General features: G+C 39.9%; 35 protein-coding genes (1 of these 35 running past the window's edge). 13 read left to right on the forward strand and 22 right to left on the reverse strand.

What is annotated here, in order from left to right; genetic code table 11:
* Positions 1-576: 576 nt before the first annotated feature.
* Entirely contained in the window at positions 577-2,703 is a 2,127-nt protein-coding gene (locus B3C94_RS10040; RefSeq protein WP_293902901.1) for an ATP-binding response regulator, read from the reverse strand.
* Positions 2,704-2,952: 249 nt separating this feature from the next.
* Here B3C94_RS10040 and B3C94_RS10045 point away from each other — a divergent pair, with 249 nt between their 5' ends.
* On the forward strand, positions 2,953-4,962 hold the full coding sequence (locus tag B3C94_RS10045; RefSeq protein ID WP_293902903.1) for a beta-N-acetylhexosaminidase: 2,010 nt from the start codon (positions 2,953-2,955) through the stop codon (positions 4,960-4,962).
* 82 nt (positions 4,963-5,044) lie between these two features.
* On the opposite strand, the gene B3C94_RS10050 is transcribed toward B3C94_RS10045, so the two are convergent.
* Both B3C94_RS10050 and B3C94_RS10055 read right to left on the reverse strand, forming a co-directional pair.
* Positions 5,045-5,323: a DUF4342 domain-containing protein gene (locus B3C94_RS10050; RefSeq protein ID WP_293902906.1), complete on the reverse strand. Its 279-nt coding sequence runs from the start codon at positions 5,321-5,323 to the stop codon at positions 5,045-5,047.
* 131 nt (positions 5,324-5,454) lie between these two features.
* Complete coding sequence (locus B3C94_RS10055; RefSeq protein WP_293902909.1) at positions 5,455-7,689, reverse strand: glycoside hydrolase family 2 protein; 2,235 nt, start codon at positions 7,687-7,689, stop codon at positions 5,455-5,457.
* A 427-nt stretch (positions 7,690-8,116) separates the two neighbouring features.
* Here B3C94_RS10055 and B3C94_RS10060 point away from each other — a divergent pair, with 427 nt between their 5' ends.
* Positions 8,117-9,751, forward strand: a complete 1,635-nt coding sequence (locus tag B3C94_RS10060; RefSeq protein ID WP_293902912.1) for a beta-N-acetylhexosaminidase — start codon at positions 8,117-8,119, stop codon at positions 9,749-9,751.
* 116 nt (positions 9,752-9,867) lie between these two features.
* The gene (locus B3C94_RS10065) at positions 9,868-11,376 is read left to right on the forward strand and encodes an alpha-L-fucosidase (RefSeq protein ID WP_293902915.1); all 1,509 of its coding nucleotides are present in this window, start codon (positions 9,868-9,870) and stop codon (positions 11,374-11,376) included.
* A 79-nt stretch (positions 11,377-11,455) separates the two neighbouring features.
* Here B3C94_RS10065 and B3C94_RS10070 read toward each other — a convergent pair whose 3' ends face one another.
* The 6 genes from B3C94_RS10070 to B3C94_RS10095 form a co-directional block, all read right to left on the reverse strand.
* Entirely contained in the window at positions 11,456-12,100 is a 645-nt protein-coding gene (locus tag B3C94_RS10070; RefSeq protein WP_293902918.1) for an HAD family hydrolase, read from the reverse strand.
* Between the two features lie 185 nt (positions 12,101-12,285).
* On the reverse strand, positions 12,286-13,311 hold the full coding sequence (locus B3C94_RS10075; protein WP_293902920.1) for an endonuclease/exonuclease/phosphatase family protein: 1,026 nt from the start codon (positions 13,309-13,311) through the stop codon (positions 12,286-12,288).
* A 7-nt stretch (positions 13,312-13,318) separates the two neighbouring features.
* Positions 13,319-14,698 carry a DUF5689 domain-containing protein gene (locus tag B3C94_RS10080; RefSeq protein WP_293902923.1) on the reverse strand — a complete coding sequence of 460 codons (1,380 nt, stop codon included), beginning with the start codon at positions 14,696-14,698 and terminating at the stop codon, positions 13,319-13,321.
* Positions 14,699-14,709: 11 nt separating this feature from the next.
* On the reverse strand, positions 14,710-17,427 hold the full coding sequence (locus B3C94_RS10085; protein WP_293902926.1) for a TonB-dependent receptor: 2,718 nt from the start codon (positions 17,425-17,427) through the stop codon (positions 14,710-14,712).
* Between the two features lie 85 nt (positions 17,428-17,512).
* Entirely contained in the window at positions 17,513-18,943 is a 1,431-nt protein-coding gene (locus tag B3C94_RS10090; protein ID WP_293902929.1) for a fimbrillin family protein, read from the reverse strand.
* A gap of 37 nt (positions 18,944-18,980) precedes the next feature.
* Positions 18,981-20,585 (reverse strand): fimbrillin family protein, encoded by a 1,605-nt coding sequence (locus B3C94_RS10095; protein ID WP_293902932.1) that lies wholly within the window; start codon positions 20,583-20,585, stop codon positions 18,981-18,983.
* A 164-nt stretch (positions 20,586-20,749) separates the two neighbouring features.
* Between B3C94_RS10095 and B3C94_RS10100 the strand changes: the two genes are divergently transcribed.
* The 10 genes from B3C94_RS10100 to B3C94_RS10145 all read left to right on the forward strand — a co-directional run bounded on the left by B3C94_RS10100 (position 20,750) and on the right by B3C94_RS10145 (position 36,989).
* A complete protein-coding gene (locus B3C94_RS10100) occupies positions 20,750-21,871 on the forward strand; it encodes a clostripain-related cysteine peptidase (protein ID WP_293902935.1) in 1,122 nt (373 codons plus the stop codon).
* Between the two features lie 210 nt (positions 21,872-22,081).
* A complete protein-coding gene (locus B3C94_RS10105) occupies positions 22,082-22,756 on the forward strand; it encodes a hypothetical protein (protein WP_293902938.1) in 675 nt (224 codons plus the stop codon).
* A gap of 91 nt (positions 22,757-22,847) precedes the next feature.
* The gene (locus tag B3C94_RS10110) at positions 22,848-24,836 is read left to right on the forward strand and encodes a DUF4836 family protein (RefSeq protein WP_293902941.1); all 1,989 of its coding nucleotides are present in this window, start codon (positions 22,848-22,850) and stop codon (positions 24,834-24,836) included.
* A gap of 174 nt (positions 24,837-25,010) precedes the next feature.
* The gene (locus tag B3C94_RS10115; protein ID WP_293902944.1) at positions 25,011-25,811 is read left to right on the forward strand and encodes a tyrosine-protein phosphatase; all 801 of its coding nucleotides are present in this window, start codon (positions 25,011-25,013) and stop codon (positions 25,809-25,811) included.
* 265 nt (positions 25,812-26,076) lie between these two features.
* A complete protein-coding gene (locus B3C94_RS10120; protein ID WP_293902947.1) occupies positions 26,077-27,660 on the forward strand; it encodes a DUF3843 family protein in 1,584 nt (527 codons plus the stop codon).
* 244 nt (positions 27,661-27,904) lie between these two features.
* Positions 27,905-28,459 carry an RNA polymerase sigma factor gene (locus B3C94_RS10125; RefSeq protein WP_293902949.1) on the forward strand — a complete coding sequence of 185 codons (555 nt, stop codon included), beginning with the start codon at positions 27,905-27,907 and terminating at the stop codon, positions 28,457-28,459.
* Between the two features lie 56 nt (positions 28,460-28,515).
* Positions 28,516-29,472, forward strand: coding sequence for a FecR family protein (locus B3C94_RS10130; RefSeq protein WP_293902951.1), 957 nt, complete (start codon positions 28,516-28,518; stop codon positions 29,470-29,472).
* A 3-nt stretch (positions 29,473-29,475) separates the two neighbouring features.
* Positions 29,476-32,823, forward strand: coding sequence for a SusC/RagA family TonB-linked outer membrane protein (locus tag B3C94_RS10135; RefSeq protein ID WP_293902953.1), 3,348 nt, complete (start codon positions 29,476-29,478; stop codon positions 32,821-32,823).
* Positions 32,824-32,845: 22 nt separating this feature from the next.
* Positions 32,846-34,369: a SusD/RagB family nutrient-binding outer membrane lipoprotein gene (locus B3C94_RS10140; protein WP_293902955.1), complete on the forward strand. Its 1,524-nt coding sequence runs from the start codon at positions 32,846-32,848 to the stop codon at positions 34,367-34,369.
* Between the two features lie 142 nt (positions 34,370-34,511).
* Positions 34,512-36,989 (forward strand): phosphocholine-specific phospholipase C, encoded by a 2,478-nt coding sequence (locus tag B3C94_RS10145; protein WP_293902957.1) that lies wholly within the window; start codon positions 34,512-34,514, stop codon positions 36,987-36,989.
* A 117-nt stretch (positions 36,990-37,106) separates the two neighbouring features.
* On the opposite strand, the gene B3C94_RS10150 is transcribed toward B3C94_RS10145, so the two are convergent.
* From B3C94_RS10150 to B3C94_RS10210, 13 genes are all read right to left on the reverse strand, one after another.
* Complete coding sequence (locus B3C94_RS10150) at positions 37,107-38,450, reverse strand: TlpA family protein disulfide reductase (RefSeq protein ID WP_293902959.1); 1,344 nt, start codon at positions 38,448-38,450, stop codon at positions 37,107-37,109.
* Between the two features lie 12 nt (positions 38,451-38,462).
* On the reverse strand, positions 38,463-39,689 hold the full coding sequence (locus tag B3C94_RS10155) for a thioredoxin family protein (RefSeq protein WP_293902961.1): 1,227 nt from the start codon (positions 39,687-39,689) through the stop codon (positions 38,463-38,465).
* Positions 39,690-39,733: 44 nt separating this feature from the next.
* A complete protein-coding gene (locus B3C94_RS10160; RefSeq protein WP_293902963.1) occupies positions 39,734-41,227 on the reverse strand; it encodes a retropepsin-like aspartic protease in 1,494 nt (497 codons plus the stop codon).
* A gap of 202 nt (positions 41,228-41,429) precedes the next feature.
* A complete protein-coding gene (locus B3C94_RS10165) occupies positions 41,430-42,992 on the reverse strand; it encodes a PKD-like family lipoprotein (protein WP_293902965.1) in 1,563 nt (520 codons plus the stop codon).
* A 5-nt stretch (positions 42,993-42,997) separates the two neighbouring features.
* Complete coding sequence (locus B3C94_RS10170) at positions 42,998-43,738, reverse strand: DUF4843 domain-containing protein (RefSeq protein WP_293902967.1); 741 nt, start codon at positions 43,736-43,738, stop codon at positions 42,998-43,000.
* Between the two features lie 50 nt (positions 43,739-43,788).
* Positions 43,789-45,243 (reverse strand): RagB/SusD family nutrient uptake outer membrane protein, encoded by a 1,455-nt coding sequence (locus B3C94_RS10175; RefSeq protein WP_293902969.1) that lies wholly within the window; start codon positions 45,241-45,243, stop codon positions 43,789-43,791.
* A gap of 2 nt (positions 45,244-45,245) precedes the next feature.
* On the reverse strand, positions 45,246-48,728 hold the full coding sequence (locus B3C94_RS10180; protein WP_293902971.1) for a SusC/RagA family TonB-linked outer membrane protein: 3,483 nt from the start codon (positions 48,726-48,728) through the stop codon (positions 45,246-45,248).
* A 34-nt stretch (positions 48,729-48,762) separates the two neighbouring features.
* Positions 48,763-49,884, reverse strand: coding sequence for a FecR family protein (locus B3C94_RS10185; protein ID WP_293902973.1), 1,122 nt, complete (start codon positions 49,882-49,884; stop codon positions 48,763-48,765).
* Between the two features lie 197 nt (positions 49,885-50,081).
* On the reverse strand, positions 50,082-50,639 hold the full coding sequence (locus tag B3C94_RS10190; RefSeq protein ID WP_293902975.1) for an RNA polymerase sigma factor: 558 nt from the start codon (positions 50,637-50,639) through the stop codon (positions 50,082-50,084).
* 198 nt (positions 50,640-50,837) lie between these two features.
* On the reverse strand, positions 50,838-51,563 hold the full coding sequence (locus B3C94_RS10195; protein WP_293902977.1) for a DUF4998 domain-containing protein: 726 nt from the start codon (positions 51,561-51,563) through the stop codon (positions 50,838-50,840).
* Between the two features lie 6 nt (positions 51,564-51,569).
* On the reverse strand, positions 51,570-52,877 hold the full coding sequence (locus tag B3C94_RS10200; RefSeq protein ID WP_293902979.1) for a DUF5000 domain-containing lipoprotein: 1,308 nt from the start codon (positions 52,875-52,877) through the stop codon (positions 51,570-51,572).
* Between the two features lie 22 nt (positions 52,878-52,899).
* Positions 52,900-54,816, reverse strand: coding sequence for a RagB/SusD family nutrient uptake outer membrane protein (locus B3C94_RS10205; RefSeq protein WP_293902981.1), 1,917 nt, complete (start codon positions 54,814-54,816; stop codon positions 52,900-52,902).
* Positions 54,817-54,828: 12 nt separating this feature from the next.
* On the reverse strand, positions 54,829-57,671 hold the 3' portion of the coding sequence (locus B3C94_RS10210; protein WP_293902983.1) for a TonB-dependent receptor. It continues 733 nt past the right edge of the window; only the last 2,843 of its 3,576 coding nucleotides appear in the window; its start codon lies beyond the right edge, outside the window — the gene reads right to left on this strand; its stop codon occupies positions 54,829-54,831.

A 57,671-nucleotide genomic window follows, 5' to 3' on the forward strand; every position in this document is an offset into this window, starting at 1 on the left:
TGAGCCCGGTCCATCGGCAGCCGTTCCGCAACCGTCGCTACCCTGCAACTGTCGCTGCCCCACAGTGGTATGGTGCATCACCAGTAGCCCTTAAACCAAATGCTCCCTTATTGATAGCCGCAAGCTGCAGGATGAATTCTGGATAATCGGATCGCGGCATGATCAGAACAGTTGAAAATGTTGCTGAACCTCCTTTACCTCCGCTGATCCCTTAACACTATCTCGCCTGGACTAAACGTACCCCTGATATATGTATACTCGCAACCACTGCATGATTCGTGGATAAAGGTATGCCGCTTCTATTTACCATCCTGAATATTGAATGCTATGGGGCGATTGCAAGAAGCCCCTATCCCTGTGTCTGCTGTCTATAACGAGTATCTGAATCAGGTTTGTGAATTTGCCTAATTAGAAGGCAATGGGCTATAAGTTATAAAACCAAAGTTACCCGGAGAAGGGAGTAGCCTATTTCAGAGAATGTTGATTGCACCAGTCGGTTTTTTACTAAGATATTCTGGAGTATTATGCTTACTTGAGTACCACGAGCAGACATGATGAAGAGTAACCCTGCTTAGCTTACGAAATTCTTGCGATAAGCTGAGCAAGGATAGCTTTGTCCAGAGGTTTGGTCAATACTCCATCGAATTGATGTAACTGTCCTTCCGGAGCTTGCATTGCGACTTGGGATTCATCTGATGTCAAAGCAATTACTTTGCTATCCCACCCGTGTGCAATATTGCTGTCTTTGACGGTATTTAAAATGTCCCAGCCAGTAGGTCCATACATTTTGAGATCGGTGATAATAATATCCGTTCTATTTCCTTTTAGATAGGCAATTGCCGCTGATGAATCCTGATAGATTCTTACATCCTCGAAGTGCTGCAATGCTTGCTTAACGAATAGATTATTGATTGGATTATCATCAATAACCACAAAGCGAAGCCCCTTTGAAAGTTGGTCCAAACTTGTGATTTGTTTTCTGTTTTTCTTTTCTTCTGTGAATGGAACGACTAATGTAAAGGTTGATCCTTTGCCTTGTTGACTGCTTACACTTAACGTTCCGTTGAGTTGTTCGGCCATGAGCTTGGAAATATGTAATCCCAATCCGAAACTATTCCTGGATTTCTGATCGGTCATATAATATTGTTCGAAAATATGCTCTTGATCTTTTGCCGAAATACCTTTTCCTGTATCGTTAACCAGTACATGTAATTTAGGACCGTGATCTCTGCTGATAAAGGCTCTTACCTCTATCTGTCCTTTATCGGTATATTTAATCGCATTGCTCAGCAGATTGGAAACAATCTGACGTACACGATATGTTCCGCTTTTGATGAGGATGTCTGTATCGATAGCAAGAGAACTGATGAGTTTTAACCCTTTTTTGTCTGCCTGAGCCTGTTGCATTTTAATGAGATTCACGAGCAATTGGGTTGGCGAAAAATATTCAGCCTTAATTTCTAGTGTACCGGATTCTAGTTTACCGAGATTCAGAATATCTTCAACGGTTTCATTGATCACATGGATATCTTGTGTTATAGCGTCTAATAGAGCGGGATTGACGCTATTATTTGCTGTATTGCTCTTCAGCAAGTCGATAACACTGACCAAAGAATTGACCGGTGTGCGTACGTCATGACTCACATTGGCTAATACACTGGCCTTCTCCTTCGCTGTTTGCAATGCATAATCTCTGACAGCCGTAAGTTTGCGCTCATAAACGAGCGTATTGTAATGATAGGACAACAGGAGGGTTACCATAATAATCATGAGGATAATGGAAGCGATGACCTGTTTTCCAAATATGGAAGAGTTTTCCCTATAGAGTTTAAAGTCTTGTATTTCAGCTGACCGCAGTGTCTCATCTTCATGGCTCTTAATACGAAGCAAGGCTGTACTGATTGTACTGAATAGAGCGTAGTTAGATTGTAGAAGCTGTCTTTCCTTTTGTTGGAGCTCAGCAAATGAACGACGAATTTTACTAAAATCTTGTCGGTGAAATACTTCGTTCTGTTCGATCAAACTTTCGATCTGACTATGTATCGCCTTAATTTGATTGACGTTGAAATTCTGTTCAAGCCTATCTGCGACCAAGGTATCGTTCTTGGCCTTGAAAATACGCGTGAAGAGTTTTTCTTTTTTTCGTATAATGGTATCCTTCTTACTTACATTAAGTGCCGTATCACGTAATATTTTATTGACAACAGAATCTGCCAATATCCGATTATTGCCTGGGCGGATGCTTCTATTCGTTTTGGTTAAGAGTGACAGCGAGTCTTTGGCTAGAAAAATCATGTTGTCAACAGATTGTTTAATGTGGGCAAACTCCTCTGAAAGGGAGATATTTTGTTCTAAGGAAGTATTCGTCGAGAATGTAAGTCCTTTTTTGGAAGATAACGTGGATAATGAGTCAATATAAAACCGTAGGGTATCTAAACTATTGCTATAATTTTTTAGATTTTCTGCACTGAAGTCAACTGTATAGGATCGGAAAGCATTTCCCGCCGAATTGTAGGACGAGAAGAGTTCATAAAAAAGATCAGTCAGTTGGTTCTTAGAACTGTAAGCTTTATTTAAACGAGCTTCGGTCTTTTGGTATTCAATATATTGATAGGTAAATATCGAACCGATATAAACCAAAGAAAGAATCAGGAAGGCAATTAAAATTGTCCTGATAATAAATAGTTTTCTACTGTTTTTCACGATATTCTTCTTTCACCCCAATAAGTTAACTATAGCCAATTTATTTTGTCTGGAAATCAAATTTAAGACTAAAAAATGATATCCGCTTGGTTGCCATGTAGACAAGGAGCTACTTTTTGAAAATCTTACACAATCGTTTGATTGAAAGTTGATGCCGTAAGAACCTGTTTTATTTTTTATTTTGCACAGATAAACCTTTAAATGGTCTTTTTGAGTTTCATTTATTTAGAAATAAAAACTTAAATTTTAATGAAAAAAATCTTTTTTTCGGCTGCTTTGTCTCTTCTCTTTGTACGGGGGCTACAGGCACAGGCTGGCATTGATATTATCCCGAAACCTCAGGAAGTTAGTTTGGGAACGGGTCAGTTTCAATTAAATGAACAAACGACATTAAGCTTTAAAAATTGCGATCTGAAAGATGTCTCTTTGTTTGTAGAGCAACTGAGAAAGGTAACTCATTATCCCCTGACAGTAAAGAAGCAGGCTAACAATAGTATTGAATTTAGATTGGACGCTAAGCTTGCTATCCCAAATGATGAAGGCTATCAGCTTGAAATTTCAAATAGAGGAGTGGTCATGACAGCGAAAACTCCACAAGGTCTTTTCAATGCGGCGCAGTCACTACGACAACTTTTGCCGACAGCTTTTGAGGCTAGTAACCCAACTAAAGAAATGACCTGGAATATTCCAGCGGTAAAAATCAGAGATTACCCCCGCTACCATTGGCGCGGTTATATGAAAGATGTAAGCCGGACATTCTTTGATGTCAATACGGTAAAAAAGTATTTGGATGTGATGGCTTTATACAAAATGAATACGTTCCATTGGCATTTGACGGATGACCAGGGCTGGCGTATCGAGATAAAGAAATATCCAAAGTTGACAATGGAAAATGCGACGGTTTTTCACCGGACAGAAAAGCAGCCTGCAGAACGCAGTGGATTTTATACACAGGAGCAAATCAAGGAGGTTGTTCAGTATGCGCGAGAACGTAATATTACCATCGTACCAGAGATCGATGTTCCGGGACACTCTTGGCCGACCATATTGGCCTATCCTGAACTTGGCGTCAACAAAAATTCATATCCTAATCATATTTTCCCTTTTGTGTCATCCTGGGGCTATTGGGGGAATCAATTTACGCCCAATACATTGGACCCAACAAAAGAGTTTACGTATGAATTCTTAGATAATGTCTTTTCCGAGATTGCCAGTCTCTTCCCGGGTAGTTATATCCATTTTGGCGGGGACGAGGTTCGGCATGATCTATGGGAAAAAGAGGCCCATGTGCAAGATTTTATGAAGCAGCAGCATATCAAGGATGTCAAAGCGCTGCAGAGTTATTTTGTAAAGCGTGTTTCCGCGATCATTGTTCAGAAAGGTAAGAAGCCGATAGGATGGAACGATATCTTAGCAGATGCTGAAAATTTACCAAAAAGTACGGCGATTATGAGTTGGCTTGGCGAGGAAGCGATCAAAGAGGCAACTAAAGATGGGTTTAAAGCGGTGGCCACCCCTGCCTCTCATCTCTATTTTGATATTACGCAGGCGGATCGTAACGATGGGACAATGACTGACTTGGCCTATCCTCAAATAAATTCTTTGAAAAGAGTGTATGAATTTGACCCTTCTGCGGGGCTTAGTCCGGCCGAGGATCAGCTTGTACTCGGTGTTCAGGGAAATATGTGGACCGCCTTGGCGCAGGATATTAAAGACCTAAACGTGCAGAATTTCCCAAGATTACTTGCTGTAGCTGAAATTGGATGGTCATCTAAATCAACGAAGGATTATACAGAATTCAGTCAACGATTGGATGCGAATCTTCCAAGATTGGATTCTATGCGTATCGATTATTATCGTCCTGGCGGATATATTTCGGGATCATGGGGACCTCATGATATCAAGGAAGAATATGGCTTTCTGAATTTTGATGTGACGAAGAAAATTTACGATAATGGAAGAGCACAGGCTGGATTCTTTTTTGTCGAAGGCAAGAATTTCCTGGAGATTGATGCTGTTGCGTTACTGCAGGATGGACATGTGATTGCTGAGGATGGGCACCATGCACTAGCGGATAAATTTAGGGGCACCAATAAGATTAAACCTTTTTATTATAATTTTACCGTAACAGATTATAATCCGATATCGAAATACGAAATCAAAGCCCGGGTCAGAGGGGCTGGCGGCGTGGATTCAAAAGGGAACTTTACCTTTAATCTGTCGCCTGTTAAACCATTTGATAAGATCGAAATGGAATAAGGTATTTCGTTCGGCCGATACATAAAAGGGGGATAGTCCAGATGGACCATCCCCCTTTTTTATAAGTGTATTTTATTTTTCCTTATTTGAGCTCAATCATCTTTGGATTTGTCTCCTCTTCTTTCACTTCTTGAAGGATTGCAATTTCAATAGGTGCAACCAGACTTAGTATAATCAATGCAATGAAAGCGACCGGAAAAATAATTCCGATGATTACAGCTAATAACAGGGAGATATTTAAGTATTCTTGTCCATTCTTGGATGAAACTTTTAAACGGGAGCTTTTGAACGAATCGAAAAGATCCTGAAAAACTTTAGTAATTGTTTTACTGTTGATGCTGAATGTTGTTTTAGTTGCCATGATGTTTATTTTTTAATTTTTTTTTATTTCTTATTTGATGACTCAAAGATAGGGCGGAAATAGCGCACTGACCACGCTCATTAGGCCAATCTCGAAACAATCTCGGTAAACACCTGGCTTTTGTCGGTCAACTACAGACCGACGTGTTCTGTTTTTGATTTTGTTGGTCCTGATGGTCCCTGTTTATATGCCGGGTCATAGTTCCATTCAATATTGTCGGTTAATGCCTTGCCATCTTTCGGACTTATTTTCGCTTCCACTGTATTTTTACCCAATTTTAGCTTCACATTTTCGAAGATGTAATGTACATTGGTCTGGCCAATTTTTGCGCCTTTGATAAGCTGTCCATTAACTGTCAATGTAGGCTCTCCTCTGTTGGAATAAACTGTAACAGCCGTGATTTCATTTCCTCTATTGACCATACGGCGTTGTGTAATATACAATACAGGTTCTTTGCTCCAGTTAGCTTTGTACCAATAAAAACCATCCTTCTTCAGTTTACGGTCAAAAGACACCAATCCTTTATAATTTCGGGGATTGACATTAAGTGCAGTGATTGGCGTGGCAAAATCAAAGGTATTCCAAACATAAGAGCCCAAGAAAATCGGACTTTTAGCGATTACTCCCCAATGGACCTCATGAAATTTGGTTGCATATTCTTCGGGGAAAAATGCTGGGTTGCTCCATTGATTGCCAAAATTACCAACTTCTTCTGCTTGGTCTTCGGGAATCGCCTCGGCACCATATTCCGAAAATATAATTCGGTAATCTTTAAATTCTTCACTAATACGTTTTGCCCAGGAGGAGACATCGTCCTCTTTGGCTGATTTATCTTCCAGTTCGCCATTGTACCATCCAAAATAATGGTTGATGCCCTGTACGTCTGCATTGTTGTTGACTGGGTGGTCGATGACATTATAACCGCTGACGGAAACGGTATATCGATCCGGGTCTTCGGACTTGGCGAGATCATTTAATTTTGTGGTGAGATCAACGGTGTAGACTGTAGGTGTATACACTTCGTTGTGCATTCCCCAGATATAAATCGAAGGGTGATTGAAGTTTTGCCGAATCAATTCTTTCAGTTGCTGCTGCGCATTATTCTCTTCAAATGTTGTTACGCGGTTAACAAATGGAATTTCAGCCCAGATCACTAATCCCATACTGTCGCATTTTGAATAGAAATATTCAGATTGCTGATAGTGTGCCAATCGGATCGATGTTGCCCCCATTTCTTTGATAATGGCAAGGTCCTCGTCGTGGTCTGCATTGCTCAGGGCGGATCCTTTTCCTAGGCGGTCCTGATGACGGCAGACACCATATAAGGGGTATTTAATGTCATTCAGAAAAAATCCTTCTCCTGTGCGTAGCTCAAATTTGCGTAGGCCAAGCGGCGCTGTCACCTCATCAACAATCTGGCCGTCCTTTTTGATCTGTGTGACTACCTTATAGAGATATGGATCATCTAAACCTTGCCATAAATGTGGGTTTTTGACCGGGATCTGTTGCGTAACCATCTGACGGCCCTGAGGCAGCAACGTGTACGGTGTGCTTTGCTTGGCTTTAATCGATCCGTCTTTTTCGAAAATCGTTGTCAATAATTCAATCGGTTGTTTCTTCCCGGACTTGTTGTCTATTTTTATTTTTACGGCGACGTCGGCTATTTTCCTAGATACATTTTTTTGTGTGATAAAGATTCCTTTGGATGCAAAATCATTCACCGCAATATTGATATCATCTGTTACGATAAGCTCAACCGGTCTATAGATGCCACCATACATGGGAAAAAGGGTATGGTTAACAGGAATGACTTGCGGAGTGGCTTCATTGTTTACCTTGACTAAAATCTCATTTTCTTTTCCAAATTGGAGCATACTGGTCAGTTCAAAAACAAAGGCCGAATAACCCCCCTGGTGCCGGCCAACGAAATTGTAACTGCCGTTGCGCTGCGTGTTATCGTAGGTAAGGTCGTTTTTTCCTTCTTTGGCTGTTAAAGGTTGATTGTTTACGTAAACTTCTGTATTGGTATTGACGCCTTCAAATCGAATAAAAATACGCTTGCCTTTCCAGGCTGTTTCGGGCACAAATGATTTACGGTAATAAGCATCGCCGGTATAAAAACGCTCATTTTTTCCTAAACTACCGGACTTGATCTCTTTGGTCTGCATGTCGTTTGCATTCCAGGTATGGGGTAAATTGACAAGCTGCCATTTCCCTTCAAACAGTTGGTTGTAATCTAATGACGATGTCGAAAAAGGCCCTTTTTTGAAAGTCCAGCTGGTGTTAAATGGAACTACGGTTCGCGCCTGTACGTTCAATAGTAGTATTCCAATCAAGATCAGGGGATAAAATATCTTTTTTATCATACGGTTTTAACTTAGGATATTGTATTTATGTCTTCAAATATAGCTAACAAAACGACAATGGCTAATTGGACGCTTTTCGATAAAAGGAATACTATATCCTTTTTTTAATTATAGGTGTTAAAAATATCATATTTAGGTGTTTTTGTTTCTTTATTGGATTTGTTGTGTACATGCACTACAACGTTTTCGAGATTTGCGCAAACGATTGACTATACTTGGACTACGGTAATAAATAATAAATTCTTTACCATTGTATGGTAAGATAAATGCAGACAAAACGGATATAAATAGTTTATATCAAGGGTTTTTGTTCTCAATTGACAGCTTACACTTGCTATTGTAGACCAATTATAGCATAAACCGAAACTGAAAAATGTGCGATAGCACATATTCAGAAAAAGTACTTTATAAGAATAGAATTAATCTAATGCATAGAAAGACAACTATAGAACAGATGAAAGGTAAAGTAACAGGTACATTCCTTTTGTTATTCTTGCTGATACAGTTTGTGGAGGCACAGGTAGCCATTATCCCTCGTCCGCAGTATTACGAGGTACAAACAGGTAAACTGAACCTAAGCCGTAATATAGGGATCGTAGCCGATCCACTTTTTGACCCCACAGTACAGTATTTAAAGAAGCTTCTGCTTGGACATTTTGGAATGTCGTCCTATGTAGCTACAAGTGACGAAGATGCCCAAATTGTAATTGTCTTGGATAAAGCACTTGAACAGGAAGCTTATCGTCTACAGATAGATCCTATGCGTATTCGGATATATGCATCAAATAAATCGGGACTTGTCAATGGAATTGCAAGTTTAGATCAATTGCTATCCGTTGCAGCGAAACGAGGTGATCAGCGTGAGCTAGATGCTGTTAATATCAAAGATAAAGCCCAGTTTGCATGGCGTGGTTTTATGTTAGACGAGTCGAGACACTTTTTTGGAAAGGAAAAAGTAAAGTCATTGTTGGATTGGATGGCGTTTTATAAACTGAACAAATTTCATTGGCATTTGACGGACGAACCTGCTTGGCGTTTAAGCATACAACGTTATCCTTGGTTGACTCAAATTGGAGGTATCGGTAATTACCTTGATCCTTATGCCAGCGCACAATATTATACGCAAAATGATATCAGTGAGATTATAGCTTATGCTGCCGAACGTAATATTGAGGTCATCCCCGAGATTGATATGCCGGGGCATGGGACTGCCGCAAATCGCGCCTATCCCTTTTTATCGGGTGGGGGCAACGACAAACATCCTGATTTTACTTTCCACCCAGCAAAAAATACAACATATTCATTTTTAACTCATGTCCTGCGCGAAGTAAAGGTGCTTTTTCCGTCGACTTACGTGCATTTAGGAGGAGACGAGGTTGCTTTTGGCAGTGATGCCTGGAATAACGATCGTCAGGTTCAGGATTTAAAAAAGGCTGAAGGATTAAATTCCAATAAAGAGGTCGAGGAATATTTTATTCGGCGGATGGCAGATTCTGTCGCCCGGATAAATGGAAAAGTTATTGTCTGGGATGAGATGGTAGAAGCAAAGCTGGCCAAAGACAGGACTGTCATGATGTGGTGGCGTCACGATAAACCAGCCCAGCTCAACAGAATTTTGGAAAAAGGCTATCAGGCTATCCTTACCCCCCGCCTGCCTTTATATTTTGATTTTGTGCAGCAGGAAAATCATCGCTACGGAAGAAAGTGGGGCAAAAGGTTTAATCCCCTACAAGACGTTTATAATTTTGCGGGAGAGCAATTAGACAGCCTAGGTAGCCGAAAAAAACAGATACTTGGTATCCAAGCTAATCTTTGGACAGAAACAGTGACAGATATGAACCGGTTGGATTATCTTGTCTTTCCAAGGATTGCGGCTTTGGCGGAGGCGGCATGGACACCAGGAAAGCAGCGCAATTTTGAACAATTTGTCACCGTGTTAAAGAAGCATCTTGCCTTGTACCGCGAACAGGGTCTTTATTACTTTGATCCATTTCAGGACAGTCATCCTGAGCCCGTTGTTCTGAAGAAAACACAGAAACAGTATATTGATAGTCCTAATTAGTGTGAGTTTGTGTCCAGTATTAGGTGGTGAAGTGAGGAGTGCTGTTGCTTTAGAATATCTGCTCATGAATAAGTTAAAAATAAATAAGAACCGTAGGAATAAACAAGTAGAAAAATATGATAAATTATAATAAGTTGATGGCTACCTTGCTTCTCGGTAGTGCGTTGTTGGCAGGGAAGACTGCTTCTGCGCAATGGACAGGGCCACGTAAAAAAGTGGAACAAAGAATTGAGGTAAAATATGGTCCTTTAACACCTGCGCATCGGACAGATGAAGCGATGGAACGTTTTCGTAGCTATGGTTTTGGCCAGTTTATCCACTGGGGACTCTATGCGATCCCAGGAAATGAGTGGGAAGGGGTAAGTGCTCGAAAAGGTGCGGCCGCTTCTGAATGGATTCGTACCTGGAGTGGGCCTACTGCACCAAAGGACTGGAAAAACACCTATGATAATTTATACAAGCAATTTAATCCCAAAGGATTTGATGCAAAGCTATGGGCTAAGCAGGCTAAAGAAATGGGTGCTAAATATTTGATTTTTACTACCAAACATCACGATGGATTTGCTTTGTGGCCGTCAAAATATACAGATTATACCATTAAGAAAAGCCCTTATAAAAAAGATATTGTCAAGCAGGTTGTAGACGCTTATACAGCCGAAGGGATAGATGTCTTTTTGTATTTTTCGATCTTAGAATGGAATAATTCAAACTATATGGGCAAGGCGCCGTCTACACCAGAAGAAAAGGCAAAATTCAATAAGTTTTTGGAATATACACGTAATCAATTATTGGAGCTTCTTGAGAACTATCCGCAGATAAAAGGATTTTGGTTTGACGGTACCTGGGACCAGTCCTGGATTCAGTCGTATGAGTTTACCTATAAACTTGAAAAGGAACTCCGCGAGAAACATCCTGGATTAATCATTGGTAGCCGTTTCCGTAATGATGAATTTGGAAAGCGACATTTCGATTCGAATGGCGATATGCTGGGGGATTATGAACAGGGATGGGAACGGAAAATGCCGAAGGAGTTTGAGTGGTTGGAAGGACGTGATTGGGACTGTGTCATGACGATTCCGCCTAATGGCTGGGGCTATATGAAAGACTGGTCTGGTATTTATACGAAGACGTCCGATGATTTGATCGATCTTTTGATGAATTGTGTATCGATGAATGGTAATTTCGTTTTAAACTTTGGCCCCGATGGAAATGGGCGGATGCATCCGGGAGAGGATAAGCTGGCGAAAGAAATTGGCGACTGGATCAAAATCAATGGCGAAGCTGTTTATGGTGTTCGTCATGCCGGGCTTGCACCATCTAAACTGGGGTATTTTACAAAGAAAGAAGATAACCTTTATCTTACAGTCTTTAATAGACCTGTCAATAACATTGTCCGTATTGCAGTGCCGAAAAATGCAACAGCAGTCCCAACAACGGCAGTATTGCTCCAAGATGGACAGTCCTTGGTGCTAAAACATGCTGATATTGGTTTGGATCTTGATAAAAATACCTATTATGATGTTGTACTTCCAGCATCATTTGTGGCCAATAAAGCTTTTGTTATAAAAATGAAATTGGGTAACCCTAAAACACAAAGCGAGCAATTGATGGATGCGAAAATGTAGTCTCTTGTTTTTTTTTAAAAAAAAGCGGCACTTGGATCACGATTGATTTGAGTGCCGCTTTTCTTTTTTATATATAGGGTTATAGAATACCTAGAAGCTCTTGGGGGCTGTGGATAATATATTGGGCGCCATGTTCCTTTAATTCATCTTCATCGCGAAAACCCCATGTCACACCTATGGCTGTTACCGAAGCATTATTGGCCGTATCCATATCGACCGATGAATCGCCGACATAAAAGCAATTTTCTTTGTTGACGCCCAGTGTATGGAGGCTGTCTAAGACAATAGCTGGATCGGGTTTGGCTGGATGTCCAGCACGATGACCCAGAACAAGATCAAATTGGATATCGGGGAAGTATTGCTGCATCAGTGGGATGACAGCTTCATGGTATTTATTGGAGGCCACGGAGATGAGGTAACCTAGGGATTTTAGTTCTTGGAGCAGCGGTATAATTCCTGTATAGGGTTTGGTATGCGATATTGCCATGTGTTCATAATATGTCTTAAAAGCTGCAAGTAAGGTTGTAATCGTCTCTGCTGTCCGTGCTTCTTGGGGTAATGCCCTTTCGATAAGTTTCTGTACACCATTGCCTACAAATTTTTTATAGGCTACGATTGGATGCGTTGGGTAACCGTTTTGTTGTAGAATTGCGTTACAACTGTCTCCGAGGTCTTGTAATGTATCTAGTAGTGTTCCGTCCAGATCAAATATGATAAGTTTCATGTGTTAAATCTAGTAAAAATTGTGTTTGATCTATGGTATAATCGTGAGATTAAATGGTAGTTTATATTTTGTGTATAATGAAAGATTCCTGAAGACTGGGGAGATCAAAAAAAGATAGGAGCTCGTATATAAGGAGCTCCTATCTTTAAGTCCGTTTAAGAAGAGTTAATCGGATTTTATTTATATTATTTTACCAAATAGATCAACGTTGGAAAGTGATCAGAGTAGCCATTGATAAATACGCCGCCTGAAAATGTTCGGTGCGGATAACCTTTGTTGCGGCCTTCCTGTTGTACCAAAAAGTCCCGATTGAAGATTTCCGCTTTGACAAAACGTAAGCCTTTGTTTTTATTGTCCAATAGTGGTCTTGAGATGATGATTTGATCAAAAAGGTTCCACTGTCCTTGATAACCAAGAGATCCAATTCCCTTATCGTAAAACTTCCACATGGTATTATACAAGCCCTGAGCAGGTACATCCTGTGGATTTTTCTTAGCCTGTAATACTTCCTTGACACTTTTATCTTTGGGATCATCATTTAAATCGCCCATGATAATAATCTTCGCTTCGGGATTTTCGCGATATAGTGAGTCACATATCCCTTTGGTAATGCTGGCGGCAAATTCACGTAATTCGGAAGATTTGTTGCCGTAGCGTGAAGGCCAGTGGTTGACAATGATATGCACAGTATCGCCGGCAACAGTTCCGGATATCAATAGTTGATCACGTGTCTTGAACCCGGGATTCTCTGGCAAATGAAAGGGATACGCCTGATCGCGATATGGGGTAAAGAATTCTGGGTTATACAGAAATCCAACATCCACACCACGGCGGTCCGGCGAATCGTGATGTACAATCTTTAAACCCAAGTCACTGAGTTGTGGATCTTTGGTCAGATCTTCGAGGACACGGCGGTTTTCAATTTCGGCTACTCCTAAAGCAATAGGCCCCAGGCTTGAACTAGGCGAACCAATGGCACGAATTGCTCGTGCCATATTTTTTATTTTTTGCTGGTATTTTGCTTCCGTCCATGTGTTGGCACCCTTTGGTGTAAACTCATCGTCATTGATGGAAGAATCTTTTACGGCATCGTATAGATTCTCCAGATTGTAGAATGCGATGGGATAAACCCGACGGTTGGTTTGTGCGAAACTCGGGTGTGCAGCAAATAAAAGGAGAAGTAAAATACAGCTGATGTGTTTATAGTTCATCTTTTATCTATTTAGTAACGATAATCGTATTGTCTGAACCGTTTCCGCCAGTCGCGCTTACGATTTTAATATTATCTAAACGGAATCCAAAAGCATTGTCGGCGCCAGTCATTATAAATTCGACGGTACTTGTCGCGGCAGGTGTAATGTTTGGAATACTAATTGTGTAATATTTATTACGGTCATCTGTTGAGTTGATTGCTACTGGCGTGCTTGGAATTGTATAAGTTGTGCCGTTGACCTTCACCTTCATGGCATTGAGGTTGGTCGCTTCACCAACATTGTAAATATTAGGTACAAGCTGGTAGCTCAATGTAAGGTCCGTTTTGTTGGCCGTTTGTATTCCAGCGATTTTGAGTGTAATATCTTTGTTTGCCGGCAGCCAAACCGAGGCACTGATTCCAGTTGCTGTACGAATATCGGCGGAACTGCTTTCTTCGGTGTAGGTCACTGGAGCTTTCATGTCGAAATCGGTGAAATCTGCAATTTTTGGACGGTTGCCACTTGGGTAAGTACCGTTACCAAATGTTTCGCTGAAGATTGTTCCTCCGGTTTCTGGGTCCGTTGGCGTTGTTCCGGCGTCAGTTCCATCAAAGTCAATAACATCTGTTTTGTCACGTAAGAAGAGCTGCCAACCACCATTGTAACGACCTAATATTCCGACTAGTGTTCCGTTTCCTTTAGGAAGGATCTCTTTAGCAAAGCTGGAGAAGTTACTGTTGCGAACATCCAATGTTTTGCCATTGACATCTTTGACGACTTCGCTGACAGTAGCTGTTCCACCCGCGAAGGCGTTAATGCCACCATTGTTGAAGCGTACATTTTTAATAATGACCAATTTGTTGACCATCGAAGCGTCTAATTTAGAAAGGTCGACTTCCAACGGCGTTAAATTAGCCGCATTGGGCCATCCGCTGACTTTTGCATGCTCTTTGAAGATTTCCCATGCAATACGGTTGGCATTGGTTCCACTGAATCCAATCTGCAGTTCGCTGCCATATTTCACCATAGATAGACCTTTTAAGCTGATATACACTTCCTGTCCTGCGCGGAAAGTTGTGTACATGCTATTTTGGTCGACTCCTAGATTGATGGCTCCAGTTTCATCCTGGACGTACAATTGTTTGTAGATATTACCCGAAATATCGTTTCCGGTCACCACTGCTTTAATGACCAGATCTTCGTCGATGACTTTTGGATCGGTAATGTTTGCATATTTTTCTTTTAAAGCGGCTATGGTTGTATTTGCATTAGGACCGTCATAGATCGGCTGAGTCAATAGGGGGGCTTCTGGATCGCGCTTACAGGCTCCTGTAAATAAGATGAGGCCAATACAGATGAGCGAGAGCATCGATGTATAGACAGCTTGTATATTTTTTTTATTCATCGTTGTTGAAATTAAAATCTATAGGATACATTCATAAAACAATTGATTCCTTGCATATAGTAATATTTGGACGCAAACTTATTTGGTGCCGTAATATCCAGACGTGCATTTTCGAAACCACCTGTTCGGATGTTTTTGTTGTTTAATACGTTATTGACCGCTAAATTGAAGTTCATCGACTTACGATTCTTCAGATAAAGGATTTTACCGATCGATAGGTCGACGGTTGTGCTATTTTTGAACTTTTCCTGGTCGGTCAGTATATGATAGGCGCCATCGAGTTCCGGATCGTACGGATTAATCGTGCTGTAGTTTGACGCTAACTGACGAAGCGGAGCTTTCGATAGATACATATCGCCGGCATAATTTAAGTTTGCCCCGAAAAACCAGTAGTTTACGAAATAACGGATACCTAAAGTTCCTGCGGTCTGTGGCATTCCACCAACATAATAGTTGTTGAGGTACACCATTTCGCGCTCATTATTGATCAATCCATTCTCTGAGTTCTGTGCTCCCATTGGATTGTTACTATAATAATACTCTGCTTTTGTTGCGGCAAGATCGACGCTCCAGTTGTTGTCAACTTTATAGGTCAATCCCAGTTCTACCCCTCTATTGACCTGATTCATATCTTTTAGACCATGATTGATAAAGGTCCTTGCTGCATCGTTGTAGTAACTTTGTCTGCTGATCAGATCCGTAAAGTTGGTCTGAAATACCGATAGGCGGCCATTTAGTTTCGGTAAGGAGAAGACATAACTAATATCTGTAGAGAATATCTTCGCACTTTTGAGGTCTTCAAATGTGAAATCACTTACTCTTGGCGAGATATAGGCATCATTGGCCAAAGGCGCTTTGGTCTGATAGCTGATCTTGGCATTTAATAAATGACGGCCATTGAATTTGTAGGTCATCCCACCTTTAAAAGCATAATCAAAAAAATGATGTTCCTGCCCTTTTCCGTAGGAATTGGTCGGGAAACGTCCGTTTTTCATGTAGCCTACGCGTTGAAAACTCGTGTAAGAAAGCTGGGTCGCGTAGAAAAAGTCGATGTTCGAATACGTGTATTCGTTTTGTAGCCAAGCATTCGCAGATTTGATATTAATGTTGTAGCGGTAGCCAAAAATATCATCTTTACGCGCTTTAAAGTTGGGGTTCAGTAAGTCGTTTTGGCTTTGCCCCGTGTTTTGGCCAAAGTCACGTTCGGAGAACTTATCGATATCCAATACGTATTCGGCACCCAATAGATCTGCTACAGTTTTATATTGCTGTGACTGCGAACCTTTGGCACCAATTCCGAGCGTCAGTTTAGCATGCTCATTAATCGTTTTGTTGAGCGTTGTATTAAAGCTGCTTTCCAGCAGGTCGCTATGGCGTTTTTCCAGCATATAAATTGCGGCGCCATCATTGATTTTATTCTCAAGCTTATTGACGAGGTATAAGTTGTCCCAGTCGACCTGCGATACCTTAGCCGATTGCCATAGGTTTGTATAGAACTGATTTGTGATGGAATCTGTAAAATAGCTTGGTAAATTGCGGTAATAATCGGGTCTTGGATCTGGGCCGTTGTACCAGTTAAGCGCAGTACTTGCATATTTGCCATAATGCAATGATATACCCGTGGTTAGTTTTGTATTTGGATCGATTTTCCAGATATGTGAAAGGATTGCGGTAGGGTCATAAGCCGTTACTACGCGCGAATTCCTGATTTTTCCATCTTGGTAACCCCAATTGGGGTTGTATAGGTTGTTGTCGAGAAGATCATAGGCTTCCTGAAAAGAACCTGACTGTTGGCCACGCTCTACCGGCGAACCGAAGGTGACTAGGGATAAGCTATGTTTGCCTTGTTGGAATTGTTTTTCGACGGACAGTGCGTACGAGAAGTTCTTGTAAAATGTACCTTCAATATTTCCCTTGTCGGCATAACGGCCACCGATTAATCCTGTAAATGCCCAACCATTATCCATGAGTCCTGTTGAGTAGCTCAGCATGCCGCGGCTATAGTAATTGCGGTTGGTATAGGTAGCTGTTGCTTTTGCGCCTTTGGCAAAGGTGCTTGCGCGCATGTTGATATTTTCGGAACCGCCAATGGAGCCGAATGTAAAAGTCGAGGCATCCATTGCATTGTCTTCGTCACCATTTCGGGTCAAATCATTGATAGCTCCGATGGAAGCGTAGTTGAAGACACCACGCAACTGGTCGTTGAAATGTACACCGTTGATGTATTTTTGTTCGTAGCGATTGTTGTATCCGCGAAGGCGGAAACGGAATTGAGACAGCTGATATCCAATTTTGTTGACGTAAACGTCATTGGAAAGAATAATCTTGGCCGCGATATTTTGATCAAAAGATTCGTTATCATCGTCCAATAGATCATCGGCAGCCATGCTCACCTGCACCATATTGTCGTTGTCGGTACTTGGTAGAACATAGATGTCCTCCATTTTGAGCAGACCGGAGGCTGGGATCTGGACGGTAATTTTGGTCTCTTGGATATTACCGCCTGTGATCAGGATGGTTTCCTCTCCTGAATTTAACTTCGGTAGACTGAAGTTACCTTTGGAATCCGTAACGACTGTTTTTTGATTTTTTTCAAAGACGAGACGTACATTGGAAAAAGGTTCTTTGCTCACCTGATTGCGTACAATACCCTGTACATTGGCCTTTTGGGCAAATATAGGTGTACTGGCAGCAGATAAGAGCGCAAAAAGTATGTATTTTTTATACATAGCTTGAGGTTAAATAGTGAAATGTATTTAGATGACAAATGCAACACATTTTAAATGTGTTGCATTTGAAGATGTTTTATTGTATTTATTTTTGGCCTTTCAATATGATATTATCGATGCGGAGACCAGCTTTGTTGGTCGTTATATCTGAGAAGAAGGATAATTTTGAGTTAGCGGACAGTGTCTTTGCAGTAGAAAGATCTACTGTTACATTAATGAATTTATTTGCATCTGCAGCAAGGATTATTTTAGATTCAGGATTGAATGTTTGATCGTTAAATATGATTGCTAGATTTTGCAGGTCGAAATCCTTCGATGTTCCAGTTGCCACATCAAACGAAATTTTTAATTTACTTGCTTTTTCTGTATTAATTCCTTCTATAGCCAGCTCCGAATTACCTGTAGTAGGTAACCATACGTGATTGTTTACAATAGTCCCAGTTGTTCTAATATCCGCTTTTGTATATTGATCGGAGTATTTAACTGTGGTATTCGACCAGCCTTTGAAATCAGCTATTTTAAATTTCTCATCCTTACTTAATGGGGTTGTTCCGAAATCTTCCTCGTACAATATTTGTTCAACCGGATCTGTTGTACCGCCACCATTATCTTCATCTTTGCCGATAGTATAAGAGCCTGAAGGAACATCTGTCCAATCAACAATACTTCCTGAGGCGACAACAGCTGTATTATTACCCGCTTCTTCTTGCAAGGTGATATTATAGCTGTATTTTTTACCTGCTTCATAAGTTGTTGATGATGGTAAAGTCCAGGTATAAGTCTCATTACCAATTTTAAACTCAACTTTTGCTCCTGCAACACTAGCTACAGGTAATAAGATGGTTTCTGCTGTTGTTGTCGTTGTTCCAGCGGTTGTTTTTGCTTTGATAGCGGCTGGGTTGGCTCCTCCTGCTAATGTACCTGTTGCTAGGTCGAAGTTGGCAGTTGTATTGAATCCATTGTAGCTTACTGTAAGACCAGTTAAAGAGCTTACGCCAGTTCCGGCGGCAATCGTCAATTCAATTTTACTTAGTTTGTGGCTAAATTGTAATTGGGCATTTGCTGTATTTTTATTGGCACCAGTTACATTATTAGCATACATGAAGTCGATTTTGTTTTGTTGCGTTTGATCGCTTACATTGACTGGGTAGACATTGTTGCTAATTGTTGTTTGATAAGGATAGTAGGCAATGAAATCTACGTTGGAACCATCAGCAGGATAAGAGATTTCTTCTGTAGCGCTATTCGCTTTGAAGTTTCCGTCTCCACTTGTCGTTACATACTGTTTGTTGCTTGCCAATGCATTGCTTAAACCGTTGCCGGTTTTCATGAAAACACCGATAGCATCGTTGCTTTCCCAGTTTGCACCAGCTGCTTTAGTCGTAACTTGATTGGAGATTGTTGAAGAAAAAGTTACCGCTTTGGTAATTTCTTGTTCTGAAACAGGTGCCTTTTGGCAGGAACTTGTAACGGCTGCCGCCGCAGTCGCTAGGAATAAAAGTTGGTTTACTTTCATAATTAAAATGAATTGATATGACTAAGTCGTTTATTAATTATTTCCAAATAGAGGTGTTAATATTTTCTTTTTGAGTGTCATTTAGATCCGGAAAAAATGTGAAGCCAGTTGCTTTTTCGAGATCGCTTACGGTTAATCTATAATTTTCGAAGGTTACTCCTGAAGGAGGGGTTTCATTGTTTATTTTATAGGCAATGGTATAATATTCGGAACCTTTCTTCATGGCTAATGCTTTGAAGTAATATTTGGGTTTAGCGATATCTTTTCCGTCATTGTCCTGTGCAAAATCTAAGCTGTTTTCGGTGCTTGTTTTAGGTATTGCACCAGTTACAATATACATGGTGTCGCATTGTGCCGTCCATGTTCTGACTTTGGTTTCTAGGTTTGCCCAAATTCCTTGGTTAAGACGTGATACCTGAGCTGTCATGTTCGTAAAATAAAACGTTGTTTTATTTTGAGTTGTGTTTAAGTTGCGGTCGGCACTCGGCAACTGGTGTCCTCTGTCATAACCTGTTGGCTGAAACCCCTTGAATAGATTAGGTTGAAAAGCCGTAGAGACTTGCGGGTCATATCCCCATGCATCTGTACGATTGCCTGATCCCAGGATGGTGCTGTATAATGGATAAGCTACCCAATACGCCATTTTTAGTTTTTTGTCGTACAACATGGCATAGTTTCTACTGTCACTGGCATCTGGCATAAAATGTTGTATAAAAACCTCGTCATTGCTGAGACTGTTCATCTTGGGGATTTCCAGATAGGCTTGTGAATCACCGATTCCACCACTCGGTTTACCGTTATCGATTTTGATGTCAAAGCTATATCTGTTGCCAGCGATCAGTTGCTTTAGGTTTTGATTTTGTGGTGCCGTCCAGGTATAGCTATCGCCATTAGTGGCAACAAACTTAATTGCCTTTCCGGTGATGTCTTCACCCGGAAGGAGGATAAATTCAATTAAGGCAGTTTTATTCGCATTTACTGTTATTTTTCCCTGAACATCTTTTTTATCAGTCGAATTCACCGTCAATTTTCCAGATGTTAAGTCGAATCCCCCTTGGGTGCTTACTGCTGGTAATTTAACAGTAATCTGATTTGCCTCCAGTGCGGCAGTATTGGTAATGGAGAGATTGATGCTGATTTTGCTCAATTGGCGCACAAAAGAAAGGGGTATCGTATTGTTGCTCTTGTCGATGTTTTTGGCATTGTTGGCGTACATCAGATCTAGAGCTGATGGGTTGGATTGGTCCGTTACATCAATGGGGTACTGGAAATCAGTAAGCGATTTGTAAGGATAATAGGCGATAAAATCCACTTTTTCATTGGGCAAGAAAATTGAGTTGCTACTTTGAAATAGTGAACCATTGAAGGTAAATACCTGATTTTTGACTTGGTCAATGATGGATGCTGCTCCTAGAGGCTGACCAGATTTGAACATGTATATGCCGATCTCATCATTTTTATCCCACGATGTTCCTGTCGCTTTTGTGTTGATTTGACCAACGATTGTTGGATTGAATTGTACTGCCGATTGTTCAATTCTAGATGCAGTTTTCTGACAGGAATTAAACGTAAGCAATGCAATCATAATGTAAGCTATCCGGAATATGTTTTGCTTCGGGATAGTTATGATCTTGTTAATCATATTGATAGTTAGTGTTTGTTAATAAAGCAATGACAAAAATACTTAAGTTAAGTTAAATTAATGTGAACCTTTTATGTTCTTTTGTGCAATTAAATATTTATTTGATGTATCAGTTTGATTTTTAGGTATATTTGTTGCGATTTAATTGTGTTTTGATAAATTCTATGGTGTTTAGATTATTTGTGGTATTATGCATGTTATTTGTTATTCCGTTAACTAGTTGCAATGACAAAAAAGATATTGTAAACGAGCAAGATAGCCGTGTTGTGTTGGTTTATATTGGTGCCAACAATAATTTGGTTTCCGATGCGTATAATAGCCTTAATGCCATGGAAGAAGGCATGGTCGGATTGGATGCTGATGTCTATGTATATGCCGCCTTGGCTGGTACTACGCCCAAAATCTATAAGATTGTAGCAGATCAAAGTCCAGAAATCAAGAGTACTGTCGTCAAATCTTACGGCGATCAAGATTCAGCGAATCCAGAGGTAATGAAACAAATCCTGCAGACTATGAAAGGGTATGTTGGTAATCGTCCATCGGGGCTGGTTTTGTGGTCACATGCAACAAACTGGCTGCCGAATGTTGGGGTCAAGTTAATGTCGTTTAATGAAGATCGCGGAAATAAAACGGAGCTGCGAGATCTGCAGACGATCATTCCTTCCGGTCTCGATTTCTTAATGTTTGATGCCTGTTCTATGGCAAGCGTTGAAGTCTTGTATCAGCTTCGGGACAAGGCCAAATACACGATTGCCTCGCCAGCGGAAGTATTATCAACCAGTATGCCTTATGAATTGGTGTTGCAGCACCTGGTTGATCCTAATCTTGAAAGAGGACTGAAGTCCACTGCCTCGACATATTTTAATTTTTATAATCAATTAACGGGGCCCTATCAGTCGGCTACCATTTCTGTGGTCAATAATGCCTATTGGTCGGAGCTCGCAAATAACGTCCATATTGCGCTGACTAAGTCCCCCCTGACAACCATCTACCGGGATAACTTGCAACGGTTGGATTTTGATGATAAGTCCTTATCAGCAGGTTTTGATTTTCTTGATTTTGTCAATCAGAACATGTTGTCGTCTGATGGAGAAGCAATAAGGTCCACTGTTTCGAAATTGGTCGTCTATAATGCGAATACGAGAAATTTTTTAGGCAAACCCATTTTAAAGTTCTCTGGGTTATCTTGTTATGTTCCAAATGATTTAAATAAGTGGATACATCCCTATTATAATGGGCTTCAATGGGCTAAGGACAGTGGTTTTAATTCCTTCGTGAGGGAGTAATAACATCTGTGAAGGAGTAATGACTTCACATCGATTTTCTTCATTTTTCCCTGAAATCAGGTAGTAAAATGCATGCTCGCTTTTAATAAATTTGTCAATAAGAAAAAAATAGCACAATGTTTGCTGTTAATGTCAAAACATATATTGATTTGACAAATTATTAATCGTTACCAGCTTGTAATGAACGGGATATTTAAAGCAAAAAGAAAATTGAAGAGATTTTATGCGGTCATCTGTGCCTTTTTAATGACATTGACCTTGTCGAGCTGTTTTGATTTTGTTGAACAGATCGATTTAAAATCGAATGGATCGGGGCATATTGCAGCGACATTAAATTTAAGCAAGAGCAAGACCAAGGTATCTTCTTTGATGAAAATGAAAAGTATCAAGGGAATTCAGATTCCCTCTCAGGCCGATATGGAAAAAGAGATCCGATCTGCCGTTCAGCTGCTCAAGCAGACGAAGGGCATCTCCAATGTGCAATATAAAACAGATTTTACCAATTACATCGTCAACATTTCCTGTGATTTTAGTCAGATAGAGTCGTTGAATGCCTTTTCGGATATATTGGCGAATCGTTTTAAAACGAAGATTTCAAATTCGAACCGTTATTATTATCATGCGCAAAGCAATGTATTTGAGCGCAAATTTGTTGCTTCGGCGGACTGGAAAGCAAAATTTAATCAGCTGGGGAGCGACAATACAACGCAATTCGCAGATGCATTCTATACGCAGATTGTACGGTTTGAGAAACCTGTTTTGTCTCAGGCAAACAGTCTGGCAAAGGTTGCCGGAAATAAAAAGGGTGTATTGCTAAAATTACCTTTTATGGATTTGGTATATGGCAAATCGAGTCTGGCAAATAAAATCATATTAACAAAATAACCGAATAGCATTGGTGAAGCCGGAAACCTGTCTAGAGCTGAAAACGCCTCTGTATGACAGGTAGGGTGTAACTGAAAAAATTATTTATACGATGAAATCAAAATTTATACTGGCAGGAATAGCCTATTTGTCCTTTGTGGCAAGTGTGAAGTCGCAGGACTTGATCAAACAGATCCCCGGGGATGCTGAAATGGTTGCTGCTTTCAATATGAAAGATATTGTACAGAAGGCAAATGCAAATAAGCTCAATGAGTTACTTCAGAAAACCGGTTTTTTTGAAAAATCAGGAATCTCAGCGAATAATGATATTAAAAATTTGGGGGTAGATTTATCGCAGACTGCCTATTTCTATACCAGAAAGACCGACAGTGTCAGCTTTACGGAATTTATATTTTCCTTAAACAATAAAGGACAATTTGAGAAGTTGCTTCACGAGGCGGGCGAACCAAAGTCATTTTCCAATGGCTATACGAGCATAGGGCTCAAGGCTGGAAGCATGTTGGTTTATAACGATCAGATTGCTCGATTTATTTCAGCGACGACGAATACCACCTTTTTGGACAATGATTCCATTGCAAGTCGTTATGGAATCAAAAAGGTTGATTATGTAGCGCGTCCAGCGGATGATGTAGATGCTTGGGCAGATACGACGGTAGCAGCAATGGACTCTGCAGCTGTGGTTTGGGATGCGGATGAGCGATTGGCGGTGCCAGAATATCCACCCGTTGCAATTGCAGTAGAACCGGATACTATCGAATTAGGTGCGACGGAAGCATTGCCTCCAGTTGTTGATATTGCTGAGGCTGCGGCGGATGCAGTGGCCGATGCGGCAGAAATGCATGATCCCAGTTATTATGATTCGCTCTATACAGCGTATGAAGATCAAAATCGTAAAAATGATTCCATTCGTAATGGGCTGCGCGATAAGTGGCTTTTAAGCGAGGTTACACGTTTGCTCTCCGGAAGTTATAAATCCCTATCAAATGCTGACCAGCAGAAAGTTGTAAAGAATCTGGGGCTTATTCGCTTGTACATCCCCCATGTAGAGGATCTATACCGAGGTCTTACACCATACACCTCGCTTCCTTATTATTACATGGGGATCAAATTGGATAAATTCAAAACTGGATATCAGGATGGAATATTGGATTTATTGCAAGAGGGAAATGTGCTGAAATTAAAAGGCTCTGTAGGGTTAGATAAGGAGCTTGCTGAAATGTCCAAAAGGATGTATACTAGAAAACCCAATTCGAAGTTTAGTAAATATTTAACCGATAAAAGCTTAGGTTTTTTCAATGTTAATATTAATTCGGAGGCTTATCTGAGAGAGATGCCGGCCTATATGGCAAAATATTACAGCGGTTTACTTGGTCCACAACAAGATGTTGTGGAATGGGGGCTAATGGCTCTTGAAATAGCACTGGATGAAAAAGCAATTGCCCAGGTCATGCCCGGAGATCATCTTGTGGTTGTAAATGGTCTTCGTAAGTTTAAGAAAGACTATATCGATTATACCTATGACGATGATTACAATGCGACCGAAGTGAAAAAGACAAAGGAAGAAACACTTCCTGTATTTATCTGGATGTTTACATCAAAGGATCAAAGACTGATAAAAAAAGGTCTAGAAATGGCTGTTTCAAAGCATGTTGGACAGATTCATGACGGTATTTATACATTTTCGACAAAGAAAGCCATGGATTTTCCCATGTATGTTCTTATGAAAGAAGATCTCGTCATGGTGAGTAATGATTCGTTGTCTTTAAATGATATCCGTCAGAATAAGATGGTGGCTTCCGTCAATAAAGATTTTGTAAAACTGATGAAGCAAAATAAAATGTCTGCAGCCATTGATCTGCAGAAGTTGCCTGGTATGTTAAAGGAAATGGGCGTTGCACCAGGTAAACAATGGGAAGCAACGGTGGCGCAACTTAATCAATATGGTAGTACAGCCATTACCTCGAAAGGAGTAGTCGGCAACCGCGCGGAAGTTGAAATGTCGACAACATTACCACAAACAAGCGATGGTGCACTCAGTTATTTACTTGACCAGATTATAACAGAATTAAATAAAAAGTAAAAAAAAGGTTTGCAAAACAATTTTATTGCACCATTGTTTGGGGGTCTTTTGTAATATTATGGTTATATTTTTATAATGTTAAAATAATATTAAGGCTGTTTAGCTTGTTTGTGGTACTTTTGACATTTAATAAATTATTTAAAAAGACAAACTAAACGATTTATATATCAAGATATGGGGATATTTTCAAAACTGTTTGGAAACAAAACTCAAGATTCAAAAGTAAAGGTAGTAGGTAAATTGGCCTTTCTGGAGGTGGATATGCACAACCATATCCTTCCTGGGATAGATGATGGAAGTCAATCTATTGAACAATCAATGACGTTGTTGAAAGGACTTGGACGAATGGGTTTCGAGAAATTTATTTGTACGCCGCATATTATGGATGGCGTTCACCCAAATTCGATTCGTACGATTGAAGCTTCAAAGGATAAGTTAATGGCTGGACTAAAAGGCGGGCCCACTCTGCCGGAAATTCATGCTGCTGCTGAGCATATGATTGATGATGGAATTACAGCACTCATTGACTCGAATGAACTTTGTGTCATGCCTGGTGGCTATGTGCTGATCGAGATGTCTTATTTACAGGAGTCAAAAGCGCTATTTCAAACAATTTTGGATATTCAAAATCTTGGTTATCAACCTATTTTGGCGCATCCAGAACGTTATAATTATTATCATTATAACTTTAACATGTATAAGCAGATTAAGGATGCAGGTTGTATGTTACAGCTCAACTTGTTATCCATCAGTCGATATTATGGTGTTGAAGTGAAATCTGCGGCCTTGACGATGATTAAATCGGGGATGTATGATTTTGTGGGTACGGATGTACACCACGAACGACACTTGGCTGCCTTGGAAGATGTTGTGGCCAAATACCCGGTCCGTGAGCTACTAAAAACCTGCCCGATATTAAATCCATCGCTGCAGGACCATTTAGGAAGCAGTAAGAATACGATTGCTGCTGGATAATATAAAATCCATCAGGTATAGAAAAGAGACGCTTAGACGTCTCTTTTTTTTTGGAAATCCTCTTCTCTACGCTAAAGTACCTTTCACATTCAACCTTTTTGTTTGATGTAATAAAGTGGTGTTCTTCATCTTTACGCAGTATTATTAGGCATTCTTTTCTGTTTTTAGGAGTATTGGCTGACCTCAATTATTTTCGTCGCCGTTTGTGGTCTGCCCATATGGATATTTCGAAAATTTGGCTACTTTTGGTTTTAGCATTTTTCATATGAGAGGAAACAGAATTTTTATTCAAGATTGGATTGCACACCATACTTATCAAAAAACAAACGAAATAGATAGTTATTACTTACGTGTTGCAAATGAAATCAATGATAGTTTATCTACGTTATGGTTTGAGGAGCAAGAAACAAATGATCTTATACATACAGATGCTTTAAAGACGTTGAGTATCTATCTGACGTGTTACTTAGAAGATGTTATTGCAAAAACAGGAATTTTTGCTGCATTTAGAACAATCCATACGGAATTGTACAATCAACTTTTGCCTTTCTATCATGATAAAGACCTAACGGATTATTATGCTGAGGATATTAATAGTGAAGATATTGCTGTATTGACTTGGTTGTTTTTCAGTGAACGCAATCCTCATCTGTTTATTGATCCCCGAGGTCGTTTGATCCAGTTGGTTACAGATTTGGCCTATTCGATCTTGGAAGAGCATTATGAAGTTGCTCCTGAAAATGAGAAATTAAAGCTGGAATATGTTTTGGATGAAGGTGCAGACTATTTCGAGGTCCGAAATTTTATTGAGAAACTTGTCGCAACAAATTACCTAACAGCAGGTGAATATAATACCAATCTCAATCATCTGATGCAAGTTGCGGAAATTGGGCGGTATCAGCATGATCAGAATCAGTTACAGCAGATGATTTATCGTGTTCGAGACAATCATTTCAATAATTACAGACTGCATTTGTTTGCATTGAAGTCATCTGAATTTGTCGCTGAGGTGGTTGGAAAAGAACATCCGCTTTACAGTATTGTCAAAACCTTAGGCAATCGCATCAATAGCTTTTTTGAATATGTCAAAGTGGACGAGCGCTATGTGCATGTAAAACATATCGGTACAAAAACTGCATTTAAAATCTTCAAGGACTCTATACAGCAATTTGTTGAACCAACAGAAACGCTATCTTTCTATATGGAAATTGTGCCATGGAAAGATGCATGGAATTTGTCGGGAATTATGACCGTTGTGAATACTGATGAAGTAAATTTTGATTTACCCGAGCAGTATGAGATGACCTATCGTATCGAAGCCCTGAATGGTAAGGATAAGAGTTTGAAGAAAACCGAGAAGCAGCTGAAAGATATGGGCAAATTATTCCAATCAGAACATAAGGCAGCTGTTGCATTTATGGAAGGAAAAGAAGTGAAGGAATTTGCAACGGATTTCTTTAAGAAATATCAGCAAAAATACCCGAGCAAGGAAGAGTCTCCACTTCCCGAGTCAAATTTGAACCTGACGGAAGATGCTAAAGTTACCGTTTTCTTTAATCCGAAAACGGGGCTAGAAGTTTTTGGCGGGATAGAAGAATTCTTCCCATTGAAGAACAACAACTTTATAGAGGAAGATAGTCAGCATGAGATACCTTATGCTCGCTATTTCCTGAATCTTTTGGTTGAGGATTTCTTTCCGAGCGAGTTGCCTAAATATTATGTTAATCTGTTCAAGGCTGAGGTAGACAAACAATTTTTCTTTCCTGTGAGCGATGAGGTACTCGATTTCTTTCTCCGTTTCTATAAACGAGGAAGCTATTTCTTGGGACCGTTTCCGCTATTAAAGTAGCAAGTGCTAATCAGTATCTAATAGAACTAAACTAAAAATCCCATTGCCTCTAGGTAATGGGATTTTTTTTGGAAATGTTTTTTTACATAACCCATGATTGGTGTTAATTTAATATAAAATGATTATAATTAAAATGTTATCATCGGCTGTTTTTCAACCAGTGGTCCAAATGTCCCATGCAATTCATTGGAATATTTCAAAAAATTCTAACTAAACTTGTAGGATCAATTATACGTGATGAAGCATGCCTATTGAAAACAACAATGATTTGGATTTTAAAACTTTCTTTTTGTCGTATAAGGACAAAGTATATAAATATGCCTATTTACATCTGAAGGAAGAGCCAGCTGCGGCAGATTTGGTCCAGGAAACATTCTCTAGAATCTGGAAAAAATGGACAGAATTGGATGGAAGTAAAAATCCGCAATCTTATCTCTATACGATTGCCCGGAATCTTGTGTTTGATGAACTTCGTAAGCAAAAGGTTCGATTCCAATTTCAAGCTTCAGATGTCGATCAGAACCAATTAGTAGACAATTCAAATGAGGAAGCGATCCGATTTAAGGATCTGGAGCGCGTTTATCGGGAAGCTGTTGCAAAACTTCCTAAGGCACGTCTCGAAATTTTTCTTTTGAGTAAGGAAGAGTTTTTGGATAATCAGGAGATTGCAGATAGGCTCGGTATTTCTGTCAATACAGTCCGGGATCAATTGGTGAAGGGGAACAAATTTGTACGTCAATATATTCTTGATCATTTTGAGATTTCAATAGCCCTATTGATTTTCTTAACTATTTTTTAGAGCAGCGTCGTCTTCGCGTCCTTTAGGTACGTATATGTAATTAAAGATGGATAGAAATGATGAATTCCAAAATAGCTGCTTTATACAAAAAATTCCTAAATGGGGAGTTAAGTCTCGAGGAAACCGCTATATTTCTTGATTTACTTACTTCGTGTGATAGGGAAGAGCTTCCGGACTTGGAGGAGGTTGTTGCATTGGACGATCGTGATTGTGAACTGAACAAAACAACTTCCGAAGATATTTTCTTTACGATTACAGGTACGCCGTTGCGTACACGGACAGTACCTATCTGGAAAAAAAGATGGTCTGTTATTTCTGCTGCTGCCTGTCTGCTGTTGATCGGTCTCGCCTTCTTATTTCAATTTAAGTTTGGGGGGCAGCATAAGAATGCGGCCTATGCAATTGTCCATTATTCCAATCCGACGAAATTTGTGAAGCGGCTTGTACTCCCTGATGGTACACATGTTTCTCTTCGGCAGGGAGCGAAGATCGAATTGCTGTCAGATTTTAATACAGACAGTTTACGTCGTATTAAACTTTCAGGCGAAGCTTTTTTTGTAGTCGCCAAAAATCCTGAACAACCTTTTGTGATTGCCAGTTCGGGCGACTTTGATGTTCGTGTATTGGGGACAGCATTTAATTTAAACTGTTCGCAGGGGAATAGTCGCTTGGTACTAAATCATGGCCGCGTATGTGTATCACGTGGGAAGGAATATTCCATTGTGAAACCTGGGCAACAAGTTGCCTATGATAAACGACAAAAACAATTTGATGTATCCAAAGCGGATACGACTAATGCATCCAACTGGAAGAGCGATCTTTTGTCATTCAGAGAGGTGCCACTTTCCCAGATTGTGGCTGATCTCAATAATCTTTATCCTGAAAGTCATCTCGAGTTAATTGACTCTTTCCGAACGGAAAGCTATACGGGGTATCTACCTGCTAGTGATCTAGAAAAATCACTTACGATGCTTAATACCGCATTTAATCAAACAATTATCCATAAAAAGTAATTTATGAAAAGAACCAATTACTATTTAAAACTTATGGGAAGTGCTTTGCTCTTTCAGTCGCTCGCACTTCAGACCATGGCCTCACAATTTTCGACCAGTGAAGGAATCGGGAAAATCCTCACACGGATGGAACAAAAATTTAATGTCAAATTTGGTTATGACGCTTCTATATCAAATCAAAAAGTCAATGACTTGGCAGATTTGAATAAATTGAAAAAGGAGCAGATTGTTCAGTTTATCCAGATGATTTCAGATGGAAATCTTGAGGTCAAGAAAATTGATGAGAAGTTGTATGTGATCTCGAAGAAAAACAGCAATGATGTCATCGTGAAGAATGATAAGTCGGTTTCCGCTATTGCCAACGAGATCAGAGGCAAGGTTGTCGATCAGGAAACAGGTCAGCCTATTGCTGGTGTGACGGTGCGTGTAAAAGGGACGGCAACTGCTGTTACGACAGACGAAAACGGTACATTTCGGTTACCTGATGGGACAGATGCGGCTTTACTTCAGATTTCCTATGTCGGATACGAAAGCATTGAAATTTTAGCTGCACAAGCTGGAACAATAAAACTTGTTAAATCATCTGAATCATTGGAGGAGGTTGTCGTGACCGCATTAGGGATTAAAAGGGAGCAACGCGCATTGGGTTATTCAACGCAAAGTGTGAAAGGAGAGGATTTAACCCGGGTGAAAGGGGTAGATGTAGGAACGACCCTGACCGGACGTATTTCTGGTGTGCGTGTTATGAATAGTACAGAATTTAATAAAACACCGCAAATACAAGTACGTGGATTGACACCGATTTTAGTCATTGATGGTGTGGCTTACGAGAATATGGATCTCAGGGACGTTCCTGTCGATAATATTCAGGATATGACGGTGCTGAAAGGTGCTACAGCCACTGCCCTTTATGGAAGTAAGGGTCAAGGTGGAGCAATAATGATTACGACCAAAAAAGGTTTAGCAGAGAAAGGTACGGAGATTACGGTAAATAGTAACAATATGTTCTTTTCAGGATATTTAGCGCTTCCTGAAGTACAGCATAGCTATTCTTCTGGAGAATCCGGTAAATTTAACAATGATGATTATGTATGGGGGGATAAATTGGATATTGGTCGAACTGCTGAACAATGGAACCCAATTAGCAAACAATATGAAGTAAGTGAGCTCACATCTCGAGGTAAGGACAATTTTAAAAACTTTTTGGAGCCAGGGTTTATCACCAACAACACGGTCAGCTTTACTAATCAAGGGGAACACGGAAGCATACGGACATCCATTAACCATATTTATAATAAAGGACAGTATCCCAATCAAAAGTTGAACTTGACAAATATTTCGGTTACCGGAACAACAAAGATCAGCGAGAAATTTGATTTGGAAACCAGGCTGGGATATAACAGAAGTTCCTCATCTAACAATTTTGGTTCTGGCTATAACGATCAAGGGTACATCTATAATATCCTGGTATGGACGGGCCCCGAGTATAACCTGAAAGATTATAAAGACTATTGGCTGGTAAAAGACCAATCTCAAAATTGGATGTATAAAGGATGGTATGATAACCCCTATCTGATAGCACATGAAAAGGTTACGCCCGAATTGGTCAATAAGGTGAATGCCGCTATTACCCTAAATTATAAGGTCAATGACTGGGCGAAATTTATGGTTCGATCGGGTTATGATTATTTTGGCAAGTCAAGGACGCAACAAAATCCTATCGGCATATATGGAACACGAGGTGGATTTGAAGATTTTGGTGGATTTGATAGTAAGGGGAAATACATGAAAGCCGATTATGACGGTTTTGCAACGACCAACGATGCGATCTTTACCGCCAAGAAAAATTTTGGTGATTGGGGAGTTGATGGACTATTGGGCGGTTCCATTTTCTATAGCAAGGATAATAATCTGATCGCGAATACAGTCAACGGTCTGTCGATTCCAGGATTCTATTCATTGCGGAATTCAATTGATCCGGCAAAGGCGGTCGAGTCTCGTATTAAAGAAATGCGGAATGGTCTTTATGGACGTCTTTCTTTGTCTTGGCGAAATGCGATCTTTTTGGAAGCTACTGGACGTAATGATTGGGTGTCAACGTTAACAAAGGATCATCGCTCTTATTTTTATCCTTCAGTTTCGGGAAGTGTTGTTGTTACGGATCTGCTTCCATCGAAACCTACGTGGTTGGATATGTTTAAAGTTCGGGGTTCTTGGGCCATTACCAAATCTGTATTGGATCCATATGAAGTACATTCAACTTTTACAGTAACAGGTAATGTCTGGAATGGTTTGCCGACAGCCTCCTATCCAAATATTATCAAAGATTTCTCGATTTCGCCCACGCAACGTGATTTGACCGAGTTCGGGTTTGATTTTGCGGTATTGAACAATCGATTATATGGTAATTACACGCGTTATTATCGTTTGTTGCACAACCAAATTGTCAAGGCAAAAATATCAAAAACAACTGGGTTTGAGGAGCGCCTGATCAATACGAAAGAGGAAGAGATGACTAAAGGACATGAAATCACATTGGGGGGGACGCCGATTAAGCATGAAAATTTCCAATGGGATGTTACGATGAACCTTTCACAGAATATGCGTTATTTCCATAAGCTAGACCCCCAGTATTCAAAAGATGCGTTGTATGTTAAAGAAGGGATGCGGGCCGATTATATCGAGTATAAGGACTGGGAGCGTTCGCCGGATGGGGAAATGATATTAAATAGTTCTGGGATGCCAATTTCAGCTCAGTATGCGAATCAATTGATAGGCTATACTGCGCCAAAATGGTTTTGGGGTTTATCAAATCAGTTTCGTTATAGAGACTTCTCATTTGGTTTTAGTTTAGATGGGCGGATCAAAGGAATGTCCTATTCAACAATGAATGCGCGGCTGTGGCAGACAGGTTCTCATCCTGATTCAGATACTCCATACCGTTATGAAGAAGTCGTTAACGGAAATAAAACGTTTATTGCTCCAGGTGTTAAAATCGTTTCTGGTAGTGTTACTTATGATAAGTATGGTCAGATTGCAGAAGATACGCGTGTATTTGCGCCAAACGACAAAGTGGTTTCTTATGAAGGGTATTACAAACGAGCCTATTCGGGCCGATGGAACTATTGGGATGAAACATTCATTAAACTACGTGAATTGTCACTTAGTTATCGAATGCCCGATAAGATTGCTTCGAAGTTTAAAGCGAAACGTGCCAGTATCGGTGTGACAGGGCAAAATTTATTGTTGTGGACCAAAGAGTTTCGTTTCTCAGATCCAGATGTTGGTTCTGAAGATTTAAGTTCACCATCGATGCGTTACATTGGTTTTAATATTAACCTAACTTTTTAAAAATTACATGACAAATATGAACATGAAAAGATTATTGACGTATATCACCTTTGGTACTTTGGTGATGTCGACAAGTTGTTCCAAGTTTGATGAGATCAATACCAATCCTGAGACACCATCGGTTGTTAAACCTTCCATGTTGGCTACTCGTATAATTTTAAATTTGGCACGCCAATCCTCTACAAAAGGTTTTATGCAGCCTTATATGCTTACCAAAGAGATTGCTTGGACGGAATTAACAGAGGGATATCAATATAATAGCCTCGGTGAATGGGATATTTCGATGACCTCAATCAACGATGCTCATTTTATGGGTGAGTTTGCAACAAGCGAAAAACTCAAGAACTCTTATAATGGTCTGATGTATTTTGCTCGTGCCATGAAGTTTTACGAGGGGACAATGAGTGTTGGAGATATTCCCTATAAAGATGCATTAAAAGGGGAAACGGATAAGGTTTATTTCCCTAAATATGATACTCAAAAAGATGTATTTTTAGGTATTTTGACTGAATTGGAGCTTGCAGATAAACTCTTTTCGGAAGGTGAAAAATTTGATGGTGATCCATTGTTCGCCGGGGATGTTACGAAATGGCGCAAATTGGTAAACAGTTTTGCATTAAATGTTCTTATTCAATTAAGTAAAAAAGAAAGTGATGCCGATCTGAAGATAAAGGATCGTTTTAAATCAATCTTGTCCAGTAAACCGATCTTTGGTAGTAATTCAGATAATTTTCAAGTCGTTCATGAGGACAAAGCCAGCCAAACCTATCCTTTTTATAAGATAAGTAATAGTTTTGTTATTTATCCTATTGTTTCGACAGAGGTTATTGACCGATTGAAACAATATCAAGATAGGCGATTATTCTATTATGCGAATCCTTCCGCTTTGCAAATCACAAACGGAAAACAGCCGAATGATTTCAGTGCGTATGTAGGGACAGATCCTTCGCTTTCCTTTAGTGAAATTGCTGAGTTAAAAAAGAAAAATGATTATTCTAAATTGAATGACCGATATACCGAACTAGTTAGTGGTGAACCAACACAGCAATACAGTTATGCACATCTGTGTTTTGTGATAGCCGAAGCTGCGGCACGGGGCTGGGTTGCCGAATCGTCCGTTAATTGGTATAAGAAAGGTATTGAAGCCGCAATGAAATTTATAGCGGATAATACGCCAAATACGGCTCAATATACCCATAATATGCCATTGGATGCTAATTACATCAATACAGCGGTAGCAACTTATGGAAATCAATTTCCGGTCGTACTCGAAGGACAACTGGAGGCTATTATGACACAAAAATATTTAGCCAGTTACTTGCAGGGACGTATGACTCCCTATTATGATTACCGAAGAACGGGCTATCCTAAATGGAAGATCAATCCAACATCAAGTTTGAATTCGGTGGCACCGGATAAAATACCGATGCGGTGGCGTTACCCGTCATTAGAATACAATTATAATTCTGCCAATTTGGACGAGGCCATGCAGCGCCAATATAAAGGCAATGATGAGATCAACCAATTGATGTGGCTTTTGAAATAAGCCATTCGTAAAAACAATCCCCGCAGATGAGATCAATCGTTTGCGGGGATTGTTTGTTAAAAACGTTACATAAAAAACCACGGCGAATGGATATATTCGCTGTAGACCATGGAATTTATAAAGAGAGACAACAAATTTATTTATGGATAGCAGAAGAGATTTTATCAAGAAGGCTTCCTTGTTAGCCGGTGTTTTTGGATTACAAAGTACGATGCCTGATGCAATACAGCGGGCATTGGCGATAGAACCGATCACAGGAAGTACCTTTTTGGATGCCGAGCATATTGTATTATTAATGCAAGAGAATCGTTCTTTTGATCATAGTTTTGGAACCCTTCGTGGCGTTCGGGGATTTAACGATCCACGGGCTATTAAATTGCCTAGTGGTAACCCAGTATGGTTGCAGTCTTCGGCCGCAGGTAAGACCTATTCACCATTCAGGTTGGATATCCAAAACTCGAATGCTGCATGGACCGGCAATTTGCCGCATTCCTGGGAAAACCAGATGGCTGCCCGGAATCAGGGTAAACACGATAACTGGATCGAAGCTAAACGTCCAGGGGGGAAAACTCTGAAAGAGATTCCCCTGACGATGGGTTATTATACACGGGAGGATATCCCTTTTTATTATGCATTAGCTGATGCCTTTACAATCTGTGACCAGCACTTCTGTTCGTCTATTACGGGGACAACAACCAATAGGCATTTCTTTTGGACGGGAACCTGTGTACCACAAAAAGGAGCAAAACCATTGGTACGGAATTCCGATATCTATTTTAACCGTTGGGCACATTGGAAGACTTTTCCTGAACGCCTGGAAGAAGCAGGGATCTCCTGGAAAGTTTATCAAAATGAAGTCAGCATAGAAAGTGGCTTAGACGGTGAGGATCTGTTGGGTAATTTTACGGACAATAATTTGGAGTGGTTTGCGCAGTATCATATTGAATTCAAGAAAAGTCATCTTGATTTTATGCACAAGCGTGTTGCAGAATTGCCGGCAGAGATCCAGAGCCTCGAAAAAGCATTAGCTGATAACAATACAGAGAGCGTTCAAAAGACACAGAATAAGCTTAAGCAGAAACAGGAGCAACTGAATAGCTATAAAAAGCATCTGGCCCGCCTCACGGATCATGCTTTTCAGCAGCTTCCTAAGGAGCAACGTGCATTGCATGAACGTGCATTTCAAACCAATGAGGGGGACCCTTTCTATCGGGAGACAAGTGTGGTCTCACACGAAGGTGAAAAGATTACCGTGCCCAAGGGGGATGTACTCCACCAGTTTAGACATGATGTGAAATCAGGGAAGTTACCTGCTGTGTCGTGGCTGGTTGCACCACAAAGCTTTTCAGATCATCCGAGTGCACCCATGTATGGCGCTTGGTATGTATCGGAGCTATTGAATATTTTGACAGAAAATCCGGAAATCTGGAAGAAGACTATTTTTATTCTAAACTATGATGAAAATGATGGGTATTTTGATCATATTCCACCTTTTGTGGCTCCTAATCCAGGAGATAGCCGTTCTGGAAAAACTTCACCGGAATTAGATTATAGTGGCGAATATGTGAGTTTAGCCCAGGAGCTTGCCGATGGTGAGGAAAAAGGTAATGCGACGGAAGGTCCTGTTGGCCTTGGTTACCGCGTACCTTTGATTGTGGCATCACCTTGGTCAAAAGGCGGTTGGGTCAATTCGGAGATTTGCGATATCACGTCGACGATTCAGTTTATGGAGCATTTTTTTGAGAAAAAGCTGGGCAAGCATGTGAAAGAGGAGAATATCAGTTCGTGGCGCCGAGCCATTACAGGTGATTTGACATCGATATTTCGGAAAGCTGAAGGAGCACATGCTGTGGATTTGCCTTTTCTTGATCGGAATCAGCAGATCTATGCGATTGATCAGGCGAAATCGAAACCGCTACCCAATAATTTTCACGTTTGGTCGAAAGAGGACGCCGCAGCATTACGGTCTAAAGGTCATTCCACTTTGCTGGCAAGACAGGAGAAAGGTCAGAAAAATTCTAGCGCCTTGGCATATGAGCTTTATGTTCAAGAGTCATTTGCTAAAGAACCCAACCGAATTCATTTGACATTGGAAGCAGGCAATAAGGTGTTTGGCCATAAATCGCTAAACAGCCCTTTTAATGTCTATAGTGGACCTAGCCATAAAGAAGGAGTGAAGTTTTGGCCATTTGCGGTTGTGGCAGGGCAGAAACTTAGCTTTGACTGGGACTTGGCCGATTTTAAAGATGGCTATTACGATCTAACGGTATATGGACCAAATGGATTTATGCGGGGATTTAAAGGAAATAAGGAACCATTATCTGTTCGGGCAACTTATGAAATAGGGAAGAAGGGCCTATTGACGGGTAATCTTGTATTGGAGGTTCATAATCACGGGGAAAAATCATTCCGCGTACATGTTGAAGATAATGCTTATAGTACATGGAGGAAATCGATTGTACTTGCGGCAGGGAAATCGGTCAAATGGATTGTGGAATCGCACAAAATCCATGGTTGGTATGATGTAACGTTACATGTGGAGGATACCAAATTTGAGCGTCAGTTTGCGGGTCGTGTGGAAACGGGCAGCCATTCGAAAACAGATCCACAGTTGGGATGAATGTAATTCGTTAATTATTTAATAACGTGAGATAATTGATGTACTGTATTTACAATGGAAGATCCCAGTTTTATTTCAACTGGGATCTTTTTGTATAGGTAGGTTTTAATTCGGTTTTTATTTTTTACTCCATTCTTCAAGCAAAGCTTTCAATTTAGGGTCACTTGGCCTTGGACTATCGGCAGTGATCAGATTTCCTGATTTGTCGATTAGAATATAACGAGGTATTCCATTTACCTTGTAAGCATTAGACAATTCATTTCCTGAACCCGCATGGAGCTGGATGCCCTTTAGATTTTTTTCTTTCGCATAAGCTTCCCATTTAGGCTTATCTTGATCTACAGAAATACCTACAAATGCAACTGGCTTACCTTTAAATTCTTCATTGAGTTTTTCCCAGTGTGGCTCTTCGGCACGGCATGGTCCACACCAAGTTGCCCACATGTCAACCAGCACAACTTTGCCCTTTAGATCTGACAGATTAACTTTTTTGCCCGTAATATCAGGATAACTAAATTGAAATGCAGGTACGCCGGTTTTTGTTTCCACTAGTTTGGCTTCAACAGTTTTGGCACGTTCGATCTGTTCTGGCAAAGTAAAATACTTCTTATAGGTAGTGTTCATTTCCTGAAAATCAGCATAGGAGCGGGCACCTTCCAAACGTTGTAGTACATATTGTCCTTTAAGTACATCGGGACCTATCGCGGCAACCTGTTGGTCAAATGTTGGTTTTGTCGCTAGATCCAGTTTTCTATAGATCATGTTACTCATAAAGCGATCGCCATAAGGAAATTTAAGGAGCTCGGGTGTCAGAAAGCGATCGGCATTGAACTGTGTATAATAATCGCTCATTTCTTCCTTACTCGGATGTGCTGTGCGTGGCATATACAGGTAGGAAATGGCATAATAAGCAAAATCGTAATCTACAAGCTCAGGGAAAAATTTGTCAAAGTTTGCGTTCCCAGTTTTGACCACTTTTTTAATGCCCTCCAGTTTTCCTTTAAATTGTTCTACTTCGGGAAAGAAATCGACATAGGTACTCATTCCTCCGGGAGTTGTTCCTTTGTCGTGGAAGCTTTTTGACTGTTTATCCCATGCATATAGCGTTTCATTTTCGGGGCTATTTTTCCCTACGAGCTCATAATCGCTTTGCGTCAATTTTAAATTTAGATCTTCATTGCCTTTGAAATAAAAACGGAACAATCCCTGTTGATTTTGTGCAGTTCCACTACCGATCGAATACAAGCCTTCATATTCTGGGGTGAAACGGAATCCAAATCGACCGGTAGCATCCGGAATCGCCGTTGCAATTTCTTTTAATCGTCCATTAAGGACTTTAAATAATCCAACACGTTTTACTTTAATGGGGTCTGTGGTTCCGGTGACATTACTTGGTTGTTGCGCCAGCGTAGCAAAAGCTGAAATACACGCCGTGAATAATAAGATGGTTTTTCTGATCATGATTTTGTTGGTTTAACTAAGATTAAATGGAATATTTTTTTTGATGTCTTTCGCTTGGAATAGGTTCGAATTCTTCTTGTCTATCGCATCTTTCAATGCCATAAAATCTTTTTTCTGCATAGAAAGATACGGTGCTGATAGGTCGGCTTTTAGGAGTGCAGTAACGGCTTTTGTCGCCTGGTTAAAATCCTGTAAATAATAATATAAAAGTGCCAAACGATAGCTGTCTACCGCATCCAGTTGCTGTTTACTTTGCTGTTTTTGAAATTCAGCCAGTATCTTTTTTAGAACCTCAGTATTCTTTGCCTGGTCGATGATGACCTGGCCCAATGCATTGCTCTTCAGATCCCACGTATTGTAAACTTTATAATGGTTGATCAGTTGCAAATAGGTATTGGCATCTTTTGACGTTGCATAATAATTTGTAATAAATCCGGGCAAAAAGACATCCCATAGTTTGTCATTGAAAGTTGGGCGGACATACGTCAACATACTTTGGAGACTGTCCAATTGCTGCGCCGAACCATACTGTTTACTTTTCTTTGTAGCTATTGTCGAAATCTTATTGCGGAGAAGATTTCCACCATACATGTTGATCAATTTGGGTAAGTTATCATAGACCCAGCTGTTATATTTTGGGAATGCGGTAACGCTATTGGCTAAGAATGCAGTTTCACTAAACAGATCTTGTTGCTGGTTCAGATAACTTTCTAATTCAGCGAAATCATGCTTTTCTCCTGTTTTGATAAAGCGTTCACTGTAAGCGGCCGGATATTCGTTATTCAGGCTACTGTTAAATGCGAGATTTAAATTGGCTTTGTTGCGTTGTACGGCTTCCTTTAACAAGAGAACAAACCTGTCTACACCAAAAAATCCTGATTCTGTCAGGATGGTTTTACCATCAGCATTTACAATCACATAGGTTGGAAAACCTGGTGCACCATATTTACGGGCCAGTTTTTTACCATCCATTTCCTTCATCACATCTGTTTTGTAAAGTAGGTAATTGGCTTTTAGTTCTTGGATCACGGTTGGATCAGGAAAAACCTGTTTATCCATTTCGGCACAGGGCATACAGCCGACAAAGTAAAGGTCGATAAGAATAAGTTTATTTTCTTTTTTCGCTTGGGCTTGACATTCCGCATAGGTGCCCTGAAAGACTTTTTCTTGTGCATTTAGCAAATAGGGCAAGAACAGACCACAATAGGTTGTGATCACATAAAGAATAATTCTTTTCATCTATTTATAGTTAGGAGCGTTCGTTTGATAGGATCTGTTAAAATTTAAATTGTAATGTTTTTATTGTCGGTAATTGTAATGACAATGGGCTGTTCCTTTGCTTTCAATCTTATTTCTTCGATGAGCATAGGTTTTTTCTTCAGTTGGTCTACGGTGTAATTGTCAATACGCTGAATTAAGGTTCCTACTTTTAAACCATCTGGAGTTTCTAAGGCACCGATAATGCCTAAGGCTTTCAGCTTGCCTGTATTGTCCCATCCAAACTGATAGTTTTTTATTAGAAAGTCCTGAGGATGGGCATGCAGCTTATTAGGAGTAAAGTGGACCTCACTCTCTGCCAGATTGATTGTCATATTATACCTGCTGAGTAGGCGGACTCCGATAGAACCATCGAAACCAGGTTGCCATTGCTCGTTTGCGGAGCTACCGCCCATTAAGGTGATTGGTAGTTCTTGTATAGCGGGCAGGTTAGAAATAGCAAATTGGTGACTTCTGCCAGCAAAGGTGGGAGAAGAAATCCCCATACTCACAGTCGTCGCCTGAGCTTCTGGCTTAAATCCACTGACAAGCAATTTATTTTGGCGTACAAAGGGACGGAAACAGATAAGGTCATAAGATGCGCCTGTATCAAATACAAAATGTCCTGTATATGCTTTGCCTTGTATAATTTCAAGTTGGCCCGGAAGAATCATGACTCCCGCAGGCATTGTAATCGGAACGGTAGCTCCTTTTCCATTATATTGAAAATCTCCAAAATCATATAATGAAATTAAGTTTTTGTCATAATCAATATGGGTAATAAACTGACGGATTAATGTATTTCCGATGATGCCATCACCTTCTCTACCCATTTCAGGGAATATGGCAATGCCCTGCCCGCTTAGTTTTAAGGTGTCTAATAGAATGCTGTTATTGTCCGACACTTGAATTTTGGTATTGCCACCTACCACAGAAGCATTATTCTCTCTAGTGACTTTTAGTCCAATAGCGTCGGCTAATTGCTGATTTACAGCCATGCCATCCGCACCTGTATCAAACAGTAGGCGTAATGGTTTTTCGTAACCATTGATTTTGACCTGGAGATAGATGGATCCATTTTTGTTTTCGAAAGGGATTATTGCACGTAGTTGTGCTTTTTCCATACGTTGCATACCATAAAGCTGGTCAAATAAGGAAAGGCGCACTAACTTGCCCGATTGATCGAGTAAGGCCTCTGTATTAAGGTGTTTATCCGTTCCAGAGGTAAGGTTCAATCCTACGATAGTTCCCTTTACTGTTTTCTTTTCTGTTATTGCCTCAATTTTTGAAACGGGGTAATTTTTGATAATCTGGTTTAACCGAAATTTTGCGCCAGCATCGGTGTGTCCTGCTATGGAGAAGTTTGGGGCTAATTCTGCCACAATTAAGGTGGTGTCTTTCTGCCGGAAAGTTTGGAGCAGATTCTTAGTAAAGGCAGTTCCGGATTGCGCATGGCAGTAGACCCCCGATAAGATTGATAATCCAAATAAAAAGGCTTGTTTAGTCTGAATATACCTCATAAATTGTTTATAATTAGATCTCTTTCTAAATAAATACTCGTTAATAAGATCGATTGGCCGGCCTTTTATACAGGCCGGCAATCAGTGTCTAAAATGCTACTGAAATCGAATAGCTAACAGGATCAGATTCAAAATAATGTACACATGGAATGCATATTTTGTGTTTTGATGCTAATGATGTTGGTGTCAAGATTTCTTTTTATTAATAGGTACTAGGATAGCTGCTGTCGGATACTCTTGGCGAGATGTATAAAATTGATTTTGGAGAGCCTGTACCTTCTAAGGTTTGTGTAGGTGCAGCGGCAAGATTCCCTGAACTTTTCTGAAACATTCTAACTTTATAAGTTGAACCAGATTTGCTTCCTATGATAAAGAAATTGAAATTATAATCGGGCTCGGATGAGACAGCATATTTGAGGTGTTTGATAAAAGTAACTTCTTCGCCCCCGGGTACAGTATATTGTAGCTGTTCAAATCCATTGTTAAGATTTCTGCTATAGACGCTGTTATTATTAACAAAATATAAAAGATTTTCGTCCTCGGTCAGTAAGGTAAATAGTGTAGCATTATATAAAAGAGAGCTTGGACTTAAAGTTTCACTTTTGACGGTCAATTTTGTTTTGTCAGCTTCCAGGAAGCAGAGAGATTTTACTGTTGGATCCGTTTTATCCCTTAGAATAGCGTATCCTTGTCTTTTATAATAATAGTCTGGCGCTGGTAGATATACTGTCGATTTGAATCCTAAATATAAAGCTGTTTGGTTATTTTTGGACGTAGGGATTCCGTTTCCGTCCACGTTTGCGTAAGTGGTCAGGGTAGATCCTGATCCATTGACAAGTGTAACAAATGAACTATTGCTGTTATCAAACAAGATGGGGTCTACATTTGAGGAGCTGACAAAAAAAGGAGATAGACTGTAAGAACTATTGTTGTCATCAAATCTTACTTTGCTTCCAAACTGACCTTTGTTTATGCTATTGGAATAGATATTATATAATTGGCCTTTATTGATGAGATATAAGGCAGAATTTCCAAGAAATCCTCCAATAGGAGGTTCAATGATCTGATCTCCTCCTAAGAAGATGGTCGATTTGTCCCGCAGGTTTTTTAGATTGTTAACCCCCACAGCTTGAACGTCTTTTTCTGTTGTAATCAGTAGGGTGCGTGTGTTTGCGTATGTTGCAGGATTAAGGACGTTACTTTTATAGGATGATGTAAAACTGAAATTACTTGCTTTTCCTTGGAGTTTGTAACCATTTGCAGCACTTAATGCATTTGTGACTTTTCCATTCACGGTGGCATTTTGGGGTGTCAAGAAAAGGTCTAAATCAGAATTTGTACCATCATCTTTCAATACATACCAACCTCGAGTAAAAGCTGTCGCCACCGTAAGTGTTGTCGTTTTGTATTGTGTATATCCTGTTTTTTTATTCTTTGCAAGAAATACAAGCACCCAATCTTTCGCATCTTCCTTAACCGCATATTTTAAATTTTTGGTATGATTTATAGTATCTACTGGAGCCGTTCGACCTTGAACATTGGTTTCATATATGCCCCAGCTATATTCTAACTCTCCTTCCTTGTTTGAACTGACTTGCGGTTCGATCTTGACGGTGTCTTGGAATGCAATTGCGGTATACTTATCTTCGATGCCTTTAATTTCAATATATTCTTCTGTACTATAGGTGTAGTTGCTTTTATCTTTAGCGCAGGAGGAAGCCGCGATGATGAACCCAATTGATAAATAATAGAGAAACTTTTTCATTTTTTTTAATTTGGAAAGGTAATTAACTCACCATTTTCATCTTTTAAAGGATTGCCTGGATGAGCATTATTATAGTCGATCAATGCTGTGCTAAGGACAGATTTATAATAGTTTGTTATATCTATTGCATTAAAGACTTCTGTAAAAAAACTATCGTCCCATCGGTCGTTAGTCGTCTCGATCATAAACTGATGCTTGCGGACACTGTATGCCCCGAAATAATACTGTGACACTGAAGCTGTCCAATTATTGGGTTTACTTAGCCGGTCCGTTAGCTGGAGTTTACGCCAAAGTTTGCTTTTTTCTCCAAGTTTGAAACTGTCGTTTTCAACTAATTGAAATCCAAGAGTTAGCGTTTTCAGTTTTAATTCTGGATCACGTAGGATAACAATTGGAACGTAAGCATGTACTGAATCTGTTGGTATAGCATACGCACTCGTCAAATTAGGATCATCAAATGCTATATAATGTTTACCGGGGATAGCATTATCCACATTTGGAAGGTTTACCTGTTCTATTTTATAGCGACGATCCGTTTTTGATAGCTTACCTACGGTATAAATGTCGAAGTAAATTGTGTCTTTGATTACCGTTGGATTTTCGTAATAAAAGGTTGCTCCTTTTAATGTGTCCTGATATTCAGAAACAATAGTTCCTCGTGGCACAATTGGTGGGCCAAATTGGATTCTAGCTTCATCATTAAAAATATAATATTGATCTTTTGCACAAGAGATAAATATTAGCATGAAGCTGGTGAGTATAAAAAATACCGATCTATAATTTTTCATTTTGTTCTTCAATTAGATGATTCTGCCGTTGGCATAGGTAGTATGTAATTAATCAAAGCCGCGGATGGGGCGAAGAGTACTTGTGCTTTTGGGACGCTTAATCTTTTATATGCATAAAAAGCTTGACCTTCCCCATAAAATTCTTTTCTATATTCTTTAATTATCTCTGCTATTAAACTCGATTTATCTTGTGGTATTGCAAGGGAACCAATATTCCGAGCAAGTCTGAATTGTTTAAAATATTCTAAACCTTCATTGAAAGGGGCTGTTTCAGCTAAAATTAGATACAGTTCACTTGTTCTAAGTAATGGAATTTGCTTATAGTCAGTATTTACTGTAACATTGCTCTCATTTGTTAAATACTTTTTAATGACATTATATTTTGAGCCATTCGTCATAGTCAGTAAGTTCCATAAGGTAGCTTCCCTAAAATCGGTACCGGTATTGCCATATAATTGATTTGTAATCGTTGTACTCGCTGTACCTTTTCGGTAGAGTCCATTGCCAAAATTATTTGTATATGTTGTAGCCATATTATAGACATAGAGCCCAAAAATCTGTTCGGTGGTTAGCATAAAATTTGTTGCTGTATAGTCTACTCCACTTGCTAGTTGGAATTTTTGTACATCATTTTCGTTGCGTGCTTCGATGACTTCTTTCGCTGCGTTATAAGCTTTGTCGTTATCTCCATACCATAGGTTCGCTCTGGCTTCTAATGCTTTTATCGCATAATAGTTCATTCGCATGTTGCGATAGGCTATAAAATCATCATCTGGTTTAAAGGCGCTCCCGTAACCATTGGGATTACGAATGTCTGACATAGAATAGTTTAACATCGGATCTACAGGCTTTATCAAGTCTTCCGCTTGTTTAATATCATTGAAAAGCTGAGCTTTGTAAGCGTCAAATGAAATATGGGCATTGATATTTCTGCCAAATTCCGTAACATAGGCGAGTTCATTTCCGATAGCAGGATTTTGTGGTATTGGTCCGTATAAACGCATGAGATCTAAATGAACAAATGCACGTAAACCCAAACATTCACCTTTGATGATTTCGTAGATACCGTCTGTTTTCAAGACAGATTTTTTCGAATCGATCTGTTGAAGTATAGCATTTATATGTGCTATTGTTGTGTATTGTTGGCTAAAAATCTGGTTAAATTTGTCGATTACTTTGTTGTCTGAATAATTGTAAAGACCTAATTGCTGCTCTAGTGTATTGTTTGTGACATCCCAACTGGATACTAAATTTTCAATGGTAGCAAAACCTAATTCTTTGCCATATGTACGTTCATTTTTTAGGTTAATATAGATGCCAGTCAAAGCATCTTTAAATCCTTGTTCAGTATCAAATTGTTGATCCTGGGGAACTTGGGTTTTTGGTACGATATCCAAGAATTTGTTGCATGAAACTGTATAAAACGCAGTAGCAAGCAAGATTATATAGATAGATTTTTTCATGTTTAAAAAGTTGCATTTAAACTCAATGTAAATTGACGGGAGAATGGGTAACTGGTTCCTCGTTCTTGACGTATAGTCGATAAGATAAATGGATCAGATATATTTAAACCTACATTCACGTTTTCAAAACCGATTTTTTTAACCCAATTCGCATAACGGAAATCATATTGTATATTAAAATTCCTTGCGTAAAAGGTATTTTCATCTTGTACAAACCGAGATGTTTTATAGGTCGGTGTAGTATTAAGTAAACCTTTAAATGGCACAATATCACCTGGTTTTTGCCAGCGGCCAGTAAATACACGTTGATCAACATTAAAGGAATAATTACCGGTTTCTACTCGGTCGGCCAGTGTTTTATTATAGGTTTGTCCGCCGAGCTTATAACTCAACGCTGCAGTGAATGTTAATCCTTTATAACGGACCATGGTATTCAGGCTCCCCCATATTTTGGGATCAGTAGTTCCTACAGAAGTTACATCACCAGCATTCCAAGTGTAAGTAGGTGATCCATCTGCGGACAAATAAAGTTCTTTTCCTGTACTAGGATCTATCCCGAGCGATTTCACCACCCAGATGGCATTACTCGAATATCCTTCTATATACAACTGCTCTGCATTATATTGATTTCCTTGTAAGGTTTTTTGTGCGTCTTTTAATGCTTTAGACGTTTCAATGATTTTATTTTTATTATGTAAAACGGTTCCTGAGATAGACCAAGTGACCCCTTCTGGTTTTTTCATTAGAAAAACTGTTGCATAGAATTCAAATCCTTTATTGCGTAGTTTTCCAACATTTGAAGTATAGGAACTAAATCCGTTTGAAGCAGGGGTATTAATGGCTGAAACTAAATCATTGGTATTTTCGATATAGTAATTTGCCTGTAGAAGAAGGTATCGATTGAACAAATCGATGTCTGTTCCGATGTTATATTTCATAACTTGTTGCCATTTGAGATCGGGATTTCCCATGCCCAATAGGTAAGAGCCGACCCAGTTATAATAGCGGTCGCCTGTGTAATAAGCATAAGTCGTGAGTGCTTGGTAGGTGTTGAAGTTTGTTGAACCGGATGTTCCAACGGAGCCCCTTAGCTTCAATCTATTAATTTTTCCTTCTTTATTGAAAAATTTCTCTTCATCTATGTTCCAGCCTATACCGGCAGACCAGAAAGGTGCAAACTTTTTGTTTGAGCCAAACTGTGACGATCCGTCGTAACGAAAGGTACCATCGACGAAATAGCGATTGTCATAATTGTAGTTGGCATTCCCAACGAATCCCAAAGTCCGATAGAAGTACTCTGCACCATCTGGTTTCCCTCCTTTTTCATATTGTAAAGCCATTGAAGGAAAATCTAGGTTAGCATTTGGGAATCCTTCTGCTACAAAGGCATAGTCGGATGATTTACTCTGCAATATGTTTGCCTCGGCTCCGGCAAAAAACTGATGTTTGTCTTTAAATTTAGTACTATAAGATAGATTTAACCCACCTTCATACCGCATTCCGTTAGAAATTCCGAATGCATACTTTCCCTTTCTAAAGACATCATCGCCGGTGTAGTTGGCAAAGTCGGTATGCTCAGCGGGCTTAAATGCATCATTTTGAATATTTGTTTTGGTAAAACTAAATTTACCTGTCAGCAGTAAATCTTTTACAATCTTCCATTCAATAGCCGTCTGGTTGGTTACACCTGTTTCTTCTCCTTTGTCAAATGTTTTTAATGTCGCATTGTATAGGGGATTGGTCGGGAGCGTACCCCATACATACATATTGTCATCATTTCCCGGATCGCCCAATACTTTATTGACATTCCCATTTACGTCATAGGGACGCCAATATGGATTGAGTTCGACATAGTCAGAAAACGAACCGTAAGCAGATTGTTGACTTTTGACATTCTTGACATTCAGATAATTTCGGAACAATAGATTTTTATAGGTGTACGATAATGTGATCGATCCATTTATGGTGTTTCGTGCGGATCCCTTCATGACTCCGGCGGTATTGTTGTTTTGTAATGTTGCGGAATACCGAAATTGCTGGTCACCTCCTTCAAGCCGAAGGTTATTTCTTAAGGCATGTGAGGTTCTGAGCGGGATTGCCATCCAATCTGTTTCCACACCGCTATTGACTTCATTGAGTAGAAAATTATAATAGTTTTTTGAAGGTATATCTTGGTAGGCATTTGCTTTATCATAATATCCAGCCTGACGTTCCAGTTCCAGTTTATCTCTAGCATTAAGGAGATGGTATCCGCTTAAATCTGCCATCTCAATTTTTAACTCTGATCCAAAAGTTACTCGCAGTTTTCCTGGTCGGGGCATCCTCGTTGTTACTACGATAACTCCATTTGCACCTCTCGAGCCATATAAGGCTGTTGCAGCAGCATCTTTTAGTAATGTAATTGATTCAACATCGTTTTCATTGATATCAATTAATGCTTGTAATGTAGTTTGGAATCCATCTATTACGATCAACGGAGTGTTTAATTGTGTTTTCGTTTCACTTTGGATCTGGTTCACATTTGGGATACTTGCATTCCCACGCATCTGAATTTCTGGGAGCCTATTCGGGTCAGATCCAAATAAGTTGCTTTCGATAATATTAAATGAAGGATCGATATTTCGAAGGGATGTTACCAAATTGCGGGAGCCGTATTGTCTGAGTTCTTTGGCAGAAATGGTTCTCGAAGCTCCGGTGAAGCTTTTGTCTTCTTTTTTAAAGATACCTGTTGAAACTATTGAAACTTCTTCCAAAGCAGTATTCTCGGCTTTCAGACGGATGATCATTTCGGCACTGTTCAAACTCGCTTTAACTTCTTTTTTTTCATATCCGACAGAAGAAATAACTAGAACTTCATTGAGCGAGGAAAAAGGGAGTTTAAAGCTTCCATCTATTTGACTTTTAACTCCTTTCTTTTCGTCGCTTTTAAGCCGAATAGACGCGCCAGAAATCGGTTTGCTATTTTCATCCAGGATCTTGCCAGTGATGTAGTTTTGCGCATGTTTGATCATCACATTATTCACTGGTATCGGCTTTGAGATCTGTTTGATAATTACAGTTTTATTAACAATTTCATAGTCGAGGCCATTCGGTTTTAGAATGGCATCCAGTGCCTGCTGTAAGGTTCCGTTTTCAAATTTAACACCGGTATCCTTGATCTTTTCGAGTACAACGTCTTTATAGAAAAAACTATAGCCAGATTGTTTTTCCAGTTGTTGAAAAACTTGTTTGACGGACGATTTGTTTGAGTTGATAGAGATGCGCTGTGCATTTGTTGTACCATAGAGCTGCATCAAGCTGATCGTCAAAAGTGCCGAAACAAGGTGAAAACGCAGTTTGTTTTTTCCGTTAAACACGGAGGGTAATGGGGTGTCATTACAGCTCTCCACAAAAGCCTGCGGCCAGGTGATGGCGGCCGAGTTTGCTGAAATTTGGACATGGTTATCCCATGGGACCGAAGGTTTGGCCTTCCTATTGTTTTGCATTAGGTTAATGTTTAATAAGTTTAGTATTAATAATTTAGTTTTTCAGTAGGATTGTTTTTTGTTGATTTTTATTCTGCACGATGTCGAAATTCAATCCAGCTGATTGCAGAACGGTTAGGATTTCCTGCAAATTCATCTGTTTATTGATTTTTCCACTGAATCGTTCGTGTATTTCGGAGTCGTCAAGGCGTACATTGAGATCGTACCATCTAGCCAACTGTTGCATGATTTCATTTGCTGTGGCATTATGGAAGGTGAAATATCCATCGCGCCAGGTTATATACTCGGCGGCATCCACATTTTTCTTACTGAGAGCAGTACCTTTATAATTCGCTTGCTGATTGGGCGTCAAGAGTATTTTCTGCTGCTGATGTTGTACTTCAACTTTGCCTTCAATAAGTGTTGTTTGCGTCGTAAGAGCATTATCGTAGGCATTGATATTGAAATGTGTACCCAAAACTCTGACTTGTTGATCGGTTGTTTTTACAATAAACGGCTGGTCAGGATTTTTGCTAACTTCAAAATAGGCTTCACCATGTAATTCAACTAAGCGTTCTGGGCCTATGAATTTCGAAGGGTAGCTCAAGGAGCTATTTGCATTCATCCATACTTTGGTTCCGTCGGGCAGTACAATCTTGAATATTTGACCACGAGGTGTTGAAAGTATGTTTTGGACGATATGATCTGCATTGTCATTATAGACAAGTTCTCCGTTTTTGACTTCCTGTACTCCTTCAATAGCCCGGGTAGCTTGGCCTTGTTTATTGAGTATGACGACTTCTCCATCTTCGAAAGTAAGTTGTACATTTTCCTGTGCTGGACGGATCGTCGCTAATTGTTTAGGGCTTATTTTGTCGAAGATAGCATATTGGTAATAGTAATAGCCCATGGCAAAACCAAGTGCAATGGTGATGGATGCCGCAATACGAATGCTATAACGAAACTTTTGACTAAATGTAGGAGATTCATTAAATAGCTGATTACTGTTTAAACGCTGGAAGACACGAAGTTGACCTGCTCTCATATCGCCTTCAGAAGGCATGTTGTTTGCCTCGGCTTCTTCAAACCATTTTTTCAAGGTCTCGTAATCGGCTTTATTTTCAAAGCCCAATAGATAGTTTTTGATTAGTTTTTGCAGCGTATGAGGTACTTTCATCTATTTAAATCTGTTTATTCATTAGTAAGCAGTCTCTTTAAGAGATTTATACTGCCTTCGACTGTTTCAGCTATGATGGAATTATCTGTGATATTCATTGTCCAATTGACTTGAATACATCACGATGACTTCACGGGTCGTTGGTTAGCCTTGTATAGATATAGTCATCGAAAAAACTGAAAGCACCTACGCTAAAATTAAAAAAATGACAGAAAGGTATGGAAGTCTTTGGTAACTAGTCGTAAACGTTTGAGCGCTTTGTTTATTTGGTTCTCAACGGTACTTTTAGATAGGCCGTATTCAAGGGCTATCTGATTGATGGATTTGTGGTTGACACGGCTTTCATTGAAAATAATTCGGCAGCGTTCAGGAAGATTCTGGATTTCGTCTTGGATAAGGTCGAGTAGATAACGGTAATGTAAGCGATCTTCGATTGGCGCATCATCGAGGATGATATCTACTTTATCGATATCCACCATATGCTGTTCGCTATTTTTATTGAAGTAGGAGAAGGTGAGGTAGCGTGCGCCAGTTTTGAGATAGGATTCAATATTATTGATTTCTTGCAATCTACTCCGGTTTTTCCAGATACTCAAGAACAGGTCATGTAAAATGTCTTCCGTTGCTTCGGTGTTTTTAGTTTTTGGGTAGATATATTGGTATATTGTTTTCCAAAAATGATTATATAGTGCATCGAATGCAGCTCGGTCGCCTTCTGCGATTTGTTGTAGCCAAAGTGCAATTGTACTATCCATTTTTAGTTTCCAATAATTGCACAAATGTATCTAAAAAAAAGATAGTTAAAAAAGGTTAGACTATGACCTGCTTGAGAAGCGTGTCTGTCTAACCTTTTCGGTTGTAATCTACGGGATCAAAAAATGCATGTAAGGAAATCTCTATTATTTGCCTTACCGTTTATCATCGCAATAGTTATAATTTTGTTGGTATTCGTATTATTTGCTATACGTCTGTTCTGTAAATGCAGTGTAAAAAAAATCGACAGAAGCTTGCACTGGTTTGTAAACAGTTCTGTACTTGACCGTACTTGGGCTTATTATATTTTTTAGGCTTGCAAAGTCTTCATAAGGGGTAATACGAACTTTCGTGGAATCTCCTGCATTATTAAGATACGTGACTTCCGTAAACTGCATTGGGTAAAATGTCCCTTGTCTGGGGAGGTTATTCTCTCGAGCCAATACTAGGAAATGCTCCCCGGCGTTTGATTTATCAAATTTTAAAAAGGAACGGTTTACGAGGGTACGTATGTAACTCTGCCCATAAATAAATTGACTCGAAGCCACGGTTCTAGAGCTATCCCCTTCCCCTGTGAAGGAAAAAACATTTGCGGTATATGTTGCTTCCGAGAGCCCATTTAAAGGAATAAGTTTAATTTTGCCATGCTCACTAGCTTCTATTGGATAATTTTTCACTTCCGCATTAGGAGAGAGACTGCTCCTTAGATATACTCTAACACTATTCACTTTAGGGTCTGTCGTTACTTTAAAACGTAGAATTCCCCTTTGGTTACCAGGTATAATGGATAAAGAGTCGACTCGCCCAGGATAGTAGATTTCTCCATTTTTTAGGTATTCTCCATAATAGTAGTCTGACGGTTTGCAACTGTAGATTAGGAGTATACTTCCAACTACAAATAGGCTATAATTCAATATTTTTTTCATAATTTATCAGTCTACATATTTTCCATATAATTTCAATTCCGATATCGCAACAGTGAGCGCATTCCCTAAAGGCTGTTCGCGAACACCATTCCAGGTGCAGTTTACCTTTATCCGGAAATATTTGAATCCACTTGGGTTATCCCAATTTACTTCGAAATCTTCTCCTTTACGTGCATAATCCTGGTCTTCACTGTTTGCATTCGTTCCGAAGGCAAGACCAGAGGGGCGTATACCCTCAAAAGTTCCGAGCAGTGTCCAGGAGTCCCAGGAACCGTCTTGTGCTGGAGAATTACTTCCATAAAGCTCAAATTCTTTTGGATGAGTTGCTTGAAATAATAAACCATAATTGTCATTTCGGCCCCAAAGTTTGACCCGACTTATCTGTGCTTTTTTTCGTGCATCCAAAGAGAATTGGAATGGGATGGGAGCGGCTTTACCCCACCACTGCTTGTTTGTGATATAGTATGGAGATCCTTCAATTCCATCAAACAGTGATACTTGCATTTCGGCACTTCCGCCTTGTGCATTGTAATTGCTGATGTAATCACCATTTCTATTCATATCGCTATAGGCAGTAATGCCGTTGTAAATTAATAAATTGTTGATTTCATATTCTTCTTGTGGTGTTAAATTGCGACGAATGGTGTCTGATACGTTACCCCATTGATCGCGTATTACAATGCCGTAGGTGGTTGCGATCGGTTGTTCTCCACGAACGCGAATAACCCCTTCTTTGGATTTTGTATAGGTCTCGTTTAAGACATTCCAGCCGATCTCTTTGGTGGTTGGATTTTCCCCATATTTGAATACACTTAAAATAATATTTGCCGCATCTTTATTTTCAAATTTGAGGTTTACGCCACCAAATGTGCTATAGAAAAAATCATTAGATTTAAACGATTCGGCTAAAATGATATAATTGGGCTTTCCTGTCTTGATTTTAATGGTAACAGGATCAGACTCCACATCACCAACCGCAACAGCAACAAGCTTAACTTCGTGTTCACCTATCGCAGCATATCCTTGCACAGCAAGTTGGTTGTCGTATATGCTGGCCTTAGTGACCATTTCTTTCCCATTCTCCAATGTATAGGTTGCCTTGACATAGCGTAAGTCGGCTGAAGCCGGTAAATCGTAGCTGATCTTTGCTCCGCCGGGAGCTTCTTCATAGGCAAGGTTCTTTAAGATATTCGGTTTTTCTCCTTGTCTTGCTGCGGTAATGCCTATGTCTTCCTTGCAACTTGTCCATAGTAAAGGAGCCATCAAAAGGATTGCCAGCATGATTGGAGCGGTTTTATTTATTAAATTTTTCATGATGCGATATTTGTAATTTAAATTACCATCCTGCACTTTGGACAAGATTTGGGTTACGTCTTCTTTCATTTAAGCTCAATGGCCAAAAGTAATCCCGATCCATAAATGACCGTGTATATAATAGTGTTGTCCGATAGTAAGAACCCTCGGACGATTGGTTGATATCCCATCCTAAAATTGGATTGTTCAGTTCTTTGACGGCATCTTTCCAACGGCGAAGATCCCAAAAACGTACACCTTCCAAAGCAAACTCATTTGTACGTTCACGTTTGATAATTTCACGAAGTCCATCTTTTGTTGCAGGTTTATTTGGTGCAGAAGAGTAATTTTGCCATGATTCTACTACACCTTTAAGACCACTGCGCGTTCGGACAGCATCAATGTAGGAATATACCTCTGCTGAGGGGCCATTTGCTTCATTTAGTGCTTCTGCATAGTAAAGGTAAAGATTGGCTAAACGCATAATGGGATGGCCAAACACGCGTGCAGTATATGCATTACTTGCACCAACAGTACTTCGATAATTATAATGTTTTTTTGAAGCATATCCTGTCCAATTGAATCGTGTGGGGTCTACTTTTCCTGAAGATCCTGAATATTTGAGATCAATATTGTAGGCATTTGCATCCGAACCGGCTTGCAACATAAAGACACGTCCGGCATCAAACATTAAGGTACCATAAAACCGGTTTTCTCGATTTAAATTCATTCGGGCTGTTTGTTTCCCGGCCACCAAATCGTATTTATAAGCATCTGTGTTGGGAACTGTAATCAAATCGAATCTCGATGTATATGGATAAGTAATATCTTCCTCAATAGGTAAACCATTGTTGGAATAGAATTTCTCCACAATATTTAAAGTCGCAGACATAAAGCCCAATAACGTTCCGGATGTTGCATTGGCTGTGTAACGGGGAAGCATAAAATAACCTTGAATGGTTCCATTGGCTGTTGATTTCGTATCTAACCACAATACTTCTGGATTATCTGTGTTTTCGTTATAGGCCTCCCGAATATTCATTTGAAATTGCGTACTGGCTTGAGGCGTAAATCCTCCAGTGGGCGTCCAGGTATGTAATTTTTTACCATGTTCGGTGGCAAAATCAATAGCATCTTTACAGGCTTTAGCTGCCAATTGCCATTTCTCGGACGAATAACTGTGGTTGAATAGCTCCTTGCCATCGTTGTTTGTAATGGAAGCTTCGGTACCAACGTTTCCATTGAAAAGTGGGCTGGCAGCATAAACCAATATCTCGGCCTTCATTGCTTTGGCAACGATTTTTGTGATGCGGCCTGTTTCACTGTTCACTGCAGTAACATCATCCATTAAATTGGGGATGGATTCATCAATCATACTGACAATATAATTGAAGCACTCTTCGACACTATTCCGGGGCAATTGTGAGGAGCCTGGGCTATCATATATTGGGATGTTCTTGTCTCTGATAGGCACCGGGCCATACTGTTTCATTAGGAGAAAATGATAGTAGGCTTTCAAAAATTTGACTTCTGAGATCCACATCTGCTTCTCTTCGTCGGTCATATCTGGTACCGACATAATGTTGTCGAGAAATGTATTGCAGTTTGTGATACCTACCCAAAGATTTGTTGCTCCATTGTTCCCATCCCAAGCATTTAACAGTGGGTTGTCACCATTTTGGTTGCCCAAAGCGATTCTCCAATTGAAGTACCCCGAATAGGTTGATTCGGAGTTTAACCAGAATTCGTCACCAGAGAGCCAGCCAGGGTTATTGGTCATTGTAAAGCTTTGTGGTAATTGACTATAACAGGTCACTAAATAACGCTCGGCCATTGTACGCATAGCAAATGCTTGATCGAGTACAGGTGCATTATCTGGAACAACATCCAGAAATTTATTACAGGAGGTCGAAAGACCTACTAACAACCCTAACACGATTATACTTTTCTTAAATCTCATTTTCATAGTTTCTTATAAATTAGCATTGATACCAATGTTAAATACCCTTTGTAGTGGATAGTTTAGCGCATTGCCACCCATTTCAGGATCCCATAATTTGAAAGAGCTAAATCGCAATAGATTTGTTGCACTGGCATAAATACGTAGGTTTTTGAATTTGTATCGTTGCGTTAGCTTTTTGTTGAATGTGTAGCCTAATTCGACTTGTTTTAAACGAAGCAGACTGCCATTACGCATCCAAAAAGTACTTTGAACGGTATTGTTAGCCATTGGCATGACACTTAAGCGAGGCCATGCTGCATAGATATTTTTGTTGTCTTCGGACCAATAATTATTTGCCCATTCTTGGAAGACAGCATTGGGTGATGTTTCAACACCGAAAGGAGCAATTCCTCGACTCAATGGACTGCTTGTATTATTCGTTGTTGGATTAATAAATAACGATGTTCTTCCAACTCCGCTAAAAAAGAACGAGCAGTCGAAACCTTTATAGCCTGTGCTTAAACCAAACCCATAATTGATTTCTGGAGTCGTAGGGTAGCCAATTGGCATGCGGTCGTCGTCATTGATTAAACCATCTCGGTTAACGTCCAAGTATTTGATATCTCCACCACGGACTGTTGATCCGAATTCTTGGGCGGGACTATTATAGACTTCGTTATCATCGATAAACAATCGCTCAGCTATATAACCAAACTGATTGCTGACGGAAGTTCCTTGACGTTGACGGTACTCGTTTTTATACGCTGGCTCTTCGAAGAATGCATATTCTCCTGTTGCAAAAGTGAATGTTCCTCTGCCTTGAAACCATAAATCACTATTAACAGACTTATTGTAGACCAGTTCTCCGTCAAACCCCTTACTCTTATATTTCCCGACATTGGCAAAAACAGAGGCGGTTAATCCATTGATAGAGGATAATGAACGTGCTTGAACGATATTGTCGCGTTCTTGCTGATAAAAATCACCTGTAAACGTCAATGCGCCTTTAAATAAACTTAAATCAATTCCTAAATTGGTTTGTTTGGAGATTTCCCATCTAATGTCAGGGTTGGCATACCGATTGACCACAATACCGTTGACTGTTCTACGTCCTGACTCGGCAGGTAATCCAAAGGAATAACCATAGTCTGTACTATTCAGGTTGACATCCGAAAGATAGAAGAATCTAGTGTCAAGTATCTGGTCATTCCCGAGAACACCACGAGTGAAGCGGAATTTTAAATTACTGACAACCTCCTTAATTGGTTCGAAAAACTGCTCATTGGAGACATTCCATGCTAAACCGAAGGAAGGGAAAAATCCCCAACGAAATTTATCGGAAAACTTCTCGGAGCCATTATACCCAAAAGCAAACTGAGCGTGATAACGATTATCATAACCATAGGTGAAGCTGCCTGATAAGGACACATTCCGGTTTGGAAGTGTATTGATTAGGGAAATGTTATTGTCGACGGGTGTTTTGACATTATCCCGAATGGTGTTGATCAACATTCCAAATACATTATGCTTCTCATTAAAGGTCCGTTGATAAGAGAGCTGATTCTCCATATAAAAAACAGCAGATTGAGTTCTTTCTCCAGGAACAAAGTCGAGATATTCTGTTCCTGTTTCAGGATTGATCTCGCGAAAGAGCAAAGAGTTGTTTTTTGGATCGGTTCCTATTGGCTCATAATAAAACGGGTTGTATTGGCGTGATTGGGCAAAATAAGAGTTTCTGCTGAGATTGAAGAGTCCTCTATAATTTAGACCTTCGAGAAGAATTGTTGAAAAATCTTGTTTTAATTCCAATTGTACCTGAATATCACTTCGCTTTCTTTCTGAGTATCCGCGCATAATCTGTGCGTAAGGGTTGGCATACTGTCCCTTATCGGCATTTCCGAAGAGTGGATGCTGGATGTAGGACTGACTAGGGCCAGCTTGAAATACAGGAAGAAATAAAACAGGATTTGCACGAAGTGCAAGATTGTAGGCCTCTGCTCCATTTGTCGGTGGACCACTGTAATTTTGCAGATTGGCCACGGTGCGAACCATAGCGAATGTTGATTTGGTTAAGTTGATACCAATATTGCTCCGCAGGTTCATCACCTTGAAATTAACGTTATTGTTAAAGTTGTTCAAAGCGTCCATTTTAAGTAGACCATTGTCATTGGTGAAATTTCCACTCACGTTGTAAGTTGCAATTTGTCCACCGCCAGATACACTTAAGTTGTAGTTTTGGGTTGTTGTGGTCTTCTTCGTAAGGGCATTGAGCCAATCTACTGCTGGGTAGGTGATCGGATCATCTCCAGCAGCGGTGCGTTCAATTTTATATTGCCCATAAGGTTCTACCCCCAAGGGGTCACGTGTTGTAACAGCCTCATTGTACATTTTCATCCAAGTGACAGGATCAGCAAATTTCAGCGTTTGGGTAGGTGTTGAAATACGTTGTTCGGCTCTAAAGCTGATCGTTGCAGGTCCGTCACGTCCTATCTTTGTTGTTACTAGGACAACTCCGTTTGCTCCACGAGAGCCATATACGGCTGATGCGGTGGCGTCACGTAAGATCGAAAAGTTTTCGATGTCATCAACTGGGATACGTGCCAAGTCATCCGCTGTGACCTCCATATTGTCGACAAGAATCAATGGTTTATTATTCGTTCCAAAAGTACCTACGCCTCTGATGAAGAAATCAGCATTGTCGCCTCCTGGCTCTCCACTACGTTGAAATGAGACGACACCAGCTACTTTGCCCTGTAAAGCAGCGGTAAGGTTACTTACTGGGGCGCGTAATTCTTTAGGGCTAAGTGATGAAACGGAACCAATAAGGTCGCTCTTCTTGGCGCGTTGGCCAAATGCTGTAACAACGACCTCAT

Origin of the sequence: Sphingobacterium sp. UBA5670 (genome assembly GCF_002420705.1) — a bacterium.
In the GTDB taxonomy this organism is placed as follows: Bacteria; Bacteroidota; Bacteroidia; order Sphingobacteriales; family Sphingobacteriaceae; genus Sphingobacterium.

Coding starts and splice junctions, on each gene's coding strand:
- B3C94_RS10085 (WP_293902926.1), bottom strand. CDS start 17,427: ATGTATAAAAAATACATACTTTTTGCGCTCTTATCTGCTGCCAGTACA.
- B3C94_RS10065 (WP_293902915.1), top strand. CDS start 9,868: ATGATAAATTATAATAAGTTGATGGCTACCTTGCTTCTCGGTAGTGCG.
- B3C94_RS10060 (WP_293902912.1), top strand. CDS start 8,117: ATGCATAGAAAGACAACTATAGAACAGATGAAAGGTAAAGTAACAGGT.
- B3C94_RS10045 (WP_293902903.1), top strand. CDS start 2,953: ATGAAAAAAATCTTTTTTTCGGCTGCTTTGTCTCTTCTCTTTGTACGG.
- B3C94_RS10185 (WP_293902973.1), bottom strand. CDS start 49,884: ATGAAAGTACCTCATACGCTGCAAAAACTAATCAAAAACTATCTATTG.
- B3C94_RS10200 (WP_293902979.1), bottom strand. CDS start 52,877: ATGAAAAATTTAATAAATAAAACCGCTCCAATCATGCTGGCAATCCTT.
- B3C94_RS10170 (WP_293902967.1), bottom strand. CDS start 43,738: ATGCTAATATTTATCTCTTGTGCAAAAGATCAATATTATATTTTTAAT.
- B3C94_RS10195 (WP_293902977.1), bottom strand. CDS start 51,563: ATGAAAAAAATATTGAATTATAGCCTATTTGTAGTTGGAAGTATACTC.
- B3C94_RS10155 (WP_293902961.1), bottom strand. CDS start 39,689: ATGAAAAGAATTATTCTTTATGTGATCACAACCTATTGTGGTCTGTTC.
- B3C94_RS10075 (WP_293902920.1), bottom strand. CDS start 13,311: ATGAACTATAAACACATCAGCTGTATTTTACTTCTCCTTTTATTTGCT.
- B3C94_RS10165 (WP_293902965.1), bottom strand. CDS start 42,992: ATGAAAAAGTTTCTCTATTATTTATCAATTGGGTTCATCATCGCGGCT.
- B3C94_RS10145 (WP_293902957.1), top strand. CDS start 34,512: ATGGATAGCAGAAGAGATTTTATCAAGAAGGCTTCCTTGTTAGCCGGT.
- B3C94_RS10090 (WP_293902929.1), bottom strand. CDS start 18,943: ATGAAAGTAAACCAACTTTTATTCCTAGCGACTGCGGCGGCAGCCGTT.
- B3C94_RS10115 (WP_293902944.1), top strand. CDS start 25,011: ATGGGGATATTTTCAAAACTGTTTGGAAACAAAACTCAAGATTCAAAA.
- B3C94_RS10160 (WP_293902963.1), bottom strand. CDS start 41,227: ATGAGGTATATTCAGACTAAACAAGCCTTTTTATTTGGATTATCAATC.
- B3C94_RS10150 (WP_293902959.1), bottom strand. CDS start 38,450: ATGATCAGAAAAACCATCTTATTATTCACGGCGTGTATTTCAGCTTTT.
- B3C94_RS10080 (WP_293902923.1), bottom strand. CDS start 14,698: ATGAATAAAAAAAATATACAAGCTGTCTATACATCGATGCTCTCGCTC.
- B3C94_RS10100 (WP_293902935.1), top strand. CDS start 20,750: ATGGTGTTTAGATTATTTGTGGTATTATGCATGTTATTTGTTATTCCG.
- B3C94_RS10125 (WP_293902949.1), top strand. CDS start 27,905: ATGCCTATTGAAAACAACAATGATTTGGATTTTAAAACTTTCTTTTTG.
- B3C94_RS10120 (WP_293902947.1), top strand. CDS start 26,077: ATGAGAGGAAACAGAATTTTTATTCAAGATTGGATTGCACACCATACT.
- B3C94_RS10095 (WP_293902932.1), bottom strand. CDS start 20,585: ATGATTAACAAGATCATAACTATCCCGAAGCAAAACATATTCCGGATA.
- B3C94_RS10070 (WP_293902918.1), bottom strand. CDS start 12,100: ATGAAACTTATCATATTTGATCTGGACGGAACACTACTAGATACATTA.
- B3C94_RS10055 (WP_293902909.1), bottom strand. CDS start 7,689: ATGATAAAAAAGATATTTTATCCCCTGATCTTGATTGGAATACTACTA.
- B3C94_RS10135 (WP_293902953.1), top strand. CDS start 29,476: ATGAAAAGAACCAATTACTATTTAAAACTTATGGGAAGTGCTTTGCTC.
- B3C94_RS10110 (WP_293902941.1), top strand. CDS start 22,848: ATGAAATCAAAATTTATACTGGCAGGAATAGCCTATTTGTCCTTTGTG.
- B3C94_RS10140 (WP_293902955.1), top strand. CDS start 32,846: ATGAAAAGATTATTGACGTATATCACCTTTGGTACTTTGGTGATGTCG.
- B3C94_RS10130 (WP_293902951.1), top strand. CDS start 28,516: ATGATGAATTCCAAAATAGCTGCTTTATACAAAAAATTCCTAAATGGG.
- B3C94_RS10050 (WP_293902906.1), bottom strand. CDS start 5,323: ATGGCAACTAAAACAACATTCAGCATCAACAGTAAAACAATTACTAAA.
- B3C94_RS10175 (WP_293902969.1), bottom strand. CDS start 45,243: ATGAAAAAATCTATCTATATAATCTTGCTTGCTACTGCGTTTTATACA.
- B3C94_RS10180 (WP_293902971.1), bottom strand. CDS start 48,728: ATGCAAAACAATAGGAAGGCCAAACCTTCGGTCCCATGGGATAACCAT.
- B3C94_RS10190 (WP_293902975.1), bottom strand. CDS start 50,639: ATGGATAGTACAATTGCACTTTGGCTACAACAAATCGCAGAAGGCGAC.
- B3C94_RS10205 (WP_293902981.1), bottom strand. CDS start 54,816: ATGAGATTTAAGAAAAGTATAATCGTGTTAGGGTTGTTAGTAGGTCTT.